This is a genomic window from Actinomadura formosensis NBRC 14204, assembly GCF_001552155.1.
GTDB classification, from domain to species: domain Bacteria; phylum Actinomycetota; class Actinomycetes; order Streptosporangiales; family Streptosporangiaceae; genus Spirillospora; species Spirillospora formosensis.
In genome coordinates this window covers 1-43,677 of the sequence record NZ_BCQQ01000047.1, presented here as the reverse complement: position 1 = coordinate 43,677, position 43,677 = coordinate 1, and the positions used below count along the sequence as shown (strand labels likewise).

44 protein-coding genes and 1 pseudogene are annotated in these 43,677 nt (G+C 72.2%); 22 read left to right on the top strand and 23 right to left on the bottom strand.

Going from position 1 to position 43,677, the window contains the following annotated elements; translation table 11 throughout:
- The first annotated feature begins 158 nt into the window (after positions 1–158).
- Entirely contained in the window at positions 159–1,034 is an 876-nt protein-coding gene (sigJ, locus tag AF1_RS14885; protein ID WP_067798372.1) for an RNA polymerase sigma factor SigJ, read from the top strand.
- Between the two features lie 204 nt (positions 1,035–1,238).
- On the opposite strand, the gene AF1_RS34385 is transcribed toward sigJ, so the two are convergent.
- The gene (locus AF1_RS34385) at positions 1,239–1,688 is read right to left on the bottom strand and encodes a hypothetical protein (RefSeq protein WP_157419199.1); all 450 of its coding nucleotides are present in this window, start codon (positions 1,686–1,688) and stop codon (positions 1,239–1,241) included.
- A gap of 568 nt (positions 1,689–2,256) precedes the next feature.
- Entirely contained in the window at positions 2,257–3,273 is a 1,017-nt protein-coding gene (locus AF1_RS14880) for a tyrosine-type recombinase/integrase (protein ID WP_242608946.1), read from the bottom strand.
- Positions 3,274–3,392: 119 nt separating this feature from the next.
- Between AF1_RS14880 and AF1_RS14875 the strand changes: the two genes are divergently transcribed.
- Together AF1_RS14875 and AF1_RS14870 are read left to right on the top strand one after the other, a co-directional pair.
- Complete coding sequence (locus AF1_RS14875; RefSeq protein ID WP_067798370.1) at positions 3,393–4,547, top strand: coiled-coil domain-containing protein; 1,155 nt, start codon at positions 3,393–3,395, stop codon at positions 4,545–4,547.
- A gap of 639 nt (positions 4,548–5,186) precedes the next feature.
- Positions 5,187–5,918 carry a dienelactone hydrolase family protein gene (locus AF1_RS14870; RefSeq protein WP_067798367.1) on the top strand — a complete coding sequence of 244 codons (732 nt, stop codon included), beginning with the start codon at positions 5,187–5,189 and terminating at the stop codon, positions 5,916–5,918.
- Here AF1_RS14870 and AF1_RS14865 read toward each other — a convergent pair.
- From AF1_RS14865 to AF1_RS36355, 4 genes are all read right to left on the bottom strand, one after another.
- Positions 5,899–6,177 (bottom strand): hypothetical protein, encoded by a 279-nt coding sequence (locus AF1_RS14865; RefSeq protein WP_067798364.1) that lies wholly within the window; start codon positions 6,175–6,177, stop codon positions 5,899–5,901. The genes AF1_RS14870 and AF1_RS14865 overlap by 20 nt on opposite strands.
- A gap of 338 nt (positions 6,178–6,515) precedes the next feature.
- The gene (locus tag AF1_RS35845) at positions 6,516–6,890 is read right to left on the bottom strand and encodes a serine integrase family protein (protein WP_207394146.1); all 375 of its coding nucleotides are present in this window, start codon (positions 6,888–6,890) and stop codon (positions 6,516–6,518) included.
- A gap of 600 nt (positions 6,891–7,490) precedes the next feature.
- Positions 7,491–8,597 carry an endonuclease/exonuclease/phosphatase family protein gene (locus AF1_RS14855; protein ID WP_242608947.1) on the bottom strand — a complete coding sequence of 369 codons (1,107 nt, stop codon included), beginning with the start codon at positions 8,595–8,597 and terminating at the stop codon, positions 7,491–7,493.
- Positions 8,594–9,016 carry a M15 family metallopeptidase gene (locus AF1_RS36355; RefSeq protein ID WP_242608948.1) on the bottom strand — a complete coding sequence of 141 codons (423 nt, stop codon included), beginning with the start codon at positions 9,014–9,016 and terminating at the stop codon, positions 8,594–8,596. Before AF1_RS36355 ends, AF1_RS14855 begins: the two co-directional genes overlap by 4 nt.
- Before the next feature lie 351 nt (positions 9,017–9,367).
- Between AF1_RS36355 and AF1_RS14845 the strand changes: the two genes are divergently transcribed.
- Both AF1_RS14845 and AF1_RS14840 read left to right on the top strand, forming a co-directional pair.
- A complete protein-coding gene (locus AF1_RS14845) occupies positions 9,368–10,063 on the top strand; it encodes a response regulator transcription factor (RefSeq protein WP_067798358.1) in 696 nt (231 codons plus the stop codon).
- The gene (locus AF1_RS14840; protein WP_084262904.1) at positions 10,056–11,144 is read left to right on the top strand and encodes a sensor histidine kinase; all 1,089 of its coding nucleotides are present in this window, start codon (positions 10,056–10,058) and stop codon (positions 11,142–11,144) included. The genes AF1_RS14845 and AF1_RS14840 overlap by 8 nt, the downstream gene beginning before the upstream one ends.
- 236 nt (positions 11,145–11,380) lie before the next feature.
- Here AF1_RS14840 and AF1_RS14835 read toward each other — a convergent pair whose 3' ends face one another.
- Positions 11,381–12,634, bottom strand: coding sequence for a serine hydrolase domain-containing protein (locus tag AF1_RS14835; protein ID WP_067798352.1), 1,254 nt, complete (start codon positions 12,632–12,634; stop codon positions 11,381–11,383).
- Between the two features lie 669 nt (positions 12,635–13,303).
- On the opposite strand from AF1_RS14835, the pseudogene AF1_RS36350 reads away from it, so the two are divergent.
- A pseudogene (locus AF1_RS36350) lies at positions 13,304–13,819 on the top strand (Tn3 family transposase).
- A 161-nt stretch (positions 13,820–13,980) separates the two neighbouring features.
- Here AF1_RS36350 and AF1_RS14825 read toward each other — a convergent pair.
- From AF1_RS14825 to AF1_RS14815, 5 genes are all read right to left on the bottom strand, one after another.
- Positions 13,981–15,510: a carboxylesterase/lipase family protein gene (locus tag AF1_RS14825; protein WP_067798346.1), complete on the bottom strand. Its 1,530-nt coding sequence runs from the start codon at positions 15,508–15,510 to the stop codon at positions 13,981–13,983.
- Positions 15,511–15,888: 378 nt separating this feature from the next.
- Positions 15,889–16,065, bottom strand: coding sequence for a hypothetical protein (locus tag AF1_RS35830; protein ID WP_207394148.1), 177 nt, complete (start codon positions 16,063–16,065; stop codon positions 15,889–15,891).
- Entirely contained in the window at positions 16,062–16,286 is a 225-nt protein-coding gene (locus tag AF1_RS34375; RefSeq protein ID WP_131732850.1) for a hypothetical protein, read from the bottom strand. Before AF1_RS34375 ends, AF1_RS35830 begins: the two co-directional genes overlap by 4 nt.
- A 319-nt stretch (positions 16,287–16,605) precedes the next feature.
- Positions 16,606–17,529 carry an RNA polymerase sigma-70 factor gene (locus AF1_RS14820; RefSeq protein ID WP_067798343.1) on the bottom strand — a complete coding sequence of 308 codons (924 nt, stop codon included), beginning with the start codon at positions 17,527–17,529 and terminating at the stop codon, positions 16,606–16,608.
- Complete coding sequence (locus tag AF1_RS14815) at positions 17,526–18,458, bottom strand: NAD-dependent epimerase/dehydratase family protein (RefSeq protein ID WP_067798386.1); 933 nt, start codon at positions 18,456–18,458, stop codon at positions 17,526–17,528. The genes AF1_RS14820 and AF1_RS14815 overlap by 4 nt, the downstream gene beginning before the upstream one ends.
- A gap of 240 nt (positions 18,459–18,698) precedes the next feature.
- On the opposite strand from AF1_RS14815, the gene AF1_RS14810 reads away from it, so the two are divergent.
- Positions 18,699–18,959: a hypothetical protein gene (locus tag AF1_RS14810; RefSeq protein ID WP_067798340.1), complete on the top strand. Its 261-nt coding sequence runs from the start codon at positions 18,699–18,701 to the stop codon at positions 18,957–18,959.
- Positions 18,960–19,131: 172 nt separating this feature from the next.
- Here the strand turns inward: AF1_RS14810 and AF1_RS14805 are convergent, their stop codons facing one another.
- Both AF1_RS14805 and AF1_RS14800 read right to left on the bottom strand, forming a co-directional pair.
- The gene (locus tag AF1_RS14805; protein WP_084262902.1) at positions 19,132–20,496 is read right to left on the bottom strand and encodes an MFS transporter; all 1,365 of its coding nucleotides are present in this window, start codon (positions 20,494–20,496) and stop codon (positions 19,132–19,134) included.
- The gene (locus tag AF1_RS14800; RefSeq protein WP_131732851.1) at positions 20,493–20,735 is read right to left on the bottom strand and encodes a hypothetical protein; all 243 of its coding nucleotides are present in this window, start codon (positions 20,733–20,735) and stop codon (positions 20,493–20,495) included. Before AF1_RS14800 ends, AF1_RS14805 begins: the two co-directional genes overlap by 4 nt.
- 89 nt (positions 20,736–20,824) lie before the next feature.
- On the opposite strand from AF1_RS14800, the gene AF1_RS14795 reads away from it, so the two are divergent.
- On the top strand, positions 20,825–21,517 hold the full coding sequence (locus AF1_RS14795; RefSeq protein WP_067798334.1) for an ArsR/SmtB family transcription factor: 693 nt from the start codon (positions 20,825–20,827) through the stop codon (positions 21,515–21,517).
- Positions 21,518–21,658: 141 nt separating this feature from the next.
- Here AF1_RS14795 and AF1_RS14790 read toward each other — a convergent pair whose 3' ends face one another.
- Both AF1_RS14790 and AF1_RS14785 read right to left on the bottom strand, forming a co-directional pair.
- A complete protein-coding gene (locus tag AF1_RS14790; RefSeq protein WP_255218809.1) occupies positions 21,659–22,954 on the bottom strand; it encodes an APC family permease in 1,296 nt (431 codons plus the stop codon).
- A gap of 126 nt (positions 22,955–23,080) precedes the next feature.
- Positions 23,081–23,326 (bottom strand): serine hydrolase, encoded by a 246-nt coding sequence (locus AF1_RS14785; RefSeq protein WP_067798329.1) that lies wholly within the window; start codon positions 23,324–23,326, stop codon positions 23,081–23,083.
- Positions 23,327–23,540: 214 nt separating this feature from the next.
- On the opposite strand from AF1_RS14785, the gene AF1_RS14780 reads away from it, so the two are divergent.
- Positions 23,541–24,701 (top strand): sensor histidine kinase, encoded by a 1,161-nt coding sequence (locus AF1_RS14780; RefSeq protein ID WP_242608949.1) that lies wholly within the window; start codon positions 23,541–23,543, stop codon positions 24,699–24,701.
- On the top strand, positions 24,689–25,351 hold the full coding sequence (locus tag AF1_RS14775) for a response regulator (RefSeq protein WP_067798326.1): 663 nt from the start codon (positions 24,689–24,691) through the stop codon (positions 25,349–25,351). The genes AF1_RS14780 and AF1_RS14775 overlap by 13 nt, the downstream gene beginning before the upstream one ends.
- Before the next feature lie 88 nt (positions 25,352–25,439).
- Here AF1_RS14775 and AF1_RS14770 read toward each other — a convergent pair whose 3' ends face one another.
- The 3 genes from AF1_RS14770 to AF1_RS14760 form a co-directional block, all read right to left on the bottom strand.
- Positions 25,440–27,830, bottom strand: a complete 2,391-nt coding sequence (locus AF1_RS14770; protein ID WP_067798323.1) for an ATP-binding cassette domain-containing protein — start codon at positions 27,828–27,830, stop codon at positions 25,440–25,442.
- A gap of 206 nt (positions 27,831–28,036) precedes the next feature.
- Positions 28,037–28,390, bottom strand: a complete 354-nt coding sequence (locus AF1_RS14765; RefSeq protein WP_067798320.1) for a VOC family protein — start codon at positions 28,388–28,390, stop codon at positions 28,037–28,039.
- Between the two features lie 179 nt (positions 28,391–28,569).
- Positions 28,570–29,175, bottom strand: a complete 606-nt coding sequence (locus AF1_RS14760) for a TetR/AcrR family transcriptional regulator (protein ID WP_067798317.1) — start codon at positions 29,173–29,175, stop codon at positions 28,570–28,572.
- Between the two features lie 127 nt (positions 29,176–29,302).
- Here AF1_RS14760 and AF1_RS14755 point away from each other — a divergent pair, with 127 nt between their 5' ends.
- The 6 genes from AF1_RS14755 to AF1_RS14730 all read left to right on the top strand — a co-directional run bounded on the left by AF1_RS14755 (position 29,303) and on the right by AF1_RS14730 (position 34,259).
- Positions 29,303–30,193 carry a Vgb family protein gene (locus tag AF1_RS14755; RefSeq protein WP_067798314.1) on the top strand — a complete coding sequence of 297 codons (891 nt, stop codon included), beginning with the start codon at positions 29,303–29,305 and terminating at the stop codon, positions 30,191–30,193.
- A gap of 275 nt (positions 30,194–30,468) precedes the next feature.
- The gene (locus tag AF1_RS14750) at positions 30,469–30,957 is read left to right on the top strand and encodes a phage holin family protein (RefSeq protein WP_084262900.1); all 489 of its coding nucleotides are present in this window, start codon (positions 30,469–30,471) and stop codon (positions 30,955–30,957) included.
- On the top strand, positions 30,954–31,340 hold the full coding sequence (locus tag AF1_RS14745; RefSeq protein WP_067798312.1) for a DUF3618 domain-containing protein: 387 nt from the start codon (positions 30,954–30,956) through the stop codon (positions 31,338–31,340). The genes AF1_RS14750 and AF1_RS14745 overlap by 4 nt, the downstream gene beginning before the upstream one ends.
- A gap of 21 nt (positions 31,341–31,361) precedes the next feature.
- A complete protein-coding gene (locus tag AF1_RS14740; protein WP_084262899.1) occupies positions 31,362–32,414 on the top strand; it encodes a YihY/virulence factor BrkB family protein in 1,053 nt (350 codons plus the stop codon).
- A gap of 81 nt (positions 32,415–32,495) precedes the next feature.
- On the top strand, positions 32,496–33,062 hold the full coding sequence (locus AF1_RS14735) for a GNAT family N-acetyltransferase (protein WP_067798309.1): 567 nt from the start codon (positions 32,496–32,498) through the stop codon (positions 33,060–33,062).
- A 165-nt stretch (positions 33,063–33,227) separates the two neighbouring features.
- Positions 33,228–34,259, top strand: a complete 1,032-nt coding sequence (locus AF1_RS14730; protein WP_067798306.1) for an alpha/beta hydrolase — start codon at positions 33,228–33,230, stop codon at positions 34,257–34,259.
- Between the two features lie 46 nt (positions 34,260–34,305).
- On the opposite strand, the gene AF1_RS14725 is transcribed toward AF1_RS14730, so the two are convergent.
- Positions 34,306–35,496, bottom strand: coding sequence for an AI-2E family transporter (locus AF1_RS14725; RefSeq protein WP_067798303.1), 1,191 nt, complete (start codon positions 35,494–35,496; stop codon positions 34,306–34,308).
- A gap of 219 nt (positions 35,497–35,715) precedes the next feature.
- Between AF1_RS14725 and AF1_RS14720 the strand changes: the two genes are divergently transcribed.
- Together AF1_RS14720 and AF1_RS14715 are read left to right on the top strand one after the other, a co-directional pair.
- The gene (locus AF1_RS14720; protein ID WP_067798300.1) at positions 35,716–36,135 is read left to right on the top strand and encodes a YciI family protein; all 420 of its coding nucleotides are present in this window, start codon (positions 35,716–35,718) and stop codon (positions 36,133–36,135) included.
- Between the two features lie 10 nt (positions 36,136–36,145).
- Positions 36,146–37,450, top strand: coding sequence for an RNA polymerase sigma factor (locus AF1_RS14715; protein WP_067798297.1), 1,305 nt, complete (start codon positions 36,146–36,148; stop codon positions 37,448–37,450).
- Here AF1_RS14715 and AF1_RS14710 read toward each other — a convergent pair.
- A complete protein-coding gene (locus tag AF1_RS14710; protein WP_067798377.1) occupies positions 37,447–37,833 on the bottom strand; it encodes a YybH family protein in 387 nt (128 codons plus the stop codon). The genes AF1_RS14715 and AF1_RS14710 overlap by 4 nt on opposite strands.
- 150 nt (positions 37,834–37,983) lie before the next feature.
- Here AF1_RS14710 and AF1_RS14705 point away from each other — a divergent pair, with 150 nt between their 5' ends.
- Positions 37,984–38,439 (top strand): acyl-CoA thioesterase, encoded by a 456-nt coding sequence (locus AF1_RS14705; protein ID WP_067798294.1) that lies wholly within the window; start codon positions 37,984–37,986, stop codon positions 38,437–38,439.
- A 16-nt stretch (positions 38,440–38,455) separates the two neighbouring features.
- On the opposite strand, the gene AF1_RS14700 is transcribed toward AF1_RS14705, so the two are convergent.
- Complete coding sequence (locus AF1_RS14700) at positions 38,456–39,148, bottom strand: TetR/AcrR family transcriptional regulator (protein ID WP_067798291.1); 693 nt, start codon at positions 39,146–39,148, stop codon at positions 38,456–38,458.
- A 91-nt stretch (positions 39,149–39,239) separates the two neighbouring features.
- Between AF1_RS14700 and AF1_RS14695 the strand changes: the two genes are divergently transcribed.
- Both AF1_RS14695 and AF1_RS14690 read left to right on the top strand, forming a co-directional pair.
- A complete protein-coding gene (locus AF1_RS14695) occupies positions 39,240–40,187 on the top strand; it encodes an ATP-binding cassette domain-containing protein (protein ID WP_067798288.1) in 948 nt (315 codons plus the stop codon).
- A 24-nt stretch (positions 40,188–40,211) separates the two neighbouring features.
- On the top strand, positions 40,212–40,982 hold the full coding sequence (locus AF1_RS14690; protein ID WP_207394149.1) for an ABC transporter permease: 771 nt from the start codon (positions 40,212–40,214) through the stop codon (positions 40,980–40,982).
- Between the two features lie 38 nt (positions 40,983–41,020).
- Here the strand turns inward: AF1_RS14690 and AF1_RS14685 are convergent, their stop codons facing one another.
- Entirely contained in the window at positions 41,021–42,025 is a 1,005-nt protein-coding gene (locus AF1_RS14685) for an EamA family transporter (RefSeq protein ID WP_067798284.1), read from the bottom strand.
- A 140-nt stretch (positions 42,026–42,165) separates the two neighbouring features.
- Here AF1_RS14685 and AF1_RS14680 point away from each other — a divergent pair.
- A partial coding sequence (locus AF1_RS14680; RefSeq protein WP_067798281.1) for a hypothetical protein occupies positions 42,166–43,677 on the top strand: 1,512 nt, incomplete at its 3' end.

The window sequence follows — 43,677 nt, the reverse complement described above, 5'->3', positions numbered from 1 at the left end:
TACGACAAGATCGCCCCGCGGAATGTGAGGCGGGGCGCCGACCTCACATTCCGGTGCGGTGTCTTGTCGAAGTGGTGAAGGCAGATGAGACCGAGGAGGGCTGGCGACGCCCATGACCAACCAGGCCAGGACACGGCCGGTCCGATCCAACCCTCAGCATGATCATCAGTGAGCGGCGGCAGCTGATCAATCTCGCCTACCGGCTGCTCGGCTCGCTGGCCGAGGCCGAGGATGCCGTCCAGGAGACCTACGCTCGCTGGTACGCCATGTCCCGCCAGCAGCGGGACGCCATTGCGTCCCCCGGCGCGTGGCTGACCACGGTGGCCAGCCGTATCTGTCTCAACTTGCTCAATTCGGCACGGGCCCGCCGGGAGCATTATGTGGGCGAATGGATTCCCGAGCCGCTGCCCGAACCCGCGGAGTGGGTCACCGGACGGCCGGCCGACCCGGCCGACCGGGTCACTCTGGACGAGTCGGTCAACATGGCCTTCCTCGTCGTGCTCGAATCGATGACCCCGGCCGAGCGCGTGGCGTTCATCCTTCACGATGTCTTCCGCTACTCCTTCGCGGAGGTGGCCGACATCACCGGCCGTACCCCGGCGGCATGTCGCAAGCTGGCATCCTCGGCCCGCCGTCGCATCCACGCCTCGCAGGCTCCCGTGACTCCCATGGTCCAGCAGGCCGGCGTCGTCCGGGCCTTCAAAGCGGCGTGGGAGGCCAAGGACATCGATGCCCTGATCGGGCTACTCGACCCCGACGCCACGGCGATCGCCGATAGCGGCGGCCTCGTCATGGCTTTCCTGGACCCCATCAAGGGCGCCGAGCAGATCGCGCACGGCTGGGCCGAAATCGCTAACCGAATGCCGGGCAACATGACGCTCCTGCAACGCACGGTCAACGGCCAGCCCGGTCTGGTGGCCCAGCAAGACGGCGTCACCGTGACCGTGTTCGCGTTCGAGATCGTGGGAGACCGGATCAAGCAGATCTGGGTCGTACGCAACCCGGAGAAACTCCACCCCTGGACATTGGGTTGACACTGTTCAGCCGGTGGAACGGCCGGCCAGCCGGCGGGTGTCGATTCCCCCGTCAGCGCAGAACGAGCGCAGCTCACCGCGGATCAATACGTCGCACCGGGCGAGCTGGGCCGGGTTTCGCGCGCCCGGCACCGCCATGATCGCTGCCAGCTGGTCCAGCCATGTTGAGCGGTGTCAGTCCTGGTCCGGGCATCTGTGGCCTGGTCAGGCGCTCGGGCCTGACCGTCGGCGCATCGCCCGTGCCAGCGGTGGGCCGTGAAGCGGCCGACTCCACCGATGCCAGAGTCTCCCCCACTCGACGCAGCGTCGTCCCCGCTCCCCTCGCACCGGTGCAACAGGGGTCTGCGCTGCTGGGGCCCAGACCGCCAGCAACTCCTCGTCGTCGGGATGGGGTCCGGTGCGGTAGCCGGCATCTGGACGGCCCGGTTGCGTGCGGCCAGGGGGCCGGGCGGGTCTGGTGAAGTCATCGCAGATTCCCACCACGAGCAGGTCGTGGCTCTCCACCGAGAAGCCGGCACCGGCGGGGAACTCCGCGCAACCTGCGGCGCGCAGCACGACGCGGACCTGTTCGGCCGCCCAGTCCCGGGCCGACCACAACGGCCGCACGTCCACCGCGTACCCGAACTCCGGCCCTTCCCCCTGCTCACTGGACATCACGACGTCCTCTCCCCGGTCTGGGGGGTTCCAGCGGGCGCACCGCGCCGGTCCTCAACTCTGCCGGCCCGTGGATGGTGCGATGGATGGTGAACGGCCCACGCTGTAGTCGGTGGTCAGGCCCGCCGGCGACACCTCACCTTCGGCGTAGCGGCGGCGAATGGAACGCCGCACCGGCTCGGGCAACTTGGGCTGCTTGCCCCTGAGTTTGCCGTTCTTTCGGCCAGCGCCATGCCCTCGCGGGTGCGCATGTGGCCCAGGTTCACCTCGAACTCGGTGACCACGGCATTCACAGCCTGCGGTGTTCCGGAGAAGCCCCGTCACCAGGACAGTTCGCGGAACACTCTTACAGAACACCCCCAACGTGGAGCGCCGTCGCGGCCAGGGGGCTGCGATTCGTCCAGCAGCTTCAAAACGGCGGCACAGTGTTGTGCTTGTCCGCCAGCGCTGCGCGCATTGCCGCCTCTGCGGCGCCGTCGTCGGCCGGGACGAGTTCCTCCATCGGCTGCAACGCGGCCTTGACCTAGTCCTTGGTGGCACCTGTCCACCGGGGCATGGCGTGGAGCCGTCAGGGGGATGTGTCACCGACGGCCGGGAAGGGCAGCTTGTCGACCGCGTTGCGGCGGCGGCGTTCGGGCCGCCGGTCGTAGCGGGCCGTGGTCGCCGGGGAGGCGTGCCCGACCAGATGCTGGACCGTCGCCAGGTCGACGCCCTGGTCCAGCAGGTCGCCGATGAACGTCCGGCGGAAGTCGTGCGGCGTCACCGGCGGCAGGGACGCCTGCTTGCGGCGCTTGACGACCGCGTTGCGGACGGCGGCGTCGGTCATCGGACGGTGCTGGATCGCGCCCGAGCGGTGCACCGGTTTGAACAGCGGGCCGGATGGGCGGTCATCGAGCGCCAGCCATGCGCCCAGCAGTGCGGCCGCGCTCTCGTGCACGTACTCCAGCCGCTGCTTGTCGCCCTTGCCGATGATCCGCAGGGACCGTTCGCCCGGGTTGTAGTCCTCACGGCGCAGTGCGGCGACTTCGGCACGGCGCGCGCCGGTGGTGTAGAGGACGGCCAGGAGCGCGGCGTCGCGGACGCCCGCCGGAGACCGATCCGCGGCGCAGGCGCGCAGCAGCGCGGCGAACTCGGCGGCGTGGACGCTGCGGCCGGTGGGCAGCCGCGTCCCGCGGAAGTTGCGCACCGCCGCGGCCCGCTGGTAGTCGTCGGTCGTCATCTCGCCCAGCCGCCATGCCGTCCGCAGCACACCGCGCAGCGCCGACAGGTGCAGGTTGCGGTAGGCGGGCGACCAGGGCACCGGCTCGCCGTCCGGGCCGTCCACGTTCTGGCGGCCGATCAGGCCGCGCAGCCCCGCCGTGTGCTCGGCGCGCAGCTCCGCCCACGGGAACCGCTCCCCCGGTGCTTCGCCGGGCTCGCGGCCCGACGCCGTATGGATCATCGCGGCCAGGCGATGCAGGCACGCGCTCATCGCCCGCCGCGACCGGGGACTCTCCAGTTCCGCGATGTAGACCAGGTAGGGGTTGCGCGTGTCCGCCATGGGGCGCACAGGGACGCCGGCGGCGCGCGGCTGGAGATCGTCCATGCGCGGGAGCCTAACGTAGCTGGCTTCTGAGAACGAACATTGTCGTCAGTCAGAGCTCCATGTTTTCCGCACATTCTTATTTTCTGGAAATAGAAATCTAGAAAAGCTAGGATGGAGGTGTGACGACGAGTGAGGAGACGGTGCGGCCCGCCGAGCGCGCCTGCCGCTACTGCGGCAGGCCCGTCCCCCAGCGCGAGGGACGCGGACGGCCGCGCGAATACTGCCACGAGGGCGACTGCCAGGCCCGCGCCAAACGGGAACGTGAGCTGCGCCGCGGCACGCCGGGTCTGGAAGGTGCCCTCGCGCGGGCCGAGGACCTGTACGAACGGATGGAGCAGGGCCTCGCGGCGGCCATCGCGCCGCTCGCGCAGGCCCTTGATTCGGAGCTGTCACCGCGAGGCGTCGAGGCGCGGATCAGCGCCATCCACGCCGAGGCGCAGGCGGCGGTGGCCGCCGCGCTCGCCGAGCGTGAGGACGCCGAGGCGCGCGCCGTGCAGGCCGAGCAGGCCGCGGAGAAGGCCCACGAACGCGCGCGCACCGCCCGCCAGCGCGCCCAGCAGGCCGAACGGGAACGCGACGACGCTCTGGAGAAGGCCGAGCACACGCGCTCCGAAGCCGAAACCGCCGTGCGGGCCGCGCGGGACGAGGCTGAACAGACGATCGCAGCGGTACGCGCCGACGCCGATGAGATCGTCCACCAGGCCCGCCTGGAAGCCGACCGGGTGTCCACCGAAGCGCGCGCGGAGGCCGAGCAGGCCCGCCTGGACGCTCAGGACGCGCGGTCGCGGGCCGCCGAGGCCGGACGCGCCGCCGACACCGCCCGCCGCGACGCCGAGCAGGCCAGCGTGCAGGCCGCGCAGGACAGAGAGGCCCGCGCGGAGACCGAGCGTCTCCGCGCGGCCGAGGAGGCGCGCGCCCGGGCCGCCGAACAGGAACGCGAACGCGCCGACCACCGCCTCCACGTGGCCCAGCGCGCCCGCAATGAGGCGCTCACCGCGCTGGAGGCGGCCAGGTCCGAGAACGAGCGGTACCGCCAGGACGCCGAGGTCGCGCAGGAACGGGCGAAGATCGCCCAAGCCGAGGCCGGGCGGCTTCGAGCCGACCTGGAACGCCTCCGCGACGAACTCGCCGACGCCCGCCTCGACCTGCGCGCCGAGCAGACCCGCTCCGCCGAGTTGGCCCGCGAACGCGACGCCGCCCGTGCCGAGGCCGCCGCCCAGCGCGAACGCGCCGTCACCGCCGAACTGGCCGCCCGCCCCAAACCGGCGACCTGACCCTTACCCCCACCCCGCGCGTCCAGCTGCCCCTGAGGAACAGGCAGCTACCGGATCCGGGCGCCGGCTGGACGGAAGGCCGTCGGGCTGCGCCTGCGGTGCGGCGGTTGCGGGGCTTAAGACTGACAGGAGCCGTTGGTCGATCTGGTGTCCGGTGAGCGTGTGAGCACGAGCAGCGGGAGGACACGGACGACGCTGCAGGGGCACCGGTGAAGCCTCCTCCCCTCCCCGAACAAGCCCGGCCACGCACCTCTTGCAAGGCGGTACGCGCACCCTGGCGTCTGTCATCAGCAGGTGTGTTCCGCCGCAAGGGCCCTCCACTCGGGAAGCTGCAATGAGACCCCAGAGCTCTGCGTAGTGTTCCGATTTCACCACGCTGCGATCACGTCACAGGCCCGAAGCCCTTAACTACACGGCCTTGGCCTTTAGGCAGCGGCTCCGTGGCATCCGGCCACGAAGCCTCCGTAAAACCTGTTGGCGGACCCCGGCGACCGCTGCTACCTTTCCGGAGGCCGTGCCAGAGAACGAGGAGGTGGTACCCGTGAACGCAGTATCGACATGGGTGCTCCCCTCCGGGGTCACGGTCGGGCGATAGGTCGTCCGGGAGCGCCGTTCAGAGCACTCCCGAAAGGCACGACCATGCGATTCACTTCCGAGCAGCGCCTCGACGACGGCGTCCTCGAACGCGAATTCATCCTCGGCGAGATCCCCGGCATCCTGTGGACACCCGCATCCGCACCCGCACCGGCCCCGCTGATCCTGATCGGCCACCCCGGCGGACTGCACAAGATGCGCCCCCGACTGGTGGCCCGGGCCCGGCATTCGGCGGAGTACGGCTTCGCCGCGGCCACCATCGAGCTCCCCGGGAGCGGTGACCGGCCCCGCTCGGCCGCCGCCGAGCAGGCCCGCGCCGACCTGCACCGGGCGCTGGAGGCCGGCGAGCCGGTCGACGAGGAGATCGTCGACCGGCTCGTCCTCCCGCTGGTCGAAAAGGCGGTCCCGGAATGGCAGGCCGCCCTGGACGCCCTCCTTTCGCTGCCCGAGATCGGCGGCCCGGTCGGGTACTCGGGGGGAGTGATCTCCATCGGCATCCGGCTGGCGGTGGTCGAGCCGCGCATCTCGGCCGCCGTTCTGTTCGCCGGGAGTTTCGTGCCTCGCACCCTGTTCGAGGAGGCCCGCCAGATCACCATTCCGCTGCACGTCCTGCTGCAGTGGGACGACGAAGGGAACGACCGGCAGGCGGCCCTGGACCTGTTCGACGCCTTCGGCACCAGGGAGAAGACGCTGCACGCCAATCTGGGCGGGCACACCGGCGTCCCGCAGTTCGAGGGGGACGCCGCGGCCCGGTTCTTCACCCGGCATCTGAGCTAACCGCCGACCACCCCCGCTGCCAGGCCGGCAGCAGGCGGTAGGCGGTGTCGGCCAGGACGCCGCTCATCGAGGACAGGTCCCGGCCCTCCTCGATGGCGGTGGCCGGCAGATGCACAACCGCCCCGATCGGCCGGGCGGGGCGGCGCCCGGCCACCAGCACCTCCATCAGCCGGGCCCACGCCGTGAGGCACTCGGCCCGCACCTTGCGGATCACCGGGCAGGCGGCCGTCTGCGAACCAAGCGCAACACGGAGCACCACGCCAAATTCCACACCGAATGCTGGTCACAAGCCGTAGTGATTACTACGCAGGGCTACTTGAGGTCTCATCGCAGCTTCCGAGTGGAGGGCCGCAAGGGGGCGTACCCGCTGCGGTAGCGTCTCGGCAGGGTGGAGGCGAATCGGTTCAGTTCTTGGCGAGCGCTTCGTGGCAGATCCACTGGAACAAGGTGGGGTTGTCGACAGTGGCGATCACACTGACGGTGCTGCGGACGTGGCGATCGGCGTCCAGTAGGGCCGGCATTCCGGCGGCCAAGTCGGCCCTGGAGTCCTCCCCCAGCCACCAGCCGCAAAGTAGGCGTGGGGCTTCGTAACAGTGGTCATGCGCTCGCCAGCTCGGCGGCGGCTTGTTCGTCGTGTTCACGCAGCATCCGCATGACGGTCGCGGGCGAGGGGTGTTGGCCCTTCTTCGCACTCTTGCTGATGACGAGCCGGGCGGCGATATCGCGCAGGCTCATCTCCTGCTCGCGTAAGTGGAGGGTCATGGACAGCATGGACTCGTCGGCGATGCCGGCGCCTCCGATGGTCTTGCCGCATTTGCGGGCGCTCTCGTGGCCTTCGAGGGTGCGGTCGCGGATGTACTCGCGCTCCGTGCCCGACATCGCGGCGAGCACGGCGAACACGATTCCGGAGGGCTCGTGCGAGCCCTCCAACTCCCCGGTGAGGAATTCCGGGCCGGCGTCGCCAGCCTTCATCCTCGGCGAGCATGGTGAGTTGAGGCGCCGTGTTCGTGGACGACGAGGGCGACGGCGACGCCGGAGGAGCGGATCTCTCCGGCGAGCTTGACGGCGGCCTCCAGTTCGGGGCGCATTGCGGTGCAGGCAGAGATCTTCTCGGCGAAGACCCGGGTGACCCCGGCTTCGGCGAGGGAGCCCAGTTGTGCGTCCAGGACTGGCGGGCTGTTGAGGCGCGGGCGTACCCGAGGCGGCCGGGTCCGACCGGCTCGGCGCCGGCGGGCCGAGGCAGCTCGGTCCACACTGGGCCCGGCTTACGCACGGCCGGGGGCGGCACGCTGAGAGCCTTGGCGAGTTGAGGCACCAGGCGGGAAGCGGGCGGTGCGGCACGGCGAGGCCGCAGGGGCAGCGCAGGTGGACCGCCGGACGGTCGCCTGTTTCACGAGCGACCACCTGGGAAACCCGGCCCGCGAGGCGTGTTCCGTGAAGCGGCTCCACTGGCCCCCTGTGGCGGGTAGAGGGGTGCCGTCAACGAGCGGCCGACCAAGCGCCTGGTGACCCGCCAGTAGCTTCTGTGGTGCTTAGGCCGGGGCGGGCTACGGTTGCGGTGCGGCGCGGTGTTCACCAGCTGATTCCGGCCGCCACCGGCAGGTGGTCGCTGCCGGTGGCCGGCAGCACCCGCGAGCTCTCCGGCTCCACGCCTCTGACCAGGATCTGGTCGATCCGCACCACCGGGAACTTCGCCGGCCAACTGAAGCCGAAGCCGTCCCCGGCCGCGTCCTGGGCCGAGCGCAGCTGCGAGGTGATGTCGGCGAACGCGCGGTCGTCCATGGCGCCGTTCAGGTCGCCGAGCAGCACCACCCGCTCGTTCTGCTCGGCGGCGATGGCCTTGCCGAGCGCCTGCGCGCCTCTGTCACGGTGGGCCGTCCAAAAGCCCGCCCTGGGATTCACGCGTGCGGACCCCAGGTGGGCCACATACACCGCCAGTGGTCCGTGGTCCGTGGCCACCGTGGTGCGCAGCGCCCGAGCGTAGCCCATCTTGATCTCGACCGGCTTGGTGTCCCCCAGCGGCCCAGCGTCGATCTTGATGTCGACCGGCTGGGTGTCCGACAGCGGCAGCTTGCTCCACAGCCCGACCGTGCCCTGCACCGTGTGGTACGGGTACGTCTTCGCCAGCTCCTTCTCGTACGTGCCCCGGGCCTGCTGGGCCAGCTCCTCCAGTGCCAGCACGTCCGCGCCGGAGGCGGCCAGGTCGCGGGCGGTGCCGGCCGGGTCGGGGTTGTCGGCGCCGACGTTGTGGCTGGCCACGGTGAGGTCGCTGCCCGGGTGGGACTTGTCGCCGAGCAGCCCGCCGAAGAGGTTCAGCCACACCATGACCGGCAGCAGCAGCGCGGCCACCGCGGAGGCGGAGCGGCGCCACAGCCCCCCGGCCAGCAGCACCGGGATGAACAGGCCGAACCACGGCAGGAACGTCTCCACCAGACTGCCGAGGTTCCCGATCCGGTTCGGGATCTTCGCGTGCAGCAGCATGAGCAGGCCCAGCAGCAACGCCAGTGCCGCAAGGACCAGGCCGCGCTTCCAGGGCCCCGGCCGGGAGCCGATGCGGACCGCCCGCCGGATGCCCGCGCGCCAGGTACCGGAGCCGGTATCACGGCTGCCGGCGCCGCCCTGTCCGGTCTCCGCCGTGTCCACCTGCGCCATCGTCTGCCCTCGCTCACTGCCGGTCACTTCTGCATCCTCGGGTCCTTGGCGGGGTCGGCATACATACGCGGGCAACCACGATCGATCACATTGGTGCGCAGTTCGTAGTGCCAGGGTTCGTTCCTGTAGATCTGGCACAGCCCGTACTTGGCACCATGTTCGGACAGCCATGCCGTCGCATTGGAGTGCCCGATGTCGACCGCGTCTCCCGACACGTGAGGAGACGCCGCTGCGGTGGCCACCCATCGGGCGGCCTCGTCTTCAGACCCGTACTTGGAGACCGCGTCGCGAAGAAGCTGATTTTGGTAGTCCGGGGAACGCCAGCCGTTGTTGACGTAGAACTTGACGCCCTCGTCCGCGGCGTCCGTTGCAGCCTGGCGGAGGGTCTTGAGCAGATCTGGATCGAGGTTGGCCACAGCCGGAATCGCGTTATCGAAGACCGTCACGCCGTGGGGGACGACACCGTCAGCCTCGCTGAGTGCACCACGGCGCTCACTGCGAGGAGCCTTCGAGGGTGACGCGGCCGAGGGTGAGGAGGGGGATGCGGGCGAGGAGGACTTCAAGGGTGGTGTGGGCGAGGAGGACGAGGAATTCTGCGACTGGTAGCCGAGGGTTGCCGTGATCGCTGCTATGACGACTATCAGGCCGACGACAACGAGCCAGTGAATCCGGCGGGTCGTTGTCCGCGCTGATGGTGGGGTTCTGGTCATGCTGCCAGTTAAGGCAGCGTGGTGTTGCCGGCACGTATGTGGTTTTCGATATGCCGACGATATGCGCCGGCTCGTAGCATCGAGAGCATGCGTGTGTTGATCGTCGAGGACGAGCCCTACATGGCAGAAGCCATCCGCGATGGCCTACGCCTGGAAGCGATCGCGGCCGACATCGCAGGTGACGGCGACACCGCTCTGGAACTGCTGAGCATCAACGCCTACGACATCGCCGTCCTCGACCGCGACGTCCCCGGAGCGTCCGGGGACGAGATCGCCAAACGCATCGTCGCCTCCGGCAGCGGCATGCCCATCCTCATGCTCACCGCTGCCGACCGTCTCGGCGACAAGGCCACCGGGTTCGAACTCGGTGCCGACGACTACCTCACGAAACCGTTCGAACTGCAAGAGCTCGTGCTCCGTCTCAGAGCGCTCGACCGCAGACGTGCCCACAACAGGCCTCCGGTGCGAGAGATCGCAGGTCTGCGGCTGGACCCGTTCCGCAGAGAGGTCTACCGGGATGGCCGCTACGTCGCACTGACCAGGAAGCAGTTCGCCGTGCTCGAAGTCCTCATCGCCGCCGAAGGCGGTGTGGTCAGCGCCGAAGAACTCCTGGAACGGGCATGGGATGAGAACGCCGATCCGTTCACCAACGCCGTGCGCATCACCGTCTCGGCACTGCGCAAACGGCTCGGTGAACCCTGGATCATCGCCACCGTGCCAGGCGTCGGCTACCGCATCGACACGCAACCAGAGGCCGGACACGAGGGAGGAGACCGTGGATAGAGCGCCTGGGTTGAGCGTTCGCCTCAAACTCACCCTCAGCTACGCCGGATTCCTCATGCTCGCCGGCGTCCTGCTGCTCGCGGCGGTGTGGGTGTTCCTCCTGCGTTACGTCCCCGACCGCGCGCTTCTCATCCGCTCCGGCACCCCCTTAAATGGTGTTTTTCCCATCCGGTCCAGCCTCCTGCGCGTTTTCGCTCCGAGGGCAGCCGCAGTACTGGCGTTCCTGCTGCTGTTCGGCCTCGTGGGAGGGTGGATCCTCGCCGGCCGGATGCTCGCCCCGCTGACCCGAATCGCGGACGCCACACGAATGGCCACGAACGGATCACTCTCCCACCGAATCCGGCTACCAGGCCGCAAAGATGAGTTCCGCGAACTCGCCGACGCCTTCGACACGATGCTCGCACGGCTCGAAGCACACGTCGCCGAACAGCAGAGATTCGCGGCCAACGCCTCCCACGAACTGCGGACCCCGCTGGCGGTCTCAAAGGCACTTCTCGACGTGGCCCGCACCGATCCGAACCTCGACACCGGCGAAGTCATCGACCGCCTCCACGCCGTCAACACCCGAGCGATCGACCTCACTGAAGCACTGCTCCTGCTCAGCCGCGCTGACCAGCGGTCCTTCACCCGAGAACACGTCGACCTGTCCCTCATAGCGGAAGAAGCCACCGAAGCGCTCCTCCCCCTCGCCGAGAAGCGTGGCGTCACCATCGAAACCTGCGGCGACATCACCCCCACCATCGGCTCACACGCGCTCCTGCTGCAGCTGACCGTGAACCTCGTGCAGAACGCGATCGTCCACAACCTGCCTGAACAGGGCGCCGTGCGGGTCAATACCAGCGTCCGGCCCAAGACGGTGGTGCTCACGGTCGAAAACACCGGCGAGAAGCTCACCCCACAGCTGGTCTCGACTCTCACCGAACCATTCCAGCGCGGCACCGCACGCATACGCACCGACCACGCAGGCGTCGGCCTCGGCCTGGCAATCGTCAAAACCATCACCCACGCACACGACGGAACACTCACCCTCGCCCCGCGCTCTGCGGGCGGGATCCGCATCACCGTGGAACTACCCGGATAGGCCCGCACACCGATAGGGCGTCCCACTCCCGAACGTGCCCTCAGCCGCCATGTAGCTGTGCGTGACGATGGTGACGGTGTTCGTTCGCATAAATGACCAGTCATGCGAGACCGGCGACCGGCTGGGGTCTGCGACGCCGGCGGTCGGCGCCGGCCGATGGCGCCCTGTGCGTGCCCGGCGTGCCGGGCACGCACAGGGGATCCCTTCTCTTCGTGCCGGCGGGCGGTGGCCGCGCGTCAGCCGTGGCCGGTGACGGCCTGGATCTCCCGCTCGATGATCTCCTGCAGTGGCACGCCGTCGCAGTTGGCGAGGATGACGCCGACCCAGCCGGTGTACGGGTAGATGGTCCAGTTGGCGCCGCCACCGGGGGTGGCGCCGGCGCGGCTCCACACCCACTGGCCGTTGACGAGGCTGACCGGCATCGTGTAGGCCCCGAACGACGCGTCGGCGGGGGCTGCCCGGCCGTCCCTGCCATTCACCTGGGGGGCATGGGGGATCTTGGCTCCGGTGAACAACTCGGCGTAGGGCCGGTCCAGCACCCTGCCGTCGCCCAGTGCGTGCGCGAACCGGACCAGATCCGGCGCGGTGGCGAAGCCGCCGTCCCCGGGGGCGTCGATGAAGCTACGGCCCGGGTTCTTGCCCAGTTCGTACGGGTGCGGGCTGCCCTTGTCCAGGTTGCGGACCGCGTCCACCTGGCTGCCGTCGGCCAGCGTCATGTACGGGTGCGCGATGTGCTTGTCGGTGAGCCACTGCGGCCTGGTGTAGAACGCCGTACCGGTCATGCCGCAGCGCCCGAAGATGTGTTCTTCGACGTAGTCCCAGTACGTCGTGCCGGTCACGGCCTCCACGATCAGCGCGGGGATGGCGACCTCGGCGCCGGCGTGCCACGTGGTGGGTGTGCCGGGGGGCGCCACCAGCTTCGACTGCCGGGCCCACTGCTCGTAGTACTCGTGCACCTCCTCCCGGCTCTGGAAGATGCGTTGCACATCCTCATCCGGGGTGTTCAGCCCGGAGGTGCCGGAGAGCAGGTGGTGGATGGTCACCTGCCCGGCGATCTCCTTGGTGAAGCCCTTCAGGTAGGTGCCCACCGTGTCCGACAGCCTCACCTTGCCCTGCTGTGCCAGCTGCAAGATGGCCACCGCGCCGAACGGCTTGCCCGCCGAGCTGAGGCTGAACGCGACGCCCTCGCTGTTGCGGATCCCCTTCTCCTTGTCGGCCATGCCGTAGCTGCGCGACAGCACTGTCCGGCCCCGGTGCGACAGCAGCACCACGCCGGAGAACCTGCCCTCCGCGGCCAGCTCCGCCACGTACCGGTCGTAGGCTCCGCCGGGCCGGGTGTCCGGCGGGATCGGGTCGGTCGGGGCCGGATCGGCGTGGCCGGGCTGGGCGCCCACCAGCGGTGCGCCGGCCGCCACCGCGCCGGCGGCCGCCAACCCGCCCCACCCGAGCAGCCGCCGCCGGTCGACACCACGTACGGAATCCGAGTCCATGATCACGGTCCTTTCCCGATCGGCGAACTGACCGTTGATGCGTTGTGGTCCATGCCTCCACTGAAGACGCAAGACTGTTGCGGTGGCGTATGCGATTTTCGATACGCCCGCGATACGCCCCGATTCCCGGGCATCAAGGAACTGCGGTGGACTCGGCTGACAACCGGGCCACCACCTGGACGCAGAACTTGCGCTCGAACCGCCTCCGCACGGCCCCACGATTCGCTCGACCCGGCCCGGCGGCTCAATCCGCCTGGTCCGGCAGCGTGCCGGCAGCACCGCCCGTAGCCCCTCGTCGGTCAGTACTTCCGGGCAGATCGTGGTGGCCAGCCACCCGATCAGCTCGTCTTCGTCGACGCGGGTGGACTCACGGAACCCCAACGCCTCACGGACCTGCGCCCGGTGCCGCTCGATCGACCGTCCCGCCCGGTCATAGTCGGCTGGCAAACGTCCACGCGGCGATCAGCCCTTCCGAACACAGGCACCGCGCCCCGGCACGACCGACTCGTGACGATCACGGACTATCGCGGCGGTCGATGACTCGTCTCTCGTCGCATACGGCGGGCTGGCCGCGGGCGTCCACCGATCGCCTCGGTCATCCAGGCGGACTCGTCGAGGGAGCGCTGCACGCCCCTCGGCTGAACACGGCGAGCTGGAGTACCCGAGGTGATGCTGGAAGTGCTCGCCTGGACCGGCGCCGACGCTGCTTTCATCTCCATCACCGGCGGCGAGGCGCGGCTGGCCGGCCTGCGCGTCACCATCGCCGCGCTGCCGATCGCGCACGGCTGCAACATCGGCTACACCCGGTCATCGGCTCGGCCGAGGCACTGCCCGCGACCGGCTCTCGCACGTGGATCAGACGTACCTGCACATCTGCGGATGGCCGACGCGCCCGGCTACCGCCACCAGATCAAGGCCCAGGCCAACCTGCAAGAAGGCCGCCACGCCCTGGCCCGCAGGGTCTTCCACGGCAAGAACGGACGGCTGCACCAGAACTACTAGCAGGGCATAGAAGACCAGATCGGCGCGCTCGGCCTCGTCCTCAACGCGGTCGTGCCGTTCAACACCCGCTACATGGACGCCGCCCTCACCCAGCCCCGCGCAGACGGTTTCGCCGCCCGCGACGAGGACGTGGCCTGGCTGTCGCCGCTCGTGCGGCACCACATCAACATGATGGGCCGCTAGTCCCTCCAGCTTCCGGAGATGCCCGGAGGGCTCCGTCGCTGAACCCCGCCCCGTAGCGCCCACGGCTGTCGGGGCCGGCCGCGGTCGGTCGGCCCGGCCCGCAGCACGACGAGCCGCGGGCCACGAACTGGGAACGGTTGCGCTCGGCCCGCTGATGGCCGCTACCGGGCGAGCAGTGGGAGCGCCGGGAAGGTGTGGTCCTGCCACAGCAGCCGCGAGGTCTCTTCGGGGTAGGCGGTGGTCATCGACGGCGTGTCAAAGAGCTGTGCGAGGCGGTGGTCGGTGTCATACGGAGGCCAGCCCGGGTCGCCGTGCGCGGCGAACGCCGTCCACGCTCTGCGGATCTGCGCGGACAACTCCTCCGCCGCCGGGGAGGGCGGGTCGCCGATCAACATGGCAGGCTGTCCGCTGCTCAGGTTGCCGAAGACGAGCGGCACGTCCAGGCCGTGACAGGCGCCGAGGCCACCGCCCAATCCCGGGGCGGGCCAGGTCAGTTCGTAGAGGTGGGCCTGGCCACCGCCGGCGATCTGCGCGTCGGCGAGGTGGAGGCTCGGCATGCGGAACAGCCAGTCCGCGTTGACCAGTTCGTACAGCTCCTCATCGGCCGCGGCCGGGAATGCCTCCCGGTACCGGCGCGCGCCGTCCGGGCCGGGGGCGAGCAGGTGCAGAGCGGTCTTGGTCTGCTCGTGCGTGACCTGGCCGAGCACACCGTCGATCAGGCTGAACAACCGGTGCTCGTCACGAGCGTGCCCGACGAGAAGTGCGACGTCCCGGGCGGCGCCGTCGGCCAGCGCCTGCCAAGGGGTGGCCGGCAGGACGTCACCGTCGACAACCGGTGCGAACGGGATCGGCCGGTGTGTGATCTGCCCCCAGCGCTCCCGCCATCGGACCATCTTGGCGGAGATCGCATCGCCTGCGGCGGGCAGCCGGGCCGGGGCCACCGCCGACAGGCCGGACACCGTGGGCCGTACCCCCAGCTCGGCGGCGCAGGCGGCGGCGATGTCGGCGGCCAGCCCCGGGGAGAAGAACGTCCCCGGCACGCTCTGCGCGACCGCCCGGCGGAAGAGCCCCGCGGCGCGCGGCATGGCGAGCAGCGCGGCGACCGATCCGCCGCCAGCCGACTGCCCGAAGACCGTGACCCGGTCCGGGTCGCCGCCGAACACCCGGATGTTGTTCCGCACCCACTGCAAGGCCGCGACCTGGTCGAGCAGCCCCCGGTTGGCCGGGGCTCCGTCGATCTGCGCGAAACCCTCGATACCGAGACGGTAGTTGAGGGTCACGACCACGGCTCCGCTCCCGGCCAGGCGCCCGGCGTCATATTCCGGGAGGCTGGAGTCGCCCGCGACGTAACCGCCGCCGGGGATCCACACCAATACCGGGAGCCCCGCCGCCGGACCCGGATCCGGTGTCCACACGTTGATCGTCAACCAGTCGTCGCCGGCGGTGTCCTGGGCCGCCCCGAGCATGCCGGACTGCGGTGGCGGCGGGCCGTACGCGACCGCCGGGCGCACACCATCCCAGCTGCGCACCGGCTGCGGCGCGGCGAACCGGAGGGCGTCGACCGGCGGCTCGGCGAACGGGATGCCGCGGAAGACCGCCAGGCCCGCCTCCCGGCCGCCACGGAGGACGCCGGCCGCCGTGCGGACTTCCGGCTCGGACCCGGATGGCTTGCTGGACGCGGTGACGGCCACTTTGCGGGTTTCCTTTCCGTTCCTGTTCGGCAGAGCATTCCGGTGCGCGCCATCCGCGGGCAAACCATTTAGGGGGCAGGACTGGCACGACAGCGCGGAGAGCGGCCTCGGCATGCTCAGACCAGCGCTGCTCTTCGGGCCGCACCAGGAATCCTGTGCTCACGGGCAGAGCCTCACGCCCCCGTGCCGGCTAAGCGCGAATACTCGCCGTGATCAGCATGGCGCGGATCGCTGGCTTCCGGGTGGTCCCTGCCCGGGGTCAGCGCCGGGTGTCGCCCGGTGCGTGTAACCCGGTCAGCTCGGCGGTGGCCTCGGGCGAGAGGTGGAAGTAGCGGCGCACGTTTTCGGGTTTGCGGTGCCGCGGCTTGGCCATCAGCATCAGCAGGCTGCCCCGCCCTCGCCCAGGTGCGTCAGCGCCGAATGCCCGAACTCGTGCAGGTCCCAGCCGGTGCCCGGCCCACCGAGCACGGTGTGGCCGTCCAGCAGGGCGCGGGCCCGCCCGTACGACAGGCGGACCAGCCCGGTGTCCGGGCACACGTCGCGCGGGCCGGTCACCTTCCCCGGGCCGGGACGGCGATGGGTGCAAAACACCGGCCCCGTGCCCGGCTCTTCAGCAGCCGGGCCGTCCCGGCCTCCCAGAACACCGGCGCCGGCGGCCGCCTCGCCCACACCGGCACCGCCGGGGCGTCATGGTCGCGGTCCCGGCACCATGCCAGCCACGAACCCACCGCCGCCGGCCGGGCGTTCCAGATGTTGACCGCTGCCACAAGCAACAAGCCCTCTTCGTGCACCGCCCGACGGCCTCCGCCGCAGGCCGTTGTCCGCGCCAAGACCTCAAGATCGTTCCCGAGCTCCACCCTTGCCGCCGGCTGACCAGGAGCGGCAGGGGCTTGACGCACGATCTCGCAGACTTGCGCTGGTGTCTGGGTTGGGAGTTCAGGGCCGTCTTGTGTGAAGGGCGCGCCATGGACGGCACGCCTCCTGGGGCCATGACGGCGAATGGGAGCTCGACGTGGCGTGGTTGCTCTCGCCGGGTCTTCCTTACCTGCCCGTTGCACCCGGCACCACGGGGGTCGCAGTGCAATCGGCTCGCGGTCAGTCCGATCTTCGGCGAGCCTGCTGCGTTTCGCGCAGGATCGTCCAGGCGTCCGCGACCGGGCCCACGTGGGCGAGCTTGTCGGGGTTGCTCACCGTCCGGATGGCCTGGACCTGCCCGTCGAGGATGTCGAGCGTCCAGGTGTTGATGACCTTGCCGTCGCGGTCACGGAAGATCGCCCCCGGCTGGCCGTTCACCTGGCGCGGCTCCACGACGCCGCCGATCTGGACGAATGGCGGGAGGAGCGTGGCGAGTACCCGGGCCACGTTGCCGGCACCGAAGATTCCCCTCGCCCACTGCGGAGCTTTGCCGCCGCTGTCGGCGACGATCTGCACGTCGGCGGCGAGCAGTTTCCGGAGTCCGTCGAGGTCGCCTTCGGTGAACGCGTCGAAGAACCGCGTCGCGAGTTCCTCGCGTTCTCTCCGGTCGGCCTCGAACCGGGGCCGGCCCGCGTCCATGTGGCGGCGCGCCCGCACCGCGAGCTGGCGGCACGCCGCCTCCGACCGGCCGACGGCCGAGGCGACCTCGGGGAAGCCGAACCCGAACACCTCCCGCAGGACGAACACCGCGCGCTCAAGCGGGCTGAGCCGCTCCAGCAGCAGCAACGCCGCCATCGACACCGAGTCGGCGAGTTCGGCCGAGCGCTCCGGGTCCTGGTAAGGGTCGGTGAGCAGCGGCTCGGGGAACCACGGGCCGACGTACTCTTCCCGCCGGACGCGGGCCGAGCGCAGGACGTTGATCGAGATCCGGGTGACCACGGCCGCCAGGAACGCCTTGGTCGACACGGGCTGGGTCGGGGACGCCTCGTAGCGCAGCCAGGACTCCTGCACCGCGTCCTCGGCCTCGGTCACGCTGCCCAGGATCCGGTAGGCGATCGAGAACAGCAGCGGCCGCAGCTCCTCGAACTCCTCGGCCCGGGTCACGCCAGCTCCTCCTTGAAACCCTGCCGCCACGACGGGTACCGCGGCTGCCAGCCGAGCTCCCGCTTGGCCTTGGCGTTGGAGAAGCCGCGCCCCTCAGTCATCATCACCACCGCCTGATCCCCGGCCAGCAGCCGGGCCAGCCACACCGGGACCCGCAGCGGACGCTTCGCTCCCGCGCACTTCGCCAGGTGGGGCAGCCACTCGCTCGCCGGGGCCGGTTCGTCATCGACGATGTTGAACACCCCCCGCACCTTCCGCTCCACCGCCAGCACCGTCGCGCTCGCCGCGTCGTCCAGATGGATCCACGAGCTGTGGCCGGTGCCCCGGCCCACCAGCGGGTACCGCCGCTTGCGCACCAGCTCGACCTGGTCGTCGATGGCGCCCGGCCCGTAGAACGCGCCGTAGCGCAGCACCGCGCCGCCGGCCTTGAGGACCACGTCCTCCACATGCCGCAACGCCTTCAGCCCCACGTTCGCGGCCGTCCCCTCGAGCAGGTCCAGCGGGTCCTCCTCGGTCTTCACCCATCCGCCCTCGCGGATGCCGTTCCAGGAGGCGTACCCCTGCGCGACGAAATGAGAGACGCCGGTCGCCTCGGCCGCGGCCAGCAGGTGGTCGGTGCCCTCGGTGCGCAGCCGGTTGGTCCTGGCGAACCAGCGGTCCGGATGCTTGATGTCGGGCTTGCCGGCGTGCGCCATGGAGATCGCGGTCATCTGGTGCACGACCACCTCCGGCCGGGCCCTGGCCATCGCCTCGCCGACCGACGCCGCGTCCAGCCCGTCCATCACCACACCGTCCGCACCGAACCGCTCCAGCAGGTCCAGCTTCGCCCGGCTCGTGGTGGTGGCCGTCACCTGATGCCCCCGGGCCATGAGCTGCGGCACCAACCGCTGTCCCAGGACCCCGCTCCCGCCTGCCACGAACACCCGCATGACCATCACCTTCCCGACGTAAGCGTCCGCCTTCGCCACCCGAGACAAGACAGCCCCGCCGCCTGTGACATGGGAGGGAAGAACAATCAGGAGAGCACCGCCGAACTGAGGGCGCTGACCGGCTAGAACGCAAGCGCTGCCCGCCTCATCCGCCGCTCCGAACCGCCCGCCACCACCCGCGGCCGACGTGATCCGCAGGCCCGCCGCCGGGCGATCATCCGGGCCGCGGCCGACCTGCTGGTGGAAGGCGGCGGCGATATCACCCACCGTCGGATCGCTGAGCGCGCCGACGTCCCGCTGGGGGCCACCACTTACTACTTCTCGACGCTGGATGAGCCGCGCGAGGCGGGTCTGGAACTGCTAGTGGCCGAGGCCGAGGAGGCCCTCGCCGAGATGAGGCGTCAGGCGGCCGAGGCTCAGGGCGATCCGGCGACCCTGGCCCGGCTTCTGCACGACTACCTCGGCGATCGCGATCAGCTGCGCGCCGACAGGGAGCCCTGATGCTGCACGATCCTCGATCTGGCCCTTGCCCTGTCGGCGGACCGGCGCCGCGACGAGGCGGCCCGGCGCCGCGGCGGGCGCGGACGGTCGGCTCACGCTTCACCAAGTCGAATTCGCCGGCACCCCACCGGGCCGCCCCCAGTTTCACCGGTACCTCTCGCAGAGATGTTCCTCAGCCCCGATCCGGGCGCCGCACGGGCTGGGCGGGTGGCCGTCGGGCTGCGCCCGCGGTGCGGTGGTCGTGACGTTCAGGGGCGGGGGTGGTTCTGCGGGACACGATGGTGTGGTGTTCGGTGATCCAGCGGGCGGCGAGCAGACCGGAGCCGGCGGTCAGGGCGGCGGCGGCGAGGACGGTGGCGTTGAGGCCAAGGGTGTCGGCCAGGACGCCGGCGACCAGGGCGCCGGCGGCGTAGCCGATGTCGCGCCAGAACCGGTAGGTGCCCAGGGCGTTGGCGCGCCAACTGGGGTGGGCGTGGTCGGAGACGGCGGCGATCAGGGCCGGGTAGACCATGGCGGTGCCGATCCCGAGGGCGATGGCCGACAGGATGCCCGCCGCCAGCGGCCAGTCCAGCAGCACCAGGGCGAGGACGAGTCCCGCGGCCTGGACGAGCATCCCGGTCACGATGAGGGGTTTGCGGCCGATGCGGTCGGCCAGGTGCCCGGTGGGAATCTGGCCGAGGCCCCACAGCAGCGGGTAGAGGCCCTTGATCAGGCCGACGGCGGCCAGGCCGAGACCATGGTCGGTGAACAGCAGCGGATAGACACCCCAGGTCAGACCGTCGTTGAGGTTGTTGACCAGCCCGGCCTGGCTGGTGCCGCGCAGGGAGCGGTCCCGCCAGGAGGTCCGCGCGAACGTGGTGGCCAGGCCGGCTCTGTCACCGGTGGTGGCGGGCCTGGGATGCTGGGCCAGTTCCAGTGCGACATGCCCGGCGGTGTCACGCACGATCAACGACAGGACCAGCCCGGCGGCCACGAACACCACGCCGATGAGCTCGGGGGCGGGCCGCAGGCCGTACCTGGTGGCCAGGTAGCCGGTGATCAGGGCGGTGGCGCCGACCGAGACGTAGCCGGCCGCCTCGTTCAGGCCGGTGGCCAGGCCGCGGCGGGCGGGCCCGACCAGATCGATCTTCATGTTGACGGTCATCGACCAGGTCAGTCCCTGGTTGATGCCCAGCAGCACGTTGGCGGCGACGATCCAGCCCCAGGACGGCGCCCACGCCAGCACGAACGGCACCGGGACGCCGATGACCCAGCCCGCCAGCAGCAGCCGCTTGCGGCGGAAGCGGGCGGTCAGCGCCCCGGCGGCCAGGTTGGTCAGCGCCTTGGTCACCCCGAAGGCGATGATGAACGAGAACACCACCAGGTCGCTGGTCAGGCCGAAGACGTCGGCGCCGATCAGCGGGACGGTGGTGCGCTCCAGTCCGACCAGGCCGCCCACGGCGATGTTCACGATGACCAGCAGCGTGAACTGCGGCCAGTTCTCGCGCAGCCCCAGCCGTACGGTCCTGCCGGCCGGCGTCTTTGCGGTGGTGCTCATCGGGTGCCTCCCGGGAGGCCCTGCTCCGGGCGCCGGCCGTGGGCGGCGGTCATGGCGCGCTCGCCGTGGCCGCGGGTGACGAACGGGGTGGTGGCCTGGGAATCACCGTCGGCGAGCAGCGCCTTGACCTGCCCGGCGTCCACGGGCAGGGCGTGGCCGTCCCCCGGATCGACCAGGCGGGAGTTGTTGCCCGGCCCCTCATCGGCCAGCGGCAGCAAATGATCGTCGGCAAAGCCCACGGTGTTCCTCCAGGATCGGTGCGGGGTGTGCGATGCCGCGCACTGAAACCATCTATTACAATATTCCATGGATCTATGGAGGATAGCGGATGGAGACCCAATCCCTGGCCAAGGCGCACCTGTACGAGGCGTTCGCGGCCGCGGGCAAGGCGCTTGCGAGCGGTAAACGGCTGGAGTTGCTGGACCTGCTGGCCCAGGGCGAGCGCACCGTCGACGCGCTCGCCCGGGCGGCCGGGCTGAACCTGACGACCGCCTCGGCGCACCTGCAGACGCTCAAGCAGGCCGGGTTCGTGGCCACCCGCCGCGAGGGGGTGCGCATCCACTACCGGCTCGCCGGCGACGACGTTGCCCGGCTCCTGGCGCTGCTGCGCAAGGTCGCCGAGACCCACCAGGCCACCGTCCCCGCCGCCCTGGACGCCTATCTCGGCCGGGACGGCGCGGCGGAGGTCACCCGGGACGAGCTGAGCGCCCGCGTGCGGGGCGGGGCCGTGGCGGCCGGGGAGGTTCTGGTGCTGGACGTGCGGCCGGAGGAGGAGTACCGGGCCGGCCACATCCCCGGCGCCGTCTCGATCCCGGTCGGCGAGCTGGCCAACCGGATCAGCGAACTGCCCGCCGACACCGAGATCGTGGTGTACTGCCGCGGCGAGTACTGCGTGCTGGCCTACGACGCGGTACGGCTGCTGACCGGCCGCGGCCACCGGGCCGTCCGCCTCAGCGACGGCATGCTGGAGTGGCGTTTGGCCGACCTGCCCGTCGACGCCGTGGAACCGGGGTGTCGATGAGACTGCTGTCGCCAGGGGCACGCATTGGTGTCGGCCCAGGCCAGAGGAATTGCTTGGAGGTCCCGCGAGGTCTCTGCCAGGCGGTTGCAAACCGTGCCGCCGCTCCGGACGAGCCGCACCATTCGTCCGGCCAGCCGGGTTTCACCGTGCAGCCGATGCGGCGGGCGGTACGCGGCGCCGCAGGACGAGGTACCGGCCGGTCAGCCCTATGGCGAACATGACCGTGCCGGCGAGTACGGATTGCCAGGGCAGGGCGGCGACCAGGGTCAGGCAGCCGGCGAGGCCGAGCAGGTTGAGCCCGCGCGGCCAGCGGCGGTCGGGCGCGGGCTGGGTGAACGCGGAGGCGTTGGCGATGGCGTAGTAGACCAGCACGCCGAACGAGGAGAAGCCGATCACGCCGCGCAGGTCGACGGTGGCGACCAGGGCGCTGACGACGATCGCCAGCACGATCTCGGCGCGGTGCGGCACCCGGTGGCGGGGATGGACGGCGGCGAGCGCGCCGGGCAGGTCGCGGTGGCGGGCCATGGCCAGGGTCGTGCGCCCGATGCCGGCGATCAGCGCCAGCAGCGCGCCCAGTGCCGCGAGCGCCGCACCCACCCGCACCACCGGGGCCAGGGCGCCGGCGCCCGCCGCCTCGACCGCGGTGGTCAGCGGCGCGGTCGAGGCGGCGAGCCGGTCCGGTCCCGCGGCCAGCAGCGCCGCGACCCCGACCGTCAGGTAGACGGCCACGGTGATGAACAGGGCGATCGGGATCGCGCGGGGAATGGTGCGGCGCGGATCGCGGACCTCCTCCCCCATGGTGGCGATGCGGGCGTAGCCGGCGAACGCGAAGAACAGCAGGCCCGCGGACTGCAGGACGCCGTAGGCGCCGCCGGCCCGCCAGCCGTCCAGGTGCGCCGCGCCGGCGTGCCCGCCCGCCGTGATGCCCGCGACGACGACGGCCAGGGCGGTCAGGCTGGTGGCGACGAGCACGCGGGTGAGCAGGGCGGTCTTGGTGACGCCGTGGTAGTTGAGCGCGGCCAGCCCCAGCACGGCCGCGACGGCGGCGGCGCGCTGGGCCCACCAGGGGCCGGGCACCGCGTAGACGGCGAAGGTGAGGGCCATGGCAGCGCACGAGGCGGTCTTGCCCACCACGAAACCCCATCCGGCCGTGAACCCCCACCAGTGGCCCAGGCGCTCGCGGCCGTAGATGTAGGTGCCTCCGGACGTCGGATGCACCGCCGCCAATTGCGCGGACGCGGCCGCGTTGCAGTATGCGATCACTGCGGCGATCACCAGGCCGATCAGCAGGCCGGTGCCGGCGGCACGGGCGGCGGGGCCGAACGCGGCGAACACCCCCGCCCCGATCATCGACCCGAGCCCGATCATCACCGCGTCCCCGGTGCCCAGGCGGCGCGCGAGGCGGTCACCGCCGGGCGACGGCTCCGGTCCGGGCACCAGCCCACCTCCTCGACGGCTATTCCATCAAACGCGATTGATGTACCGCACTAAGCACGGCGCCGTCGAGCCGAGCCGCCCCGGTGCCTGTGCGGACGGCCACCCCCTCTGGCCACCGTCATGGTGTTAGCCGGTGATGGCCGCATAGGCGCAGGTCCAGAAGTCGCGGAGGACGGACGGCGGGGTCGGGGACGTCAAGTGACGCTGGGTGAGCAGGACACCGATCAGCCCCTCGGACGGGTCGGTGTAGACGGACGTCCCGGTGCCGCCCGACCAGCCGAAGCGGCCGGGGACGTCACCGCGGTCCACATGCCCGGCCAGCACCTCCCCCATGTGCCGAAGCCGCGCCGCCGACAGGCCCGGATCGTTCATCGTCACCTCCCTTTCCCGGGGTGAGACCCGCCCGGGCGGCGGAATTCATCGCGCCGAGCGCCCGAGACCGGGAATGAGCGCGCCCGCCGGCGCGAGCCGCGCCGGGCCGTCGGGGTCGTGCCGGTGGCGGCGACGGTGGGACCGACCGGGGGCGGAGCCGGCATCGACTTTGGTCGGTGCCGGTGCCGCCGCACCCACGGCTAGCCTTTGGCCGGTGAACGAGACGACGTTCGGCCTGGTGGGCACCGATGCGCGGCACCGCCGCAGGCTCTCCGGCGCCGCGGCCGTGTTCGCCGTGTCGGGTGCCCTGACCGCGCTGACGGTGTGGGGCCGGTCGAACGCCGGCGGCCCGCTCACGCTCGACCTCGTGGTGGGGACGGCGGGCTGGCTGCTGTCGCCGCTGCTGCTGTGGCGTCCGGTCCCGGCGGCGTTCGCGCTGAGCGCGCTGGCGGCGCTGTCCCCGGCGGCCACCCCGGTGTCCAGCATGGGCGTGCTGCAGGTCGCGCAGCGCCGCCCGTTCCCGGTCGCGGCGGCGGCCGGGGCGGCGGGGATCGGAGCGCACGTCGTGCAGGGGCTGTGGCGGCCGAATGGCGGGATCTCGTTCGGCTGGTGGCTGCTGCTGATCGTGGTCGGCTACGGGGCGCTGATCAGCTGGGGGGCGCTGGCGCGGGCGCGGCGCGCGCTGCTGGCGTCGCTGCGCGAACGCGCCCGCCGCGCCGAGGCCGAGCAGGGCCGCCGGGTCGCCGAGGCGCGGATGGCCGAACGGACCCGGATCGCGCGGGAGATGCACGACGTGCTGGCGCACCGGCTGTCGCTGCTGGCCACCTACGCGGGCGCGCTGGAGTACCGGCCCGACGCCCCGCCGGAGAAGCTGGCCGAGGCCGCCGGGGTGGTCCGCGCCGGGGTGCACCAGGCCCTGGACGAGCTCCGCGAGGTGATCTTGCTGCTGCGTGCCGGCGACACCGATGAGGACGATCGGCCGCAGCCCGTGCTGGCCGACCTGCCCCGGCTGCTGGCGGAGGCCCGCGACGCGGGCGGGCGGGTGGAGTTGCGCGACGAGGTGGCCGACGCGGCGGCCCTCCCCCCGGCCGCCGGGCGGACCGCGTACCGGGTCGTGCAGGAGGCGCTGACGAACGCGCGCAAGCACGCGGCGGGATGCGCCGTCCGGGTGGTGCTGGCGGGACGGCCCGGGGACGGCCTGGTCATCGACGTCCGCAACCCGCTGCCTCCGGAGGGCGGGGCCGCTGCCCCGCCGGGCAGCGGGACGGGCCTGGTCGGGTTGACCGAGCGGGTCCGGCTGGCGGGCGGCCGGCTCGACCATCAGGCCGCCGCGGGCGAGTTCCGGCTGCGCGCCTGGCTACCATGGCCGGCGTGACCCGTCCCCTGCGCGTCCTGATCGTGGACGACGACGCGCTCGTCCGCGCGGGGCTGTCGATGATGCTGGACGGGGCGGGCGGCATCACGGTGGCGGGTGAGGCGGCCGACGGCGACGAGGTGCCCGCGGCGGCGGACGCGCACGCACCCGACGTCGTCCTGATGGATCTGCGGATGCCGCGCGTGGACGGTGTCACCGCCACCCGCAGGCTCCGGGCCCGGGCGAACCCGCCCGAGGTCATCGTGCTGACGACGTTCGACTCCGATGAGGACATCCTGCACGCGCTGCGCGCGGGCGCCGGCGGGTTCCTGCTGAAGGACACCCCGCCGGCGCAGATCGTCCAGGCGGTGCGGCAGGTCGCGGCCGGGGACCCCATCCTGTCGCCGCGGGTCACCCGCCGGCTCATGGACCGTGCCGTCACCCGGGCCGGCGCCTACCAGCGGGCCCGCGCCGCGCTCGCCGGGCTGAGCGCCCGCGAGAACGAGGTCGTCCTCCAGATCGCGCGGGGACGTTCCAACGCCGAGATCGCGGCGGAGCTGTTCATGAGCGTGGCGACGGTCAAGGCGCACGTCTCCAGCGTCCTGTCCAAGCTCGGCCTGGACAACCGCACCCAGATCGCGCTGCTGGCCCACGACGCCGGCCTCGCCTGACGTCCGACCCCAGCGTGCCGGGCCGGCCGGCGGGTCCGGCCGTGCCCGACGTCGTCGCGGGCCTCGAACTCCCGGTCGCCCGCCCCGGTCAGGTGCCGACGTAGGCCGCGAGGTGTTCGCCGGTGAGGGTGGAGCGGGCGGCGACGAGGTCGGCGGGGGTGCCCTCGAAGACGATCCGGCCGCCGTCGTGGCCGGCGCCGGGGCCGAGGTCGATGATCCAGTCGGCGTGCGCCATGACCGCCTGGTGGTGCTCGATGACGATGACCGACTTGCCGGAGTCGACGAGCCGGTCCAGCAGGCCGAGCAGCTGTTCGACATCGGCGAGGTGCAGGCCGGTGGTCGGCTCGTCCAGGACGTAGACGCCGCCCTTGCCGCCCATGTGGGTGGCCAGCTTGAGCCGCTGCCGCTCGCCGCCGGACAGGGTGGTGAGCGGCTGGCCGAGGGACAGGTAGCCGAGCCCGACGTCGGCGAGCCGGCCGAGGATGCGGTGCGCGGCCGGCGTGCGCGCCTCGCCGGCGCCGAAGAACTCCTCGGCCTCGGCCACCGGCATCGCGAGCACTTCGCTGATGTCGCGGCCGCCGAGGCGGTGGTCCAGCACCGCTGCCTGGAACCGCTTGCCGTCGCACTCCTCGCAGGTGGTGGCGACACCGGCCATCATCGCCAGGTCGGTGTAGATGACGCCGGCGCCGTTGCAGGCGGGGCAGGCGCCTTCGGAGTTGGCGCTGAACAGGGCCGGCTTCACGCCGTTGGCCTTCGCGAACGCCTTGCGGATCGGGTCGAGCAGTCCGGTGTAGGTCGCCGGGTTGCTCCGCCGCGAGCCGCGGATCGGGGTCTGGTCGACCGACACCACCCCGTCGCGTCCCGAGACCGAGCCGTGGATCAGCGAGCTCTTGCCCGACCCGGCCACGCCCGTCACCACGGCCAGCACGCCGAGCGGAATGTCGACGTCGACGTTCTGGAGGTTGTGCGTCGTGGCGCCGCGGATCTCCAGCGTGCCGGTGGGCGCGCGCACCGTGTCCTTGAGGGCGGCCCGGTCGTCCAGATGGCGGCCGGTGATGGTGCCGCCGGCCCGCAGCCCCTCGACGGTGCCCTCGAAGCAGACGGTGCCGCCCGCCGTGCCGGCGCCGGGACCGAGGTCCACGACGTGGTCGGCGATCGCGATCGTCTCCGGCTTGTGCTCCACGACCAGCACGGTGTTGCCCTTGTCGCGCAGGCGCAGCAGCAGGCCGTTCATCCGCTGGATGTCATGGGGGTGCATCCCGATCGTCGGCTCGTCGAAGACGTAGGTGACGTCGGTGAGCGAGGAGCCGAGGTGGCGGATCATCTTGGTGCGCTGCGCCTCGCCGCCCGACAGCGTGCCCGACGGCCGGTCGAGCGAGAGGTAGCCCAGCCCGATCTCCACGAACGACTCCAGGGTGTCGTGCAGCGCACCGAGCAGCGGCCCGACTGACGGCTCGTCCAGCCCTTTCACCCATTCGGCCAGGTCGCTGATCTGCATCGCGCAGGCCTCGGCGATGTTGATCCCCCCGATCTTCGACGACCGGGCCGTCTCGCTGAGCCGGGTGCCGCCGCACTCGGGGCAGGTGGCGAAGGTGACCGCCCGCTCCACGAAGGCGCGGACATGCGGCTGCAGCGAGTCGACGTCCTTGGACAGCATCGACTTGCGGAGCTTGGGGATCAGGCCCTCGTAGGTCAGGTTGATGCCCTCGACCTTGATCTTGGTCGGCTCCTTGTAGAGCAGGTCGTCCAGCTCTTTCCCGGTGAACTTGCGGATCGGCTTGTCGGCGTCGAAGAAGCCGCAGCCGCGGAAGATGCGGCCGTACCAGCCGTCCACGCTGTAGCCGGGGATCGTGAGAGCGCCCTCGTTGAGGGATTTGCCGTCGTCGTACAGCTGGGTCAGGTCGATGTCGTTGACCGAGCCCCGGCCCTCGCAGCGCGGGCACATGCCGCCGGTGACGGTGAAGCTGCGGCGCTCCTGCACGGTCCGTCCGGCGCGCTCGGAGGTGACCGCGCCCGCCCCGCTGATCGAGGCGACGTTGAAGGAGAACGCCTGGGGTGAGCCGATGTACGGTTTCCCGAGCCGGCTGAAGAGAATGCGCAGCATCGCGTTGGCGTCGGTGGCGGTGCCGACCGTGGAGCGGGGGTCGGCGCCCATCCGCTGCTGGTCGACGATGATCGCGGTCGTCAGCCCTTCGAGCACGTCGACCTCGGGCCGCGCCAGCGTCGGCATGAAGCCCTGCACGAAGGTGCTGTAGGTCTCGTTGATCAGCCGCTGCGACTCGGCGGCGATCGTGTTGAACACCAGCGAGCTCTTGCCCGAGCCGGAGACGCCGGTGAACACCGTCAGCCGGCGTTTCGGGATCTCGATGTCGACGTCTTTGAGGTTGTTCTCGCGCGCGCCGTGCACGCGGATCAGATCGTGGCTGTCGGCGGCGTGCAGCGCGGGCGGCTGCGGGTCCGTCCTCGTGGTCATGCTCATGGTGTCTCCATCTATCATGCGGCGCGCGCCCGGCTGAGGCGTCAGGCCGGCCGGCGGCCGTCGCGCATCAGCTCGCGGCCGGGCAGCTCGTTCACCTCGCGCCAGGCCTGAACGCGGCGCGGGGAGATACGGAACCGGCGGTACGGCGTGGCCGGCCCACGCGGGTCGAAGCCGGTGCCGGGCGCGGGAGCGGGGGCCGGCGCTCATCAGTTCTGGAGCAGCCCGAGGACGTTGCCGTCGGGGTCGGTGACGGTGGCCACCAGGCGGCCGCCGCCGACGTCGTGCGCGGGCTCCTTCACGGTGGCGCCCGCGGCGGTCACCTCGGCCAGCTTCGCCTCGATGTCCGTCACATGCCAGTAGGCCACCGGTGAGGCCGTGTCCTGCGGTCCGCCGCGCGGCACCAGCCCGATGTGCTGGCCCTCGGCGTCGAAGCCGACGTAGTAGGACGCGTCGTGCTGCGGCGGCATGCCGAGCAGTGCGGTGTACACCGCCTTGGCCGCCGCCAGGTCGGACACGGGGTGCAGCACGGTCTTGATTCCCTGGGTGGAAGAGCCGGTCATGGTCACTCCTGAAGTCGTGGGTCATAGCAACGCTGGTGCGTCTTGCGGCGTTCGCAGACGACCGGGAAGCGTCGTTGACGATCACGCTATCCACGGTCCGGCGGGCGGCGCTTCTCGATTCCTGACCGGTCCGGCCACCTGTTTCGCCGCGTGCAACGGCCTGCCGGCCGTCCCCGGGCTCAGATGACGAAGGCGCCGATGCGGGCGGCGGCGCAGGCGGCGTCGGCCGCGCGGTCCGCGTCGGCCCCGCCGGCGGGTTCGCCGGTGATGAACAGCCGGTGGAACAGCGGCGCGACGGCGGCGCGGACGAGTTCGGCGGCGTCCGTCCCGGCGGGGATCTCGCCGCGCCCGGCCGCGCGCCGCACGATGACCGCGGCCTGCTCGTACCGGCGCGCGTAGAAGGCGCGCAGGGCGCGGGCGGCGGCGTCGCTCTGCATGGCGGCCAGCACGAACGCGCGGGCGACGGGCCCCTGCCGGGGGTCGGTGAAGCCGGTCAGGACGAGCCGGGCGAGCACCCGCAGGTCACCGGCGAGCGTGCCGGTGTCGGGAACGGGCCACGGTTCGGCGGCGGCGCGGTCGAGGGCGTCGGCGATGAGCCCGTCGGCGTTGCCCCACCGCCGGTAGACGGTGGTCTTGTGCACGCCGGAGCGGGCCGCGACGTTGTCCACGGTGAGGCCCCGGTAGCCGTGCTCGGACAGTTCGGCGAGCGTGGCCTCCCGGACGGCGTCGCGTACCCTCGCCGACCGTCCGCCGGGACGGACGGTCCCGGGCGCGGTGCCCGTCACGCGCCGGTCCCCCGGTGCCGCCCGGATCTCGGCCGGTCACTTCCCACGCACCGATCGTAACGCAACATCGGTTGCGTTAACCTCGCCGCCGGGCGGAAACAGCTTGAGGGACGAGGGGGGACGATCAATGCCGCAGGGTTCGCACGCCACGATCAGGGAGTACGCGGTCTCCGGCCCGGACGCGGGCCCGTACGGCATCACCGCCGGACCGGACGGCGCGCTGTGGTTCACGCTCGTGCACGCCGGCCGCATCGGCCGGCTCACCACCGACGGCGACCTCACCCTTTACGGTCCCGTCCCCGGCGGCCCGCTGATCATCACGCCGGGCCCGGACGGCGCGCTGTGGTTCACCGCGTTCCAGGACCACGCGATCGGCCGGATCACCACCGGCGGTGAGATCACCGCGTTCCCCCTGCCCGGCGGCTGCGGCCCGTGCGGGATCGCGGCCGGGCCCGACGGCGCGCTGTGGTTCACCCAGATGCACGCCGGCCGCATCGGCCGCATCACCCCCGACGGCCGGGTCGGCGAGTTCCCGCTGCCCGGCGCGGGCACGATGCCGTCGATGATCACAGCCGGGCCGGACGAGGCGCTGTGGTTCACCCTCAACCAGGGCAACGCCGTCGGCCGCATCGCCTCGGACGGCGACGTCGTCGTCCACGCGCTGCCCACCGAGGGCTCGGCGCCGGTGGGCATCACCGCCGGGCCCGACGGCGCGCTGTGGTTCGCCGGGATCGGCGCGGGCCACATCGGGCAGATCACCACCGACGGGAAGGTCACCGAGTTCCCGCTGCCCGACCGGGACGCGCGCCCGCACGCCATCGTCGCCGGCCCCGGTGAGGACCTGTGGTTCACCGAATGGGGCACCGCCCACGTCGGCCGCGTCACCCTCGACGGCCGCGTCTTCGAGCATCCGCTGCCGAGGCCCGGCTGTGAACCGCACGGCATCGCGACCGGCCCGGACGGCGCGCTGTGGGTGGCGCTGGAGTCGGGCGCCCTCGCCCGCGTCACCGTCAGCTGACCCGCCGCGTCCCCGCCCGCGAAAGGACCGGAAAACCGGTCGACGTGATCGGCGGCGCTCATCGAGAACGGCCGGCATGCTCGGCAAGTACCCCCGGACCCGGCGCATCGAGGGGCTCCGGCTCCAGCCGGGCGACCACGACCTCGCCCCCGCACGGCCCGGCCCGATCCGGCGCGCATGTTCACCCTTTGTCGGGATGCGGCCACGTTTAGCCGCTCCCGAGGGGGAACGCCTCCTGGAGGCTTCGAAACGACACGCGGAGGGGGCTGAGGGCTATGAGCATCGTGCGGCCGACGCATGACGGCGAAACCGAGGCCGAGAGCATGGACGTGATCCGGCAGGAGCAGGCGCGTGCGCCGGAGTTCCACCGCGAACGACCGGAGGCGGGCACGGGGGAGCTGGTCCGGCAGGCCGCCCAGCAGGTGTCGGAGCTGATGCGCGCCGAGCTGCGGCTGGCGGTGGCGGAGCTGAAGGACAAGGGCCGCCACGCCGGCACCGGCGCCGGGATGTTCGGCGGCGCCGCGCTGGTGGCGCTGTACGGGGTGGGGGCGCTGCTGGCCGCGGCGATCGCCGCGATCGCGGTGGCGCTGCCGGTGTGGGCCGCCGCGCTCATCATCGGCGCGTTCCTGATGGTGGTCGCCGGGGTGCTGGCCATGATGGGCCGCTCGCAGACCAGGCGCGCCACACCGGCCAAGCCGGAGAAGGCCATGGACGAGGCGAGGCAGGCCGTGGCCGAGCTGAAGGAGAGGGCGACGCACCGATGACCATGCAGGGCAAGCACGGCGCCGAGGCCGGCACCGAGGAACTGCGCCAGGAGGTCGACCGGGCGCGCCACGAGCTCGGCGAGACCGTCGAGCAACTGGCCGCCAAGGCCGATGTGAAGGCGCTGGCCCGGGAGAAGGCCGAGCAGGCCAGGAGCAGGGCGCGCGACGCGGCGGCGTCGGCCTGGCAGTCCGCCGGGTCGCGGGAGAACATGGCCCGGATGCGGCAGGGCGGCCTGGTGGTCGTCTCCGCCGGCGCCGTCACGGCGGCGGCGGTGTGGATGCGCCGGCGGCGCCGCCCGTCCACCACGCGGATCGGGCCGGTGCAGGTCCGCGTCCGCACCGGACGCAAACGCGCCGTCAAGGTACACCGCACAAAACGCTGACGGGGCACGGAGAGGACGATCATGCGCACCCCTGGCGTCATCGCCGACGCACCGGCGACATCGTGGCGAGGGGCGCTGAAACGCACCGTCGCCGAGTTCAAGTCCGACGAGCTCACCGCCTGGGCGGCCGCGCTCACCTACTATTCGGTGCTGTCGATCTTCCCGGCGATCCTGGTGGTGGTGTCGCTGGTCGGCCTGGCCGGCCAGTCCACCACCGACGAGCTGATCAAGAACATCGGGACGCTGGCGCCCGGCGCCGTCCGCGACCTGCTGGTCAGCTCGGTGCGGCAGTTGCAGGGCGGCACCGGCGGCGCCGGCGTCATCGCCGTGGTGAGCCTTCTGGGCGCGGTGTGGTCCGCGTCCGGCTACGTCGGCGCCTTCATGCGCGCCTCCAACATCGTCTACGACATCCCGGAGGGGCGCCCGATCTGGAAGACGGTTCCGGTCCGGGTGAGCGTCACGCTGGTCACGCTGGTGCTGCTGTCGGCGTCGGTGATCGCGGTGGTGGTGACCGGGCCGCTGGCCCGCAAGGTCGGCGACGTCCTCGGTGTCGGCTCGCAGGCGGTGACCGTCTGGAACATCGTCAAATGGCCGGTGCTGCTGATCGTGGTCGCGTTCCTGTTCATGCTGCTGTACTGGTCGGCGCCCAACGTCAAGGGCGGGATGCGCCAGGTCGTCCCCGGCGCGGTCCTGGCGATCCTGCTGTGGCTGGCGGCGTCGTCCCTGTTCGCCCTGTACGTGGCGAACTTCTCCTCCTACAACAAGACCTACGGCAGCCTCGCCGCGGTGATCATCTTCCTGGTGTGGCTGTGGATCACCAACATCGCGATCTTGCTGGGCGCGGAGCTGAACGCCGAACTGGAGCGCAGCCGCGCCATCGCCGCCGGCACGCCTCCCGACAAGGAACCCTACGTCGAGTTCCGCGACACCCGCGGGTTCGACGAGGAGGAGCGCCGCGAGGTCGGCCTGGACAAGGACCAGGACAAGGATCAGGACAAGGACTCCGATACCTCGGCGGCGCCGGAGCGGGGGGCCGCGCCGGAAACGCGCCGCGGGGCGGGGGGCCCGTCCTGAGACCGGCCCCCCGGGCGGGGGTCTCACGGGTGTGCGTTCGCGGGTCGCAGGGGACCGAAGATCGGGAATAGGATCACAGGCATGCTCCGTCCCGCTTACCCGATCGAGACCGAGCGGCTCACCCTGCGGCCGTTCCACGAGGGCGACCTGGAGGGTCTGTACGCCTACCAGTCCCTCCCGGAGGTCGCGCGGTTCCTGTACTGGGAGCCGCGAACGCTGGAGGAGTCGCGGTCGTTCCTGAAGCAGAAGATGAGCGCCTCCATCGTGGAGAGGGAGGGCGACTGGCTGGTCCTGGCGGTGGTGCGGCGCGAGACCGGCGACCTGATCGGCGAGGTCAACCTGCAGTGGCGTAGCCGGGAGCACCGGCAGGGCGAGATCGGCTACGTCTTCAACCCCGCCTACCACGGCAAGGGATTCGCCACCGAGGCCGCCGAGGTCGTGCTGCGGCTGGGGTTCGAGGGCCTGGATCTGCACCGTGTCTGCGGACGCCTGGACGGCCGTAACGCCGCGTCCGCGCGGGTGCTGGAGCGGCTCGGGATGCGCCGCGAGGCGCACCTGCTGCAGAACGAGATGGTCAAGAGCGAGTGGACCGACGAGGTCATCTACGCGATGCTGCGCCACGAGTGGGACGCCCGCACCGGCTCCTGAGCGGTATCACCGCCCGGATGACCCGCTGCGGCGAGCACTCACATCTCCACAGCCCCGCGGGCGTTTCTTGTCACCCGCTCCCGTAGATCGTTTCGGCTGGGGACGGGGACACTCTCCCGGAGTCGCGCGGCCACGGTGGCCGGGCCTGATCCGCGAGGTGAGCAGATGACACCCCCCATCCGCCCTCGATCGCACCGGACGCACCGGCGGCGTTCGCTGGCGGCCGGCTCCGTCGGTGTCGTCCTCGTCGCCGGGCTCGGTGCGGCGGGCACCGGATCGGCGCAGGCGGCGGGCCCGGTCCGGGCCGACGACGGTGCGCGCATCACCGCGGAGAAGAAGGTCGGCCCCCGCACGGTCGACATCACGATCGCCTCCCCGGCGCTCGGCAAGTCGGTGAAGACCCGCCTGCTGCTGCCGGCGAACTGGAGGCGGGGCGCGGCGGGGAGGTGGCCGGTCCTGTACGCCTTCCACGGGGGGCGGGACAACTACACCGCCTGGACGGGGAAGACCGACATCGAGGCGTGGGCGGCCAGGTACAACGTCCTGGTCGTCATGCCGGAGGGCGAAAACGGCTCCTACACCGACTGGTACAACTACGGCAAGGGCGGGACACCCCGGTGGGAGACCTTCCACACCGCCGAGGTGCGCCAGCTGGTGGAGCGCAACTACGGCGCGGGCGCGCGGCGCGCGGCGCTCGGGATCTCCTCCGGCGGCGCGGGCGCCATGGCGTACGCGGCCCGGCATCAGGGGATGTTCAAGCACGTGGCGTCGCTGAGCGGCGTCCTGTCGATGCGCTCGGTCGGGATACCGGCGATGCTGATGTTCATCAACGCCGGCATCGGGCAGGACCCGTTCGCCATCTGGGGCATCCCGGGGGTCGACGACGCCAACTGGGCGGCGCACGACCCGTATGCGCTGGCGCCCGGGCTCCGCGGCACCCGGATCTTCTTCTCGACCGGGACGACGGGCCGTCCGGGCCCGGGCGACCCGGACGTGCCGCCGTGGGACGCCGGCCTGCTGGGCGAGGCCGCGGCCGGCGCGAGCAACAAGGACTTCCAGAGGCGGCTGGACGGGCTGAAGATCCCCTACACGGCGCACTTCTACGGCGACGGCCGGCACAACTGGCCCGCGTGGACCCGTGAGGCGGCCTTCATCTGGCCGGCGCTGATGAAGTCGATCGACGCGCGGAGGGTCTGACGCGCACGGGGCCTGACGCGCGGCGGACGGGACGCGCGGTGCGGGGTCAGGAGCGGCGCAGCCACCGCCACCAGCGTGCGCCGGGCGGGTCGGGCACCGTCAGCGGGTGGTCCTCCACGTCGTAGCGGCGGAGGTAGGCGCCGCTGAACGCCTGCAGGCTGGCGCCGAGCGGCACCGCGAGCAGCACCCCGATGGGGCCGGCGACGGCGGCTCCGGCGAGGACGAGCCCGAACGCGACCGCGGGGTGCATGTCCAGGGTCCGGGCGGTGATGCGGGGGTGCAGCAGGTAGTTCTCCAGCTGCTGGTAGGCGACGATGATCAAGAACAGCCACAGCACGGTCGTCGGAGAGACCGTCAGCGCGATCAGCAGCGGGACGGCGCCCGCCAGGTAGGTGCCGACGGCGGGGATGAACTGCGACACCACCCCGACCCACAGTGCCAGGATCGCCGCGTACGGCACTCCGAGGAGGGCCATGGCGATGTAGTGGGCGACGGCGGAGATGAGGGCCAGCAGCCCGCGCGAGTAGATGTAGCCGCCGGTCTTGTCGACGGCGATCTCCCAGGCGCGCAGCACCTCGTGCTGGCGGCGGGGCGGGAGCAGGGAGCAGACCGTCCGGCGGAACCGCGGCCCCTCGGCCGACAGGTAGAAGGTGAACAGCAGGACGCCGAGGGCCTTGAACACGACACCGAACGCGGTGGCGCCGATCCCCCAGACGTTCTGCGCGAGCGACGACAGGTGCCGCGACAGGGTGCCGGTGACGGTGGGGAGCCGCTGGAACAGGGTGTCCTGCGACAGGTGCGTCCCGAACGTGCCGTTGATCCAGCGGATGGACTCGCGGACGTATCCGGGGAACCCGTCGATGAGGTGGCTGGCCTGGGTGGCCAGCAGCGACCCGATGCCGCCGAGGAACCCGGCGCCCAGTATCGCGACGACGATGAACATCAGCATGGTCGCCGGGCCGCGCCGCCACCCGTGCCGGGCCAGCCAGTTCACCGCCGGTTCGATCGCGAACGCCAGGAACAGCGAGGTGAGCAGGAGTATCAGCAGGCCTCGCAGCCGTCCCAGCAGCCACAGTCCCGCCATGAACGCCAGCACGACACCGCCGGCGAGCACGAACGCCCTCGGCAGCCACGGCGGCATGTGGCGCGGTGCGGGGGCGGCGGGGTGCGCGGCGGGGGCGTCGGGTGGGACGTCTGCGGGCGCGTAGGCGGAGGTCTCGCCGGGCGTCTGCGGCATCTCCGCACGCTAACCGCGCCCCACCCCCTATTCCGGTCATCGTGCCCCATTCCCGCCCGAACTTTTGCCGGGATTTTCAGCCGCCCGCGTCCGGCCCGCCGAGGCCGCGGGGGTTCGCGGAAAAAAATCCGGGGCCGTGTCGATCCGCGGCGACGCCCGTTCGACCTAGGGATGAGAGGGTCCGGGAACAGGGACCCGGAGATCGCAGGGAGACCGATCGTGAAGTACATGCTGATCATGCGCGCCACCGACGAGGCGCTCGCGGGGATGGCGGACATCGACTTCACCAAGATGCTGGAGACCATGGGCAGGTTCAACACGGAGATGATCCGGGCGGGGGTGCTGCTGGCCGCCGAGGGGCTGGCCGACCCCGCCGAGGGCGTGGTCGTCGACTTCTCCTCCGAGCCGCCCGTGGTCACCGACGGCCCCTACGGTGAGACCAAGGAGCTGTTCGGCGGGTTCTACATCCTGAACGTGGCCTCGAAGGAGGAGGCCGTCGAGTGGGCCAGGCGGTCGCCGGTCACCGGCTGGGGCTTCAAGATCGAGATCCGGCGGGTCACCACGATCGACGAGTTCCCGCAGGACAACGAGTGGATCAAGAAGGAGCGGGAGTGGCGCGAGGCCACCGGGCAGCTGTGAGCAAGGGGCGATGACCGATCCGGCGGGCCGGGAGGCCGTCGCCGCCGTGTGGCGGATCGAGTCCGCGCGGATCGTCGGCGCGCTCGCCCGCTACACCGGCGATTTCGCGTTGGCCGAGGACCTGGCGCAGGAGGCGCTGGCCGAGGCGCTGGTGACCTGGCCGCGCGAGGGTGTGCCGCGCAGCCCGGCGGGGTGGCTGCTGACGGTCGGGCGGCGCCGCGCGATCGATGCGTTCCGGCGGCGCGCGGCCCGCGACGGCAGGTACGCCGCCCTCGCCCGCGACCTGGGCGAGGGCGGCATCGCCTCGGGGGCCGCGCCCGCAGGCCCGCCCGGGGACGGGCTGCTGTGGGATCCGGACCGGATCGACGACGATGTGCTGGCGCTGATGTTCATCTCCTGCCACCCGGTGCTGTCGCGGGAGGCGAGGGTGGCGTTGACGCTGCGGGTGGTCGGCGGCCTGACCAGCGATGAGATCGCCCGGATGTTCCTGGCCTCGACCGCCACCGTGCAGGCCCGCATCACCCGGGCGAAAAAGACGCTCGGCGCGGCCCGGGTGCCGTTCGGGGTGCCGCCGCCCGGGGAGCGGGCCCGGCGGCTCGGCTCGGTCCTCAACGTGATCTACCTGATCTTCACTGAGGGGTCCTCGGCCGGCTCGGGCCGCGAGCTGATCCGGTTGGACCTGGCGGGCGAGGCGCAGCGCCTGGCGCGGGTGCTGGCGCGGCTGGTGCCGGACGAGCCGGAGGTCCACGGCCTGCTGGCGCTGCTGGAGCTGACGGCGGCGCGGTTCCCCGCCCGGATCGGGCCGGACGGCGAGCCGGTGCTGCTGGAGCGGCAGGACCGCGGCCGCTGGGACCGGGCCGCGATCGGCCGGGGGCGCGCCGCGCTGGCCCGCGCGGAGCGGGCCGGGCGGGGCCTGGGCGCCTACGGGCTGCAGGCGGCGATCGCCGAATGCCACGCCGTCGCCGCGTCGGCCGACGCCACCGACTGGGAGCGCATCGTCCTGCTGTACGAGGCGCTCGGCCGGCTCGCGCCCTCCGCGGTGATCGAGCTGAACCGGGCGGTGGCGGTCTCGATGGCGCAGGGGCCGGCCGCGGCGCTGCCGATCGTGGAGGGGTTGGCGGCGGCCGGGGCGCTGCCGAACTCGCATCTGCTGCCGGCCGTGCGGGGGGAACTGCTCACCCGCCTGGGACGCGCCGCCGAGGCGCGCACCGAACTGGAGCGCGCCCTGCGGCTGTGCGGCAACGACCGCGAGCGGACGGTCCTGGAACGCAAGCTCGCCGCCCTCCCCTGGCCCGCGGGGCCGCCGGTGTCCTAGGCGCCCGCGGGAGGGGTGGCGCCGGGCGGCGGGGTGAATTCGGGCTGGTCGAGGACGCGGAGCCAGCTGCCGTCGGGCTGGCGGCGGGCGACCTGCGCGCGGGCCCCGGTCCCGTCGGCGGGCGGGGTGGAGGTGAGGGCGAGGTCGCCGCTGATCAGGGTCGGCAGCGGTTCCTCCGGCTCGAAGCGGGGACGGGCGGCCAGCACCTTCTCCCACAGTGCGCGGATGGCGTCGCGGCCCACGGTCTGGGAGCCGGGCGGGTAGGCCAGCACCGCGTTCTCCTCGTAGAGCGCGGCGACGCCGGCCGCGTCGCCGGCGTTGGAGCGTTCGACGAACAGCCGTGTGAGGTCCTCGGGCCGCATGGCCTTGGCGTAGTGGGTCATGGCTTCCTCCATGGGTGTCTGCCGGTTTCACCGTCCATCCTGGTCACAGCCCGTCCAGAAGTCCAAGAGATGGATGTTCTGCGAGCCAGAAGCAGCGCTTATGCCATGTGGTGAAGGGCGGGTCTGCCGGGATGAGGCAGGATGCCGGGTATGAGCGAGCTCTTCACGCATCGGCTGCGGGTGCGCTACAGCGAGTGCGACCAGCAGGGCGTGGTCTTCAACGGCCACTACCTGTTCTTTTACGACGTGGCGCTGACGGAGATGTGGCGGGCGCTGTTCGGCGACTATGCGCGGATGGTGGAGAACGGCTGCGACCTGGTGGTGGCGGAGGCGCGGATCCGTTACCGGGAGGGCGCCCGGTTCGACGAGCTGCTGGACATCGCGATGCCGGTGGCGCATCTGGGGACGACGAGCCTGATCGTGCGGCCGGTGTTCCGGGTGGAGGGGCGGCTCATCGCCGACGGGGAGGTGCGGCACGTGTTCATCGACCCGGCGTCCAAGGCCAAGAAGGAGATGCCGACGCGGGTCAGGTCGGTGCTGGAGGCCCACCTGGACGGGGCGGGCGGCGCGGCCGCCCCGGCCGGACTCGCGGCCGGGAACGCCTAGCCGCGGCGGCCGGCATTCAGTTTCCGGTGGCCGTTCGGTTTCCGGTGGCGGGGCGGGCGGCGTAGTCGCCGAGGCCGTGTTCGAGGAGGTCGAAGGCGCGGGCGGCGGCGGCGTAGACGTCCTCGCGCATCTCCTGCAGGGTCTCCCCGGCGCGTTTGCGGTCGGCGATCTGCTCGATGAGCACGGTCTGCACGGCGAAGATCATCGCGGCGGCGGTGCGGGGGGCGATGTCGTCGGGGCCGGCGCCGGTGTCCTCGGCGATGAGGTCGGCGAGGTGGTCCTGGGCGCGGCGGCCGATCTCGCGCTGGCGGGCGGTGAGGGCGGGGCTGTCGCGGACGGTCTGCGTCCACGCCTCCGAGCCCTCGTGGAAGGCGGTCCAGTAGGCGCCCGCGTCCAGGCCCTCGAAGAAGCGGCGGCGAAACAGCGCGGCGGCGCCCTCGCCGGGGCGGCGGCCGCGGAACTCGCGTGAGGCCTGCTCGATGATCTCGTCCTGCCGGTCGAAGAACAGGTCCTCCTTCGTCTTGAAGTAGTTGAAGACGGTGTTGACCGACACGTCGGCGGTGCGGGCGACGTCGGCGATGGTGACGTTGTCGAAGCCGCGCGTCAGGAACAGCCCGGTGGCGATGTCGCTGATGCGCCGCCGCGTCTCGCGCTTCTTGCGTTCGCGCAGCCCCGGCTGCGGCCCGGCGGGGGCGAGCTCCTCTCCCATACCGGAAAATATACCTTCACTGGAGTAACTGAAAACTTGGTGTGACTGCAAAATTGGGGTTACTGTGTCGGGGTCGTCTTGAGGAGGTCATGTGATCGACGCACGCGGGCTCGCCCGCACCTTCACCACCGGGCACGGCACGGTCGAGGCCGTCCGCGGCGTGGACCTGGCGGTCGCGCCCGGCGAGATCGTCGGGTTCCTCGGCCCCAACGGCGCCGGGAAGACCACGACGCTGCGGATGCTGACGACGCTGCTGGCGCCGACCGCGGGAACCGCGGCCGTCGCGGGGTGCGACCTGCGCGGCGACCCGGCGGGCGTGCGCCGCCGCATCGGTTACGTCGCGCAGGGCGGCGGCACCGACCCGGCCGTCCCGGCCGGGGAGGAACTGGACCTGCAGGCCCGCCTCTACGGCGTCCCCGGCCGCGGTGAGCGGATCGCCGCGCTGTGCGCCCGCCTGAACCTGCGGGGGCTGGAGGCGCGCCCGGCGGGGTCGCTGTCGGGCGGGCAGCGCCGCCGCCTGGACATCGCGCTCGGGCTGGTGCACCGCCCGCCGCTGCTGTTCCTGGACGAGCCGACCACCGGCCTGGACCCGCAGAGCCGCGGCGACCTGTGGGACCACATCCGCGCCCTGCGCGAGCAGGACGGCACGGCGGTGTTCCTCACCACCCACTACCTGGACGAGGCCGACGCGCTGTGCGACCGGCTGCTGATCATCGACGGGGGCCGGATCGTCGCCGAGGGCACCCCCGCCGAGCTGAAACGCCGGGTCGCCGGTGACGTCCTCACCCTGGAACTGGCGGACGCGTCCGGCGCCGAACCGGCCCGCCGGGCCCTGTCGCCGCACCCGGCCGTCCGCGAGGCCACGGTCACCGGGCGCGGCGTGCGCCTCACCGTCGAGGACGGCGAGAAGGCCCTGATGAGTCTGATCCGGGCCCTGGACGGCGCCGGGGTGGAGCTGGCGTCACTGAGCCTGTCGCGTCCCACCCTCGACGACGTCTTCCGCACCGTCACCGGCCGCTCCCTGCGCGACGCCGCCTGAACCAGGAGTACACGAGGAATGCAGATGTCTTTCACGCGCACGATGTCCGACACCCGGCTGATCTTCCTGCGGTACCTGCGGCAGACGCTGCGCAGCAAGGTCGCGGTGGTGTTCGGGGCGCTGCAGCCGCTGCTGTATCTGGTGCTGTTCGGCCCGCTGCTGTCGGACCTGGTGCAGGTCCGCGGATTCGGCGCGGGCGGCGCCTGGCAGGTGTTCGTGCCCGGGGTGCTGATCCAGCTCGCGCTGTTCGGCGCCGGGTTCGCCGGGTTCGGGCTGATCGCCGATCTGCGGTCGGGGGTGGTGGAGCGGCTGCGCGTCACCCCGGCCAGCCGCACCGCGCTGCTGCTGGGCCGCGTCCTGCGCGACACCGTGGTGGTGGCGTTGCAGGGGGTGCTGCTGGTGGGGGCGGGGCTGGCGCTGGGGCTGCGCGCCCCGGCCGGCGGCATCGCCGTCGGGTTGCTGTTCGTGGTGTCGCTCGCGGTGAGCGTCGCGTCCCTGTCCTATGTGCTGGCGCTGCGGACCCGCACCGAGGACGCGTTCGCGCCGCTGCTGTCGGCGGTGACGCTGCCGCTGATGCTGCTGTCGGGGATCTTGCTGCCGATGAGCCTGGCGCCGGGCTGGCTGGACGTGGTGTCGCGGTTCACGCCGTTCCGGTACGTGGTGGACGCGGCGCGGGCGGCGTTCCTCGGCGACTACGCGACCGCCGCGGTCGCCGAGGGGACGCTGGTCGCGGTGGTGCTGCTGGTGGTGTCGGTGACGCTGGGCGCCCGCTGCTTCCGCCGCGAGAACGCCTGACCCCGGCGGCCGTCACGACGGCGGATTTCGCAGGGGCGTCACGAGGGCAGGGGCACGGCTCCCGGGTCGGCGCCCAGGCGGCGGTCCGGCGACCCGGAGGGCGGCGGGGCGGGCGGGACGTCCGGGCGGGCGGTGGCGGCGCGCTGGGCGATGTAGGCGCCGGCCAGCACGATCGCGCCGCCGGTCAGCTGCACCGGGGTGAGGCGCTCGCCGAGCACGGCCCAGGCGATGAGGGCGGCGGCGACGGCCTCGGTGTAGCAGATCGCGCCGCCGACCTGCGCAGACAGCCGCTGCAGGCCCGCGACGCCGGTGAGGTAGGCGAGGACGGTGCTGACGATCCCGATCCAGGCGACGAGCACCCAGCCGGGGGCGGTGTGCCCGGCGAGCGGGACGTGCGCGGGCAGCACGCCCCACGGCAGCGTCCACGGCGCGGCGAGCGGGACCAGGACGGCGGCGCCGACCACACAGCCGGAACCGGTGATGACCAGGGGGTCGACCTGCCCGGCGAGCCGGTCGACGATGAGGAAGTAGCTGGCCTGGCAGGCGGCGGCGCCGAGCCCGGCGGCCAGGCCGAGCGGGTCCAGCGCCAGGCCCGCCCACACCTGCACGACCAGCGCCAGCCCGGTCACGGCGATCGCGACGCCGGCGGCGGCCGTGCGGTGCACGGGGACGCGGCGCACCAGCCGCAGCCATCCCAGCACGATGACCGGGCCGCTGAACTCCAGCAGGATCGCCACGCCGACCGGCAGCCTGGACGCGGCGACGAAGTAGCACGCCTGGCAGCCGGCGACGCCGGTCAGCCCGTAGACGACCAGGGCGCGCGCGTGGGGGCGCAGGCCGCGCAGCACCGCGCGTCCCCGCAGGGCCGCCACCAGCGGCGCCAGCACCAGCGCCGCGACCGCGATCCGCAGCCACACCGCCTGCAGCGGGCCGAGCCCGGCCTCGATGAGGGCCTTGCCGAACGGCCCGGACGCGCCGAAGCAGACCGAGGAGAACACCGCCAGTCCGAGGCCGAGGCCGCGGGTGCGCGCCGCGCCGTCCATCCACCACCCCCGTCACGCGCCCGCCCTCGCGGCGGCTAATGAGCATCCTGCCACAACAGTCCTTACGGGCCGAGGGGAGGATACCGGCCCGTGACTCCCGCGATGCCGCGGGGCCGCACCGGGCGACTACTATTCGCCGGATGAGCTGGCAGGCGGCCGGGGCGGGGCCCGGCGGAACCGGAGGCGGTCCGAGCGGCGACCTGTTCGCCTCGGTCGAGGGCAACGTGCGCGAGCTGGTGGCCTCACCGTGGTGGCGGGCCGCGCCGCCCGCCGACCGCGCGGCCCAGGTCGCCGCGCGGATGTTGTGGGGCGCCGGCGAATGGTGGCTCTACGGCGCCTGGGGACGCTGGTACCGGTGCGGCCTGGACGGCGCCTGGCACCCCTGCCCGCCCCCGGCCGAGTTCGAGGACCGCCGCGTCGCGGTCCCCGCGCCGCGCGGCGCCGGGACCCCGCCGGTCCCGCCGCAGCTGTTCCCCACCGGCCCCGACCTGTCGGCGGGGCGGGTGGCGCCGCTGGGGTTCCTCGGGCCCGTCCCCGACACCGCCGTCGTGGCGCGCATCTCCCAGGCCCTCACCACCGCGCTGGCGGTCGACCCGCAGCAGTTCGCCCAGCGCGACCCGATGTTCCAGCCCGGCACGCCCAGCACCGTCGCCGCCGCGTGGGGCGCGCTGCTGTGGTGCGCCGGGTCCCCGGTCGTGCTGACCGAGCACCCGCTGATCGAGTCGTTCATCCCGTTCCTGACCACCTCCGCCGACCGGCTGCACTGGATGATGCCGCCCGACTTCGCCACCCTGGCCGGCTACTACATCCACCGGCTCGGCGCCGGCGACGGCGGCGGCGCCGCCCACATCGCCCGCGTCATGTACGAGGTGGCCGCCGGGCTGCAGGCCGACCCCCGGTTCCGGCCCGGCGCCGACGCCCTGGCCGCCGTCACCGCCGCGTCGCTGCGGATGGTCAACCAGGACATGGCCACCGTCCGGTACGGGCCCGACGCCGTTCTGCAGGAATGGCGGCGCCGCTGCCCCGCCGAGTACGCCATCCCGATGGTCCGCGACACCGCGCCCGGCGAGTACCTGCGCCTGGCCCTGTACGACCTGCAGGAGATCGTCGCGGGGCTGACCGGGCCGCGCCCGGCCGCGCCCGGCCGCAGCCACGACGAGGTCCGCCGCGCCGGGATCGCGGTGCTGGCCGCCGACCTGCAGGCCGCGCCGGGCGCGCTGCCGGCGCTGCAGCGCTGGCTGGACCCCGACAGCACCCGCACCCTGCAGGCCGTCCTGTCGGACCCGGCCAATCCGCTGCGGTCGCTGTGGCCGCGCGACGGGCGGCTGTCCGACGCGCTGCGCAGCGCCGACGCCGACGCCCTGGCCGCGCTGCTGGCCACCACCTACACCCTCGGGCTGACGTGGTGCCGGCTCGCGCAGGTCCCGCCGCCGGCGAGCGGGTTCGCGGTGCCGCAGGCGGTCGCGGCGGAACTGACGTCCCCGGCGATGCACACCCCGCCGTCCACCGACGAGTTGTCGGCGTGGGACATCATCAAGGCCGCCCGCGCCCACATGGCCGCCGAGCGCGCCATGTCGGGCACCGACCAGCCGGTCGCGCCGGTGCCCGAGCCGGCGCAGGACGCGCCGGGCCCGCCGCCCGCGGTGGCGCCC

Bases quoted from the DNA above. Each gene is read 5' to 3' on its own strand.
- AF1_RS14870 (WP_067798367.1), top strand. From the start codon at position 5,187: ATGCGATTCACTTCCGAGCAGCGCCTCGACGACGGCGTCCTCGAACGC.
- AF1_RS14735 (WP_067798309.1), top strand. From the start codon at position 32,496: ATGCTCCGTCCCGCTTACCCGATCGAGACCGAGCGGCTCACCCTGCGG.
- AF1_RS14685 (WP_067798284.1), bottom strand. From the start codon at position 42,025: ATGGACGGCGCGGCGCGCACCCGCGGCCTCGGCCTCGGACTGGCGGTG.
- AF1_RS14775 (WP_067798326.1), top strand. From the start codon at position 24,689: ATGGCCGGCGTGACCCGTCCCCTGCGCGTCCTGATCGTGGACGACGAC.
- AF1_RS14705 (WP_067798294.1), top strand. From the start codon at position 37,984: ATGAGCGAGCTCTTCACGCATCGGCTGCGGGTGCGCTACAGCGAGTGC.
- AF1_RS14835 (WP_067798352.1), bottom strand. From the start codon at position 12,634: ATGGACTCGGATTCCGTACGTGGTGTCGACCGGCGGCGGCTGCTCGGG.
- AF1_RS14750 (WP_084262900.1), top strand. From the start codon at position 30,469: ATGAGCATCGTGCGGCCGACGCATGACGGCGAAACCGAGGCCGAGAGC.
- AF1_RS14715 (WP_067798297.1), top strand. From the start codon at position 36,146: ATGACCGATCCGGCGGGCCGGGAGGCCGTCGCCGCCGTGTGGCGGATC.
- AF1_RS14845 (WP_067798358.1), top strand. From the start codon at position 9,368: ATGCGTGTGTTGATCGTCGAGGACGAGCCCTACATGGCAGAAGCCATC.
- AF1_RS14765 (WP_067798320.1), bottom strand. From the start codon at position 28,390: ATGACCGGCTCTTCCACCCAGGGAATCAAGACCGTGCTGCACCCCGTG.
- AF1_RS14725 (WP_067798303.1), bottom strand. From the start codon at position 35,496: ATGCCGCAGACGCCCGGCGAGACCTCCGCCTACGCGCCCGCAGACGTC.
- AF1_RS34385 (WP_157419199.1), bottom strand. From the start codon at position 1,688: ATGTCCAGTGAGCAGGGGGAAGGGCCGGAGTTCGGGTACGCGGTGGAC.
- AF1_RS14730 (WP_067798306.1), top strand. From the start codon at position 33,228: ATGACACCCCCCATCCGCCCTCGATCGCACCGGACGCACCGGCGGCGT.
- AF1_RS14740 (WP_084262899.1), top strand. From the start codon at position 31,362: ATGCGCACCCCTGGCGTCATCGCCGACGCACCGGCGACATCGTGGCGA.
- AF1_RS14785 (WP_067798329.1), bottom strand. From the start codon at position 23,326: ATGAACGATCCGGGCCTGTCGGCGGCGCGGCTTCGGCACATGGGGGAG.
- AF1_RS14690 (WP_207394149.1), top strand. From the start codon at position 40,212: ATGTCTTTCACGCGCACGATGTCCGACACCCGGCTGATCTTCCTGCGG.
- AF1_RS14745 (WP_067798312.1), top strand. From the start codon at position 30,954: ATGACCATGCAGGGCAAGCACGGCGCCGAGGCCGGCACCGAGGAACTG.
- AF1_RS14815 (WP_067798386.1), bottom strand. From the start codon at position 18,458: ATGCGGGTGTTCGTGGCAGGCGGGAGCGGGGTCCTGGGACAGCGGTTG.
- AF1_RS14880 (WP_242608946.1), bottom strand. From the start codon at position 3,273: ATGGACGATCTCCAGCCGCGCGCCGCCGGCGTCCCTGTGCGCCCCATG.
- sigJ (WP_067798372.1), top strand. From the start codon at position 159: ATGATCATCAGTGAGCGGCGGCAGCTGATCAATCTCGCCTACCGGCTG.
- AF1_RS14710 (WP_067798377.1), bottom strand. From the start codon at position 37,833: ATGACCCACTACGCCAAGGCCATGCGGCCCGAGGACCTCACACGGCTG.
- AF1_RS14700 (WP_067798291.1), bottom strand. From the start codon at position 39,148: ATGGGAGAGGAGCTCGCCCCCGCCGGGCCGCAGCCGGGGCTGCGCGAA.
- AF1_RS14795 (WP_067798334.1), top strand. From the start codon at position 20,825: ATGGAGACCCAATCCCTGGCCAAGGCGCACCTGTACGAGGCGTTCGCG.
- AF1_RS14770 (WP_067798323.1), bottom strand. From the start codon at position 27,830: ATGAGCATGACCACGAGGACGGACCCGCAGCCGCCCGCGCTGCACGCC.
- AF1_RS35845 (WP_207394146.1), bottom strand. From the start codon at position 6,890: ATGAAGGCTGGCGACGCCGGCCCGGAATTCCTCACCGGGGAGTTGGAG.
- AF1_RS14805 (WP_084262902.1), bottom strand. From the start codon at position 20,496: ATGAGCACCACCGCAAAGACGCCGGCCGGCAGGACCGTACGGCTGGGG.
- AF1_RS14755 (WP_067798314.1), top strand. From the start codon at position 29,303: ATGCCGCAGGGTTCGCACGCCACGATCAGGGAGTACGCGGTCTCCGGC.